At 67.3% G+C, this 55,702-nt stretch carries 51 protein-coding genes and 1 tRNA gene (1 of these 52 only partly in view); 32 read left to right on the forward strand and 20 right to left on the reverse strand.

Annotation, left to right across the window (positions count from 1 at the left end; genetic code table 11):
* A protein-coding gene (locus tag FBZ89_RS09165) for a Tim44 domain-containing protein (RefSeq protein ID WP_145749693.1) crosses the window boundary here: on the forward strand, nt 1–51 show its end. The gene continues 963 nt to the left of window position 1, outside the view; the window shows 51 of its 1,014 coding nt (coding positions 964–1,014); its start codon lies off the left edge, out of view; it ends in the stop codon at nt 49–51.
* Between the two features lie 25 nt (nt 52–76).
* On the opposite strand, the gene FBZ89_RS09170 is transcribed toward FBZ89_RS09165, so the two are convergent.
* Both FBZ89_RS09170 and FBZ89_RS09175 read right to left on the reverse strand, forming a co-directional pair.
* Nucleotides 77–3,595 (reverse strand): CHASE domain-containing protein, encoded by a 3,519-nt coding sequence (locus FBZ89_RS09170; RefSeq protein ID WP_145749694.1) that lies wholly within the window; start codon nt 3,593–3,595, stop codon nt 77–79.
* A gap of 176 nt (nt 3,596–3,771) precedes the next feature.
* Nucleotides 3,772–6,000, reverse strand: a complete 2,229-nt coding sequence (locus tag FBZ89_RS09175) for a methyl-accepting chemotaxis protein (RefSeq protein WP_186457266.1) — start codon at nt 5,998–6,000, stop codon at nt 3,772–3,774.
* A gap of 271 nt (nt 6,001–6,271) precedes the next feature.
* Here FBZ89_RS09175 and gatB point away from each other — a divergent pair, with 271 nt between their 5' ends.
* The gene (gatB, locus tag FBZ89_RS09180; RefSeq protein ID WP_145749807.1) at nt 6,272–7,726 is read left to right on the forward strand and encodes an Asp-tRNA(Asn)/Glu-tRNA(Gln) amidotransferase subunit GatB; all 1,455 of its coding nucleotides are present in this window, start codon (nt 6,272–6,274) and stop codon (nt 7,724–7,726) included.
* A 211-nt stretch (nt 7,727–7,937) separates the two neighbouring features.
* A tRNA-Ser gene (locus tag FBZ89_RS09185) sits at nt 7,938–8,029 on the forward strand.
* A gap of 100 nt (nt 8,030–8,129) precedes the next feature.
* On the opposite strand, the gene FBZ89_RS09190 is transcribed toward FBZ89_RS09185, so the two are convergent.
* A complete protein-coding gene (locus FBZ89_RS09190) occupies nt 8,130–8,495 on the reverse strand; it encodes a DUF4180 domain-containing protein (protein ID WP_145749696.1) in 366 nt (121 codons plus the stop codon).
* A 239-nt stretch (nt 8,496–8,734) separates the two neighbouring features.
* On the opposite strand from FBZ89_RS09190, the gene FBZ89_RS09195 reads away from it, so the two are divergent.
* Entirely contained in the window at nt 8,735–9,046 is a 312-nt protein-coding gene (locus FBZ89_RS09195) for an alkylphosphonate utilization protein (protein WP_145749697.1), read from the forward strand.
* A gap of 74 nt (nt 9,047–9,120) precedes the next feature.
* Here the strand turns inward: FBZ89_RS09195 and FBZ89_RS09200 are convergent, their stop codons facing one another.
* From FBZ89_RS09200 to FBZ89_RS09210, 3 genes are all read right to left on the reverse strand, one after another.
* A complete protein-coding gene (locus FBZ89_RS09200; RefSeq protein WP_145749698.1) occupies nt 9,121–9,714 on the reverse strand; it encodes a helix-turn-helix domain-containing protein in 594 nt (197 codons plus the stop codon).
* A 356-nt stretch (nt 9,715–10,070) separates the two neighbouring features.
* On the reverse strand, nt 10,071–10,328 hold the full coding sequence (locus FBZ89_RS09205) for a hypothetical protein (RefSeq protein WP_145749699.1): 258 nt from the start codon (nt 10,326–10,328) through the stop codon (nt 10,071–10,073).
* A gap of 135 nt (nt 10,329–10,463) precedes the next feature.
* Nucleotides 10,464–12,407 carry a lytic transglycosylase domain-containing protein gene (locus FBZ89_RS09210; RefSeq protein WP_246172105.1) on the reverse strand — a complete coding sequence of 648 codons (1,944 nt, stop codon included), beginning with the start codon at nt 12,405–12,407 and terminating at the stop codon, nt 10,464–10,466.
* Nucleotides 12,408–12,524: 117 nt separating this feature from the next.
* Between FBZ89_RS09210 and dapA the strand changes: the two genes are divergently transcribed.
* Entirely contained in the window at nt 12,525–13,418 is an 894-nt protein-coding gene (gene dapA, locus FBZ89_RS09215) for a 4-hydroxy-tetrahydrodipicolinate synthase (RefSeq protein ID WP_145749700.1), read from the forward strand.
* 22 nt (nt 13,419–13,440) lie between these two features.
* Nucleotides 13,441–13,911 carry an SsrA-binding protein SmpB gene (gene smpB / locus FBZ89_RS09220; RefSeq protein ID WP_004272619.1) on the forward strand — a complete coding sequence of 157 codons (471 nt, stop codon included), beginning with the start codon at nt 13,441–13,443 and terminating at the stop codon, nt 13,909–13,911.
* An 80-nt stretch (nt 13,912–13,991) separates the two neighbouring features.
* Here the strand turns inward: smpB and FBZ89_RS09225 are convergent, their stop codons facing one another.
* Both FBZ89_RS09225 and FBZ89_RS09230 read right to left on the reverse strand, forming a co-directional pair.
* Complete coding sequence (locus tag FBZ89_RS09225; protein ID WP_145749701.1) at nt 13,992–14,636, reverse strand: uracil-DNA glycosylase; 645 nt, start codon at nt 14,634–14,636, stop codon at nt 13,992–13,994.
* A 41-nt stretch (nt 14,637–14,677) separates the two neighbouring features.
* Nucleotides 14,678–15,262, reverse strand: coding sequence for a LabA-like NYN domain-containing protein (locus FBZ89_RS09230; RefSeq protein WP_050898188.1), 585 nt, complete (start codon nt 15,260–15,262; stop codon nt 14,678–14,680).
* Between the two features lie 296 nt (nt 15,263–15,558).
* On the opposite strand from FBZ89_RS09230, the gene folK reads away from it, so the two are divergent.
* The 9 genes from folK to FBZ89_RS09275 all read left to right on the forward strand — a co-directional run bounded on the left by folK (nt 15,559) and on the right by FBZ89_RS09275 (nt 23,733).
* A complete protein-coding gene (gene folK, locus FBZ89_RS09235) occupies nt 15,559–16,050 on the forward strand; it encodes a 2-amino-4-hydroxy-6-hydroxymethyldihydropteridine diphosphokinase (RefSeq protein WP_186457267.1) in 492 nt (163 codons plus the stop codon).
* Nucleotides 16,051–16,224: 174 nt separating this feature from the next.
* A complete protein-coding gene (rpoZ, locus tag FBZ89_RS09240) occupies nt 16,225–16,608 on the forward strand; it encodes a DNA-directed RNA polymerase subunit omega (RefSeq protein WP_040845566.1) in 384 nt (127 codons plus the stop codon).
* A gap of 135 nt (nt 16,609–16,743) precedes the next feature.
* Nucleotides 16,744–18,924 carry a RelA/SpoT family protein gene (locus tag FBZ89_RS09245; protein WP_145749702.1) on the forward strand — a complete coding sequence of 727 codons (2,181 nt, stop codon included), beginning with the start codon at nt 16,744–16,746 and terminating at the stop codon, nt 18,922–18,924.
* Between the two features lie 260 nt (nt 18,925–19,184).
* Nucleotides 19,185–19,691, forward strand: a complete 507-nt coding sequence (locus FBZ89_RS09250) for a DUF2062 domain-containing protein (protein WP_186457268.1) — start codon at nt 19,185–19,187, stop codon at nt 19,689–19,691.
* 1 nt (nt 19,692) lies between these two features.
* Nucleotides 19,693–20,460 carry a pyridoxine 5'-phosphate synthase gene (locus FBZ89_RS09255; RefSeq protein WP_145749704.1) on the forward strand — a complete coding sequence of 256 codons (768 nt, stop codon included), beginning with the start codon at nt 19,693–19,695 and terminating at the stop codon, nt 20,458–20,460.
* The gene (gene acpS, locus FBZ89_RS09260; protein WP_145749705.1) at nt 20,460–20,927 is read left to right on the forward strand and encodes a holo-ACP synthase; all 468 of its coding nucleotides are present in this window, start codon (nt 20,460–20,462) and stop codon (nt 20,925–20,927) included. Before FBZ89_RS09255 ends, acpS begins: the two co-directional genes overlap by 1 nt.
* A 58-nt stretch (nt 20,928–20,985) precedes the next feature.
* A complete protein-coding gene (lepB, locus tag FBZ89_RS09265; protein WP_145749706.1) occupies nt 20,986–21,762 on the forward strand; it encodes a signal peptidase I in 777 nt (258 codons plus the stop codon).
* Nucleotides 21,763–21,766: 4 nt separating this feature from the next.
* Entirely contained in the window at nt 21,767–22,486 is a 720-nt protein-coding gene (gene rnc, locus FBZ89_RS09270; RefSeq protein ID WP_145749707.1) for a ribonuclease III, read from the forward strand.
* Between the two features lie 83 nt (nt 22,487–22,569).
* Nucleotides 22,570–23,733 carry a M23 family metallopeptidase gene (locus FBZ89_RS09275; RefSeq protein WP_145749708.1) on the forward strand — a complete coding sequence of 388 codons (1,164 nt, stop codon included), beginning with the start codon at nt 22,570–22,572 and terminating at the stop codon, nt 23,731–23,733.
* 241 nt (nt 23,734–23,974) lie between these two features.
* On the opposite strand, the gene FBZ89_RS09280 is transcribed toward FBZ89_RS09275, so the two are convergent.
* Entirely contained in the window at nt 23,975–24,346 is a 372-nt protein-coding gene (locus FBZ89_RS09280; protein WP_145749709.1) for a hypothetical protein, read from the reverse strand.
* A gap of 125 nt (nt 24,347–24,471) precedes the next feature.
* Between FBZ89_RS09280 and FBZ89_RS09285 the strand changes: the two genes are divergently transcribed.
* Together FBZ89_RS09285 and FBZ89_RS09290 are read left to right on the forward strand one after the other, a co-directional pair.
* Nucleotides 24,472–25,398: an AraC family transcriptional regulator gene (locus FBZ89_RS09285; protein ID WP_145749710.1), complete on the forward strand. Its 927-nt coding sequence runs from the start codon at nt 24,472–24,474 to the stop codon at nt 25,396–25,398.
* Nucleotides 25,399–25,407: 9 nt separating this feature from the next.
* Entirely contained in the window at nt 25,408–25,680 is a 273-nt protein-coding gene (locus FBZ89_RS09290; protein ID WP_145749711.1) for a hypothetical protein, read from the forward strand.
* A gap of 3 nt (nt 25,681–25,683) precedes the next feature.
* Here the strand turns inward: FBZ89_RS09290 and FBZ89_RS31485 are convergent, their stop codons facing one another.
* Both FBZ89_RS31485 and FBZ89_RS09305 read right to left on the reverse strand, forming a co-directional pair.
* Nucleotides 25,684–27,120, reverse strand: coding sequence for an SIP domain-containing protein (locus tag FBZ89_RS31485; RefSeq protein WP_246172106.1), 1,437 nt, complete (start codon nt 27,118–27,120; stop codon nt 25,684–25,686).
* A 113-nt stretch (nt 27,121–27,233) separates the two neighbouring features.
* Complete coding sequence (locus tag FBZ89_RS09305) at nt 27,234–28,271, reverse strand: glycerophosphodiester phosphodiesterase (protein ID WP_145749712.1); 1,038 nt, start codon at nt 28,269–28,271, stop codon at nt 27,234–27,236.
* Between the two features lie 431 nt (nt 28,272–28,702).
* Here FBZ89_RS09305 and era point away from each other — a divergent pair, with 431 nt between their 5' ends.
* On the forward strand, nt 28,703–29,590 hold the full coding sequence (gene era / locus FBZ89_RS09310; protein WP_246172115.1) for a GTPase Era: 888 nt from the start codon (nt 28,703–28,705) through the stop codon (nt 29,588–29,590).
* Nucleotides 29,591–29,664: 74 nt separating this feature from the next.
* Here the strand turns inward: era and FBZ89_RS09315 are convergent, their stop codons facing one another.
* Entirely contained in the window at nt 29,665–30,198 is a 534-nt protein-coding gene (locus FBZ89_RS09315; protein WP_145749713.1) for a ferredoxin reductase domain-containing protein, read from the reverse strand.
* 192 nt (nt 30,199–30,390) lie between these two features.
* Here FBZ89_RS09315 and FBZ89_RS09320 point away from each other — a divergent pair, with 192 nt between their 5' ends.
* The 4 genes from FBZ89_RS09320 (at nt 30,391) to FBZ89_RS09335 (ending at nt 35,645) form a co-directional block, all read left to right on the forward strand.
* Nucleotides 30,391–32,880, forward strand: coding sequence for a heavy metal translocating P-type ATPase (locus tag FBZ89_RS09320; RefSeq protein WP_145749714.1), 2,490 nt, complete (start codon nt 30,391–30,393; stop codon nt 32,878–32,880).
* 89 nt (nt 32,881–32,969) lie between these two features.
* Nucleotides 32,970–34,757 carry a tetratricopeptide repeat protein gene (locus tag FBZ89_RS09325; protein WP_145749715.1) on the forward strand — a complete coding sequence of 596 codons (1,788 nt, stop codon included), beginning with the start codon at nt 32,970–32,972 and terminating at the stop codon, nt 34,755–34,757.
* A complete protein-coding gene (cueR, locus tag FBZ89_RS09330) occupies nt 34,754–35,158 on the forward strand; it encodes a Cu(I)-responsive transcriptional regulator (protein ID WP_145749716.1) in 405 nt (134 codons plus the stop codon). Before FBZ89_RS09325 ends, cueR begins: the two co-directional genes overlap by 4 nt.
* Before the next feature lie 94 nt (nt 35,159–35,252).
* On the forward strand, nt 35,253–35,645 hold the full coding sequence (locus tag FBZ89_RS09335) for a DUF1801 domain-containing protein (protein WP_145749717.1): 393 nt from the start codon (nt 35,253–35,255) through the stop codon (nt 35,643–35,645).
* 37 nt (nt 35,646–35,682) lie between these two features.
* Here the strand turns inward: FBZ89_RS09335 and FBZ89_RS09340 are convergent, their stop codons facing one another.
* Nucleotides 35,683–36,399 (reverse strand): ArsR/SmtB family transcription factor, encoded by a 717-nt coding sequence (locus FBZ89_RS09340; RefSeq protein WP_145749718.1) that lies wholly within the window; start codon nt 36,397–36,399, stop codon nt 35,683–35,685.
* 132 nt (nt 36,400–36,531) lie between these two features.
* Here FBZ89_RS09340 and FBZ89_RS30785 point away from each other — a divergent pair, with 132 nt between their 5' ends.
* Together FBZ89_RS30785 and FBZ89_RS09345 are read left to right on the forward strand one after the other, a co-directional pair.
* Nucleotides 36,532–36,699 carry a hypothetical protein gene (locus FBZ89_RS30785; protein WP_186457269.1) on the forward strand — a complete coding sequence of 56 codons (168 nt, stop codon included), beginning with the start codon at nt 36,532–36,534 and terminating at the stop codon, nt 36,697–36,699.
* Nucleotides 36,696–37,499 carry a metallophosphoesterase family protein gene (locus FBZ89_RS09345; RefSeq protein WP_145749719.1) on the forward strand — a complete coding sequence of 268 codons (804 nt, stop codon included), beginning with the start codon at nt 36,696–36,698 and terminating at the stop codon, nt 37,497–37,499. Before FBZ89_RS30785 ends, FBZ89_RS09345 begins: the two co-directional genes overlap by 4 nt.
* Nucleotides 37,500–37,533: 34 nt before the next feature.
* On the opposite strand, the gene FBZ89_RS09350 is transcribed toward FBZ89_RS09345, so the two are convergent.
* Nucleotides 37,534–39,738: a putative bifunctional diguanylate cyclase/phosphodiesterase gene (locus tag FBZ89_RS09350; RefSeq protein ID WP_246172107.1), complete on the reverse strand. Its 2,205-nt coding sequence runs from the start codon at nt 39,736–39,738 to the stop codon at nt 37,534–37,536.
* A 222-nt stretch (nt 39,739–39,960) separates the two neighbouring features.
* Here FBZ89_RS09350 and recO point away from each other — a divergent pair, with 222 nt between their 5' ends.
* Nucleotides 39,961–40,746: a DNA repair protein RecO gene (gene recO, locus FBZ89_RS09355; protein ID WP_145749721.1), complete on the forward strand. Its 786-nt coding sequence runs from the start codon at nt 39,961–39,963 to the stop codon at nt 40,744–40,746.
* A 63-nt stretch (nt 40,747–40,809) separates the two neighbouring features.
* Nucleotides 40,810–43,059 carry a DNA topoisomerase IV subunit A gene (parC, locus tag FBZ89_RS09360; RefSeq protein ID WP_145749722.1) on the forward strand — a complete coding sequence of 750 codons (2,250 nt, stop codon included), beginning with the start codon at nt 40,810–40,812 and terminating at the stop codon, nt 43,057–43,059.
* A gap of 78 nt (nt 43,060–43,137) precedes the next feature.
* Here parC and FBZ89_RS09365 read toward each other — a convergent pair whose 3' ends face one another.
* From FBZ89_RS09365 to FBZ89_RS09380, 4 genes are all read right to left on the reverse strand, one after another.
* Nucleotides 43,138–45,666 (reverse strand): glycoside hydrolase family 9 protein, encoded by a 2,529-nt coding sequence (locus FBZ89_RS09365; protein WP_145749723.1) that lies wholly within the window; start codon nt 45,664–45,666, stop codon nt 43,138–43,140.
* A gap of 259 nt (nt 45,667–45,925) precedes the next feature.
* Nucleotides 45,926–46,387 carry a Csu type fimbrial protein gene (locus FBZ89_RS09370; RefSeq protein WP_145749724.1) on the reverse strand — a complete coding sequence of 154 codons (462 nt, stop codon included), beginning with the start codon at nt 46,385–46,387 and terminating at the stop codon, nt 45,926–45,928.
* A 222-nt stretch (nt 46,388–46,609) separates the two neighbouring features.
* The gene (locus FBZ89_RS09375; RefSeq protein ID WP_145749725.1) at nt 46,610–47,344 is read right to left on the reverse strand and encodes an arginyltransferase; all 735 of its coding nucleotides are present in this window, start codon (nt 47,342–47,344) and stop codon (nt 46,610–46,612) included.
* A 181-nt stretch (nt 47,345–47,525) separates the two neighbouring features.
* Nucleotides 47,526–48,671 carry a flagellar motor protein MotB gene (locus tag FBZ89_RS09380; protein WP_145749726.1) on the reverse strand — a complete coding sequence of 382 codons (1,146 nt, stop codon included), beginning with the start codon at nt 48,669–48,671 and terminating at the stop codon, nt 47,526–47,528.
* 250 nt (nt 48,672–48,921) lie between these two features.
* Between FBZ89_RS09380 and FBZ89_RS09385 the strand changes: the two genes are divergently transcribed.
* From FBZ89_RS09385 to FBZ89_RS09395, 3 genes are read left to right on the forward strand one after another with little or no spacing between them, the layout of a single operon-like run.
* Complete coding sequence (locus FBZ89_RS09385; RefSeq protein ID WP_145749727.1) at nt 48,922–49,782, forward strand: alpha/beta fold hydrolase; 861 nt, start codon at nt 48,922–48,924, stop codon at nt 49,780–49,782.
* Between the two features lie 16 nt (nt 49,783–49,798).
* On the forward strand, nt 49,799–50,812 hold the full coding sequence (locus FBZ89_RS09390) for a YheT family hydrolase (RefSeq protein WP_246172108.1): 1,014 nt from the start codon (nt 49,799–49,801) through the stop codon (nt 50,810–50,812).
* Nucleotides 50,813–50,850: 38 nt separating this feature from the next.
* Nucleotides 50,851–51,240, forward strand: coding sequence for a VOC family protein (locus FBZ89_RS09395; protein ID WP_145749729.1), 390 nt, complete (start codon nt 50,851–50,853; stop codon nt 51,238–51,240).
* A 50-nt stretch (nt 51,241–51,290) separates the two neighbouring features.
* Here FBZ89_RS09395 and hemB read toward each other — a convergent pair whose 3' ends face one another.
* Nucleotides 51,291–52,313: a porphobilinogen synthase gene (hemB, locus tag FBZ89_RS09400; RefSeq protein ID WP_145749730.1), complete on the reverse strand. Its 1,023-nt coding sequence runs from the start codon at nt 52,311–52,313 to the stop codon at nt 51,291–51,293.
* A gap of 282 nt (nt 52,314–52,595) precedes the next feature.
* Here hemB and FBZ89_RS09405 point away from each other — a divergent pair, with 282 nt between their 5' ends.
* The 3 genes from FBZ89_RS09405 to FBZ89_RS09415 all read left to right on the forward strand — a co-directional run bounded on the left by FBZ89_RS09405 (nt 52,596) and on the right by FBZ89_RS09415 (nt 54,706).
* Complete coding sequence (locus FBZ89_RS09405) at nt 52,596–53,714, forward strand: enoyl-CoA hydratase/isomerase family protein (RefSeq protein ID WP_145749731.1); 1,119 nt, start codon at nt 52,596–52,598, stop codon at nt 53,712–53,714.
* A gap of 277 nt (nt 53,715–53,991) precedes the next feature.
* Nucleotides 53,992–54,465 carry a MarR family winged helix-turn-helix transcriptional regulator gene (locus tag FBZ89_RS09410; protein WP_145749732.1) on the forward strand — a complete coding sequence of 158 codons (474 nt, stop codon included), beginning with the start codon at nt 53,992–53,994 and terminating at the stop codon, nt 54,463–54,465.
* A 31-nt stretch (nt 54,466–54,496) separates the two neighbouring features.
* Nucleotides 54,497–54,706, forward strand: coding sequence for a DUF6898 family protein (locus FBZ89_RS09415; protein WP_040845357.1), 210 nt, complete (start codon nt 54,497–54,499; stop codon nt 54,704–54,706).
* Between the two features lie 117 nt (nt 54,707–54,823).
* Here the strand turns inward: FBZ89_RS09415 and FBZ89_RS09420 are convergent, their stop codons facing one another.
* A complete protein-coding gene (locus FBZ89_RS09420) occupies nt 54,824–55,267 on the reverse strand; it encodes a Ros/MucR family transcriptional regulator (RefSeq protein WP_145749733.1) in 444 nt (147 codons plus the stop codon).
* Nucleotides 55,268–55,702: the final 435 nt, after the last annotated feature.

Here is a 55,702-nt window from a genome sequence, read left to right on the forward strand (position 1 = left end):
GTGCGGGCGGATGGCGGGCGCTGGCTGCTGTCGGCCATCCAGCAGGTTTGAGCCTCAGGCGCGACAGCGGCGACCGTCACCTCACGGCCGCCGCCAGCTTGCCCATGGCTGCCGCCAGTATGTTGAGGCTGGCGTCCCATACCACCCAATTCTCGTGCGCCAGCGCATGTTCCGCCACCGCCACGGCCGTGACCACGCCGTGGGCGGCGATCTGGCTGGCCGTGCCGCGCAGGGTGTGAAGCCGGCGGGCGGCGGCGTCGGGCCTGCCATCCGCCACTGCCTGGCGCAGTTCCTGCGCCGCGTTGGCGAACTCCTGTACGAAACGCTCGATCAGACTGAGGTACAGGTCCTGATTGTCCTCAAGGCCCATGGCCTCAAGGCGTTCGTCCAGGTCGGTCAGGACGGCGCGCAAAGGCGCCAGCCGGTCGGGCGATGGCGCGGTCGCGACGCGGCGGCCGTGGCGAGGTGCCGCGATCGTCGGCGTATGGCGCAGGATGGTGGCGACCATCTGCTCCAGATCGAATGGCTTGGTCATGAAGTCGGTCATTCCAGCCGCATAGGCGCGGGCACGTTCGGTATCGAGGACGCCGGCGGTCAGGGCCACCACGGGTAGCGTGGCCAGGCCCGGCTCCTCCCGGATCAGCCGGGTGGCCTCATAGCCGTCCATCACCGGCATCTGCATGTCCATCAGCACCAGGTCCACGGAATCGGGGCGGGCCCGAAGCCGCGCCAGGGCCTGGGCGCCGTCGGCGGCGATGGTGACGTTGGCCCCCTCGCGCTCCAGGATCAGCCGGCCAACCTCCTGGTTGATGCTGTTGTCCTCCACCATCAGCAGGCGCAGCCCCTTCAGCCGCTTGGTCCGACGCGACCGGGGAGCGCTCGCGGCGGCCTCCGGCGGCGGCGCGGTCCGGTTCGCCTGACCTGCCGTGTGCGCCGGCAACGCCACGTCCAGGGGCACGATGAACCAGAAGGTGCTGCCAGCGCCGGGCTGGCTTTCCACACCGATCTCGCCCCCCATAAGGTTGACAAGGCGCTTGCTGATGGCCAGCCCCAGCCCGCTGCCGCCATAGCGCCGGGTGGTCGAGCTATCGGCCTGGGTGAAGGCGCTGAACAGCGTGGGGATGGCGTGGGCGGGAATGCCGATGCCACTGTCGGTTACCGAGAAACGCAGCGCCACCCGGTCCGAGCGGGGCCAGGCGACGGCGCGGACATCTAGCGTCACGCCGCCGGCTTGGGTGAACTTGATGGCGTTGCCCAGCAGGTTCAGCAGCACCTGCTGCAAGCGGAGGCGGTCGCCCACCACCATCACCGGCGTGTGGGGCGCGATGGTCGCCGCCAGGGCGAGCTTCTTTTCATCGGCGTTGACCGACACCAGCGACACCAGCCCGTCCACCAGGTCAGGCAGTTTGAATTGGGTGTGCTCAAGATCCAGCTGTCCCGCCTCCACCTTCGAGAAATCGAGGATGTCGTTGATCAGCGCCATCAGGCTGCGGCCGGCCGAGGAAATCTTGGTGACGAAGTCCCGTTGCTGTGCGGACAGCCGGGAGTCGGCCAGCAGTTGGGTCAGGCCCAGGACGGCGTTCATCGGCGTGCGGATTTCGTGGCTCATGTTGGCCAGGAAATCGGTCTTTGCCCGGCTGGCCGCTTCGGCGGCGGCCTGGGCCGCGACCAGGGCGGCCTCGCGGTCGCGCACCTCCGTGATGTCCCAGTTCACGCCGATGATGCGGACGGGCCGGCCGCCGGCGTCCCTGTCGGTGATCGAGGCGCCCTTCACATGGCGTATGCCGCCGTTGGGCCGCACCACGCGGAATTCCGTATCCAGATCGGCGCCGCCGTCAAGCACGCGCCGGAATTCCGCCACCACGCGCGTCGCGTCGTCCGGCTGGCAATGGGTCCGCCAGATGGAGAAGCAGTCGGCACCATCGCGCCGCGCGCCATAGAGTTGGAACATCTGGTCGTCCCAATCCAGGCGGCCCGTGGCCACGTCGTATTCCCAGATGGCGATGCCGCTGGCCTTGGTGGCCAAAGCCAGGCGTGACGAGGTGGCGCGCAGCGCCTCCTCGGCCCGCAGCCGTTCGGTGACGTCGCGCCCCGATCCGCGATAGCCGATGCAGGCGCCCGCGGCGTCCAGGATGGGCGTGCCGCTGATGACGATATGGCGCAAGGCGCCGTCGTTGCCCATCAGGTCATACCGCAGGTCACGGAAGGACTGCCCGCGGCGGACGAAATCCTCATATTGGTCCAGGCGCGGGTCCTGGGCGTTGGCTGACAGCTCACGCCGGGTCTTGCCGATCAGGCTTCGGTGATCCTGCTCGATACGCGAGACGCCTTGCGACACGGCGGTGAAGCGGCCATCGGCGTCGGTTTCCCAATACCAGTCGGTGGACAGCTCCGTCAGCGTCTTGAACCGGGCCTCCCGTTGCGCCAGGTCGGCTGTGCGCGCCTTGACCTCCCGCTCCAGCATGTCCGTCTGGCGGGCCTGCTCCCGGCCGGTGGCCAGCCGGCGGGCGCGGTTCGCCATGTGGAGGTGCGACAGCAAGGCCAGCAGGATGCCGGCGACGCCGACGCGGCCCGCCGCCAGCAGGGGCGTCGTCAGGTTCAGGGCCTGCCGCAGGACAGGCGTCGCCTGGTAATGGATCAGCCACTGGCGGCCGAATATGGACAGGCGATCATCGTGGACCAAGGCATTGACGAAGCCTATGGCGGGAACGGGGGTTTGGTAGAAGGGGAGGGCACCCGCGCCGTCGGTCACATCGCTCAGGGTGAAGCCGACGTCCGCCCGCATCAGTTCCGATCCGGCGATCATCTTGCCGATCAGGAAGGGGGTATAGGCCCACCCCACCGTCGCGGCCTCGCGCGCGGCGGGCGTGTCGAGTTCCACCCCCTGGCGGTAGATGGGCAGCAGCAGCAGGAATCCGCCGTTGTCCTCCGGGGCCTGCACCAGGGAGATGGGGGCGGTCAGGCGGGGCTCGCCCGACCGCATGGCGGCTATGGCGGCCGCATGGCGCGCGGGTTCCGAGGCGATGTCCAGGCCCACGGCGGTGGCGTTCACGCCTTCAGGCTCAACGAACTGGATGACGGCGTGTTCGCCATCGTGTGGCTGGAGTTCCCAGATGCGGAATCCGGGGCGCCCGCCAAGACGCTCCCGCTCGACGAAGGCATTCTCTTCGGCGACAGGCACCCGCCGCACGATGCCGAAACCCGCAGCCCCCCGGAATTCCGTCTCCAGGGAGCGTGTTTGGCTATAGCGGCGGAACTGGTCCACGGTCAGGGAATCCAGCCCGGCGACGACCGCCGCGCCACGGGCGCCGCGCAGGCCGTATTGGTACAGTGTCAGCTGCTGGCGCAGGTCTTCCGTCATTTCGCTGGCGCGCGCCGACAGGCTGTCGGCGGCCAGGGCGCGGTTATCGGCATCGGTAAGCCGCGCGACCACCGCGCCGCCGATCAGCGCCAATGCCAGGACCAGCAAGGGTAAAAGCAGGGCAAGGCGGCTGGAGCTGACAGGCGCGCCATCGGCGCCCGGCAGCCACCAGAGGAAAGGGGCGGGACGGATATCGCCGTTGCTGGAGTATGACGGCGAATTCTGAAAACGCATCCCGACCTCACGATTCTTCAGCGGCCATCTTTGCCAGTTAGCCTGAACAAATCGTTAGGATTAACCCCACCTCCCTAACTCTATACTTATAGGTATTGGATTCCCGATCGTTTGGATTCCAGGGGTTCGGCCGCCCCGTCTTTCATGGATATTCCCCCGCCCGAAAAGACGCCTGATCAGGCTGCGGCCAGGTATCGGGCCACCAGGTCATCCACCGCCTGGGCGGCGTCATCGGTCAGGCGGAACTGGACGCGCGTGGTGTCGCCCTCCCGGGCGGTGACGCGTCCCCGGAACCGGCGGCCATCCAGGTCGATCTCGACCTCATGGCCGGCGCCGCCGATGGCGGGGCCGATCACGGCGCAGCCACCCCGGCCGATATTGACCAGGCGATGCGTCGCGGGACCGGAAAGGGCGGCCCCCGGCGCCCCCACGCGGGCCGGCAGATCGATGTCGTGGCGGTCGAACTGGCGGCGATCCTCGGCCGTCTGCATGGCGACCAGGAAATGTTCCACGTCGGTGCGCAGCTGCTCCGACTGCCGCGACAGCTCGTTGGCCGCGACCAGCAATTGCCCCGAGGCTTCCTTGGTGAATTCCGCGCTGTCCCGCACCAGGGTCAGGGATTCCGTCACCTCCTGCGTGCGGGCGGCGGCCTCCGCCACGTTGCGGCTGATTTCGCTGGTCGCGGCGCTCTGCTGGCTGACGGCGGCGGCGATGGCGCCGGAATTGCCGTCGACCACGCCGATGGTGGTGGCGATGCGGTTGATGATGCCGATGGCGTTGTCCGCCGCGGCCTTCACGCCGCCGACCCGCGCCTGGATGTCCTCCGTCGCCTGCGCCGTCTGGTTGGCCAGGCTCTTGACCTCGGTCGCCACCACGGCGAATCCCTTGCCAGCCTCGCCGGCGCGCGCCGCCTCGATGGTGGCGTTCAGCGCCAGCAGGTTGGTTTGCGCGGCGATGGTCTGGATGAAGCGCACCACCTCGTTCACGCTCTCGGCCACGGTGGCCAGTTCATCCACCACGGTGCGGGCGTGGTCCGCCTCCTGCACCGCCGTCTTGGTGGTGGCGGCCGTCTGTTCCGCCTGCGCGCCGATCTCGTTGCTGCTGGCGGCCAGCTGCTCCGTCGCCGCCGCCACCGTCTGGGTGTTGGCCGTGGCGCGGGCGGCGCTGTCGTCGGCGGCCTGGGTGCGGGCGGCGGTGTTATCGGCCTGGCTGGCCAATGAGCCGGCGGTGGCCTCCAGTTCCGTGGCGGCGGCGGCCATGCCACGCAACTCGGCGCTGATGGCCAGCTGGAAATCCTTGGTCAGGGTTTCCAGCGCCTGCTGGCGGCGCAGCCGCTTTTCCTGTTCCAAGGTTTGGGCCGCTTCCAGCGCGTGGGTGCGCTGGGCGTTTTCCTTGAAGACGACCAGGGCGCGGGCCATGGCGCCGACCTCATCCCCGTTGTCGGCGTGGGCGATGCTGGTGTCCAGGCGGCCTTGCGCCAGGCCTGACATGGCGCCGGTGAGGTCGCTCAGCGGCGTGATGACGAAGCGCCGCACCACCAGGTAGACCGCGCCGCCGGCGACCGCGAACAGCGCCAGCGAGATCAGCAGCACGCGCAGCTGCGTCGCCTTGAAGCCGCTGATCCGCGCGTTCAGCAGGCGTTCCAGGTCGGCCGACGCGGCCGTGTAGAGGGCGTCCTGCGTCTTCAGCGCCGACAGCGTTTCCGCGTCGGCGACGCTGCCCTTCTCGGCGCCGGCGGTCAGCGCGCCGGCGGCTTTCTGCAGGGCGGCGACCGGCGCCTCCAGAGCCTTCTTCACGCTGCCGTCGGCATTGCCGCCGTAAGCCGATGTGGCGGAGGAATCGACGCCGGACAGCAGGGCCTTGACCCCGCCCAGGGCGACGAACAGGTCGACCTTGTTGTCCCCCGCCTGATGCGTCACCGCCCGCAAGCCCGTGGTCTGGTCCTGCAGGTCGGGCAGTTTGACCAGGACGATGTCCATGACATAGAAGCTGTCCAGGTCCGGATCCAGGATCAGGTTGGACTTGTCGCCGATCTGGGCGATCAGCGCGCGCAAGGCCGCGCGGGTGGCGGGGCTGCTACCCCCGTCCTTCTTGCCCAGGGCGGCCACCAGGTCGTCCGCCTTGGCGGCGCTCTCCATTTCCTGGCCCCAGGCGGCCTGCAACTGGCGCACCGTGGCGGCGCTGCCGGCCGCATCCACCGCGGCCCCGCCCGTTTCCGCGGTGGCCAGCCGGGTTTGGATGGTCTGCAAGCCCCTGAGGTAGGCTGTGCCGGCCAACTCCTTGGCCGCGAAATCGATGGATATCTGCTGCTGGGCGATCAAGGCGTACAGCAGGTAGCCCACGGGAATCAGGAAAAGCAGGACGGCCAGGCCCAGCTTGTGGGCGATTTTGAGGGACTGGAGCATCGTGACAATCCTGTTACGGAAAGGGTTAGGCCGTAGGTAATGGGCAACCGGTTGATGATGTCTTAATTTTCGCGCCGAATTTCCATGCTTATTCACCATTGAAAATAAAATACCGGTTCTTCCGTCGCAACTTTTAGTGGGTTAATCGTAGCGGCGGCGGGGGCGGCCTTGACAGGCGCCGGGCTGCATCGTCGCCCAAGCCGGTTGCGTTTTCACGCGATTCCGGCCATGAAAACCCCTCACTCCATGATTGGACTTGATGGCGAAGACGATGGCTTATCGGATTGCAGGCGAGACGGGCGAATGGGAAGTGGTGATCGGGCTGGAGGTCCATGCCCAGGTCGTCTCCAATGCCAAGCTGTTCAGCGGGGCGGCGACCGCCTTCGGCGCCGCGCCCAATAGCCAAGTCAGCTTCGTGGACGCGGGCTTCCCCGGCATGCTGCCGGTGATCAACGAGGTCTGCGTGGAGCAGGCGGTGCGCACGGGCCTGGGCCTGAAGGCGCAGATCAACCTGCGCTCGGTCTTCGACCGCAAGAACTACTTCTATGCCGACCTGCCCTCCGGCTACCAGATCAGCCAGTTCCAGCAGCCCATCGTCGGCCATGGCACCATCGTGCTGGATCTCGCGGACGGCTCCACCCGCGAGGTGGGAATCACGCGCCTGCATCTGGAGATGGACGCGGGCAAAAGCCTGCACGACCAGAACCCGACCAAGACCTACATCGACCTGAACCGGTCGGGCGTGGCCCTGATGGAAATCGTGTCTGAACCCGACATGCGCACGCCGGAGGAGGCCGCCGCCTATCTGCGCAAGCTGCGCACCATCCTGCGCTATCTCGGCACCTGCGACGGCAACATGGAGGAAGGCTCCATGCGCTGCGACATCAACGTGTCGGTGCGCAAGCCGGGGGCGGAGTACGGCACCCGGACGGAGACGAAGAACGTCAACTCCATCCGCTATGTCCAGCAGGCCATCGAGTATGAGGCCCAGCGCCAGGTGGCGCTGATCGAGGACGGCGGCGTGGTCGTCCAGGAAACCCGCCTGTGGGATCCGAACAAGGGTGAGACGCGGTCCATGCGCTCCAAGGAAGATGCGCACGACTACCGCTACTTCCCCGACCCGGACCTGCTGCCCCTGGACCTGGACGCCGCCTGGGTCGAGGAGATCAAGCGCAGCCTCCCGGAACTGCCGGATGAGAAGAAGGCCCGCTTCATGGCCGACTACAAGCTGCCGGTCTATGACGCCGGCGTGCTGGTGGCCGAACGGTCGCGCGCCGACTTCTATGAAGAGGTGGCCCGGGGCCGCGATCCCAAGATGGCGGCCAACTTCGTGATCGGCGACCTGCTGGGCGCGCTGAACAAGACGGGTGCCGACATTGACAGCTCGCCCATCAGCGCCGCGGCGCTGGGCGGCCTGATCGACCTGATCGCGGACAACACCATCTCCGGCCGCATCGCCAAGGAGGTGTTCGCCGACATGCTGGAGACGGGCAAGCCCGCCGCCCAGATCGTGGAGGAGAAGGGCCTGCGCCAGGTGACCGACACCGGCGCCATCGACCAGGCCATCGCGGCCGTGATGGCGGCCAACGCCGACAAGGTGGCGGAGTTCCGCAGCGGCAAGGACAAGCTGTTCGGCTTCTTCGTGGGCCAGGTCATGAAGGCCACCCAGGGCAAGGCGAATCCCGCCCTGGTGAACGAGATCCTGGCCGCCAAGCTGAAAGGCTGAAATCCGCAGGCTTAAGGTTAGGACCGGGCCCTTGCGCCTTGGTCCGGCAGGAAAAAATGGCGCGCCACCCGGCGTTTTCCCGGGGGCGGCATGGGCAGGGGGGCCGGTTGGTCCCCCTTTTCATTTTCCGACGATTTTTCCTCACCGTTATCGTTGACAAGGGGGCCGCCGCCCGAGTACATACGCGAACCGCCGACGACAGTCGGCGGACGGAGGGGTGGCCGAGTGGCTGAAGGCAACGGTTTGCTAAACCGTCGTACCGGGAAACTGGTACCGTGGGTTCGAATCCCATCCCCTCCGCCATCACTTGCCCAGGCCACGTCATGGGCTAAGTGAACGGACAAGCCGCCCCTCGGGGCGGCTTTGTCGTTTCTGGTTCCGGGCACGTAACGATGCCGGCCATTCAAGGCGCCAGCCGCCGTTCCAGGGCCGCCAGATCATCCACGAACCATACGACCTCGCCCCGGTTGGCCTCTTGGATGAAATCGCGCAGGGCCCCGCTGCCGGCCATCCAGGCGCTGACGTCGCCCACGATGACGGGGAGCAGCTGGTAGTTGGCGAACTTCTGAATGATGGCCCCGGCCTGGCCCGTGGCCAGGGCCAGGAAGCCGGCGCCCAAGCGGCCGAGGGGGATGGCCACCACCCGGGCGCCATGCTCCCACGCCAAGCCGATCAGGGGCACGGCGTCCTGGTCGCCGGTCAGCAGCGGCCCCTCCGCCGCGCAGACCAGCACACGCGTGCCCTGGAGGTCCTGGGGAAGATCGCTCATGAGGTGGGGCTCCTGAATGAAGCAATGCCGTTGTGCGAAGCAATGCCGTTGCGCGGCCATTGTAGCACCGGCGGGGCTTTCGGGAGTGACGGCCGCCGGTCCGTCCGCTACCTTCCCCGCGGCGGCATGCCGGCGCCCTGATCCACCGGCCAAGCGATAGGCACACCCACGCTACCGCGCCCGCGCCACCTCGGCGTCCCCGGGTGTCGGCGGTTCATACCCAGAGATTGAGGTTCCTGATGAACAGTTCGGCCGATGAAGAGTTCGTTTACGACGAAGCCAGCGGCGAATGGATTCCGGCCAGCCAGGCGGCGGCGACCGCGGCGGCCACCGCCATTGTCGAGGTGCGGGATTCCGTGGGCAACCTGCTGTCCGACGGCGACAGCGTTACCTTGATCAAGGACCTGAAGGTGAAAGGCGCCAACCAGGTGCTGAAGCGCGGCACGGTCATACGGTCCATCCGCCTGACCGGCGACGCGCAGGAGATCGATTGCCGCCACGACACCATCAAGGGCCTCGTGTTGCGGGCGGAGTTCGTGAAGAAAGGGTAGGGCGGCCCGAATGAAAAAGGGCCCGGAAGGTTTCCCCTCCCGAGCCCTTTTCATTGGTCTCGCTCCGCGTCCGCTTACGGCGGCGTGAGGGTCGACTTGCCGCGCTTCGGGGCCTTGGTCGCCTTGTACATGTCGGCGGGGTCCCACACGGCGCCGCGGCGGCGGCGGGCGGGCTTGGCGTCGCCGCCGGTGTCTTCCACACCGTCGCCGGAGGCAGCGGTGGAGACCGCGGCCGGCGCGGTTTCAGTACCGTCATCGTCATGCGACACGGCGCGCAGCAGGCCGGCGACGCAGTCGGCGATGTCCGCTGGGGCGTTACGCCAGGCGCGCAGCAGGTCCAGGTCGCGGCGCGACAGGAGCGGCGAGCCCTCGTCCGGTGCGCTGAAGGTGGTGGGGGCCGGGCGATCGGCGCCACTCTCCAGGTCGTCGAAGAAGAAGGTCAGCGGCACGTCCAGGATTTCGGCCAGGCGATACAGCTTGCCCACCGAGACGCGGTTGGAACCCCGCTCGTATTTCTGCACCTGCTGGAAGGTGATGCCTAAGGCGCGGGCCAGATCCGACTGGCTCATCCCCAAAAGACCGCGGCGCAAACGGATGCGGCTGGCGACGTGGTTCTCAATCTTGCCTTCAAGTTCGGCAACAACCGTGTTCTTAGTCCTACGGGGCATGGGCACTACTCCAAGTCGATGACGCGCCATCTGAGTTCATCGGATGGGAAGACAGCATAACCTACTAAGGTAGGAAGCCTGAATTGGGGCGAGAGTATGAAGGCGCCTTGGCGCTGACAACTGGCATTGTCTCCCCACACTCAACCTTTCCCCGCTGTTCCTTCTTTAGAGCTGTTTAGCTGATAGAATACAATAGTATTCATCTTTTCGGTCCCCGCAACAATCGTGGACACCGGGGAGAGGCAGTGATGCCAGGGGTATCGCGGCCGAAAAGTTCAGGCGCGGACGGAAATGCGCGCCGACTCGCACCACTGTTCCGTGGACGCCCAAGCCCCGGCGCGTCCTAATCGCGTAGTTTAGGGCAGATTGGCGGCTTCCATTCCCGCTGGCATCCCCGCCGGCGCGGGGACTACGGCGTCCGGCCCGTAAACGGCGAGTTGGGCCTTCAACACATCCAGCAATTCATTGAGGCTGTCGCGGGCGTAATCATCGCGCTGGCGCGCCAGCTCAGTCCGCGTCAGCTGGATGAAGGCATCGACCAGACGATGATGAATGACGGCTGCCCGCAGCAGGGCGGCGGGAAGCGGCTGCGGAGCCAGGGGAACAGAGGCCATGGCGCGTACCTACCGGGGACTGGTTACCCGGGTAGGATATGGCGCCCGTCGTTAATCGCAAGTTAACATTGGGCCTGAGAGTTTCCTCCCTAACCTTTTGCGCGAATTAACCAAAATAGTGTTGCCGATTGGACATCAACCGGCCGTGCCCCGCTTCAAATCGGTGGTCATGGGCATTTGGCGCCCGCCCATGCGGATGCGGTAGACGTGCAGGTTCTCCAGCACGCGCTGGACATAGTTGCGCGTCTCGTAGAAGGGCAGGGTCTCGATCCAGTCCACCGGATCCACCGCCTCGATGCGCGGGTCGCCATAGTCGCGCAGCCAGTTGGCCACCCGGCCGGGGCCGGCGTTGTACGCGGCGATGGCCAGGATGTAGGAGCCGCCGAAGCGGTCCAGCAGATCCTGCAGGAACACGCTGCCCACGCGGATGTTGAAGTCAGGATCGTGGGTCAGCTTGGCGACCGTGTATTTCATGCCCTCGCGCCTGGCCAGCTGCTGCGCCGTGGGCGGCATCAGCTGCATCAGGCCCAAGGCGCCGGCGCCGCTGGCCGCGTCCACCTTGAAGCTGCTTTCCTGACGGATGAGGGCGTGGACCAGTGCCGGCTCCGGCTGGGCCGGCAGGTGGCTGGAGATGATGGGATAGCCCGCGTCGGCCAGCACGATGCCCTTGTTCAGCGACAGCCGGCTGATGCCCACGCCAAGGTCGCGGCGGTGCATTTCCAGCGCCGCCTTGGCCACCAGCACGAAGTCGTCCGGCGTCTTGGCATCCTGCGACAGCTTGCGCAGGAACAGGTCGACGCGGTCGTCGTCCTCGCTAAGAACCTTGTCCAGCAGGCGCGCGGCGCGCGCCAACTCGTTCTTTTCGAACTTGGCGCGGGCGTCGGCCGAGGGCGTGGGGGCGATGGGGATGGCTTCCGCCTGGCCCAGCTTTTCCTGCGCCATCATGCCGTAGAAGGTGCTGCCGTAGCGGGCGCCCAGCTCATACCACTGGCGGGCGCGTTCCGGGTTGCCCAGCTTCTCGCAGGCGCGGCCGGCCCAATAGGCCCCGCGCGACTGCCCGACGGGCGAAGACACGCCCTCATACAGGCGGGTGAAATGCTCCAGCGCCTGTTCCGGCTTGTTCAGGAACTGCAGCGACAGCCAGCCGGCCAGGAACTCCGCCTGGATGAAGCCCAGGCCGTCGGTCACGCCATGGTTGGCCGCCAGGCGATAGGCGCGCTGCATCTGCCCCTGGTCCATCAGGTGGCGCGCCAGGATGTGGCGTTCCGTCCACCAGGCCTCGGGATGGCTTAGGTCTTTCCCGGCGTCCTTGGGCAGATTTTCCACAATCTCCAGCGCGCTTGCGTCCATCTCCTTGCGCCGGCGCCAGCGCAGCCGCTCATAGGTGATGCCGGGCTCGCTCATCAGCGGGGCGGGCACCTGCTGCAGCAGGCGCTCCACACCCGGGTCCAGGTCGGCCATGGCCAGGCGGGCCAGGGCCACGGCCTGGTGGCCCGGATCGACGATGGGCAGCATGCGCCGCGCGTCTTCCTCGTCGTTCTCCCACAGCAGGCGGTCCAGGCGGGCCCAATGGTCGGCGGGGCGCAAGATGGCCACGTACTTGGTGCGGAACGTCCGCTCGTCCACCACGCCGAAGTTGCCCTTGATGTAGCGCTCGCGGATCAGGGCGATGGCCCTCTCGCTGTCGCCCAGGTTCAGCAGGCTGTCGGCGTAGCGGGTGAAGCCGGTGGTGGTCAGGGGCGGGTGCTTGTCGAACCAGTCGCGCGTCGGCGTGTCGCCGAAATTGGGCATGCGGATTTCGGCGTTGCGGCGCAGGGCCGCCAGGCCGGGCCAGTCGGGGTTCTTGTCGATGAAGTCCGTCAGATCCTGGAAGCTGGCGTCGGTGTCGGCGCGGACGAGATCCATCCAGGTCAGGACCTTGTCGGCCAGCGGGTCATGCCCGCGCTCGGCCAGCTTGTGGGCGTCGGCCCACTTGCCCCTGTCGGCCGCCTTGAAGGCGGCGCGGTAGGTGTTGATATCGCTGGAGGACTGGGCCATGGCCGCCATCGGTGCGCACAGCAGGGAAAGCGGCAGGATCAAGGCCGCCAGCCCCCGCCGGAACGGGGGCCAGGGGGCCTTTTCTCGTCGCTTGTCACCCAGGTGCCGGGCCGCTAAGGTTCGCGCCTTTCGGGTCGAATGCCCACGGAGATTGCAGAGATGACCACCGCCACGCCCGCCCTCGCCGGTTCCCTCGTCGCCCTGATCACGCCGTTCGCCGACGGTAAAGTGGACGAGCGCGCTTTCCAGGCCCTGGTGGACTGGCAAGTGAAAGAGGGCACGCACGGCCTGGTCCCCTGCGGCACCACCGGCGAGTCGCCAACGCTGAGCCATGAGGAGCACCGCCGCCTGGTCGAGTTGTGTGTCGAGGTGGCGGACCGCCGCGTCCCCGTGGTCGCCGGCACCGGCAGCAACTCCACCGCCGAGGCCATCAGCCTGACCAGGCACGCCAAGGCCGTGGGCGCCGACGCCGCCCTGGTGGTGACGCCTTACTACAACAAGCCGACGCAAGAAGGTCTCTACCAGCATTTCAAAGCCATCCATGATGCGGCCGACCTGCCCATCATCATTTATAACATTCCCGGCCGCAGCGTGATCGACATGTCGATCGCCACCATGGCCCGCCTCGCGGCGTTGCCTAACATCGTTGGCGTGAAGGACGCCACCGCTGATTTGGTGCGGCCGTTGCGCACACGGGTCGAGTTGGGCGCCGACTTCATCCAGCTGTCGGGTGAGGACGCCACCGCCACGGCCTTTCTGGCGCAGGGCGGCGTCGGCTGCATCTCCGTCACGGCCAACGTGGCGCCGCGCCTATGCGCCGAGATGCAGAACGCCTGGGTGCGCGGCGACTTGGCGGAAATGGCCCGCATCCGCGACCTGCTGATGCCGCTGCACCACGCCATGTTCGTGGAGACCAGCCCGGCGCCGGTGAAGTACGCCGCCAGCCTGCTGGGCCTGTGCCGTCCGGAACTGCGCCTGCCGCTGGTCGAAACCACGCCGGCGACTCAGGAGCTGGTGCGCGCGGCCCTGGTCCACGCCGGCCTGCTGAGCTGAGGGAAGGGGCCGGATAGCCGCCATGGCACGTGCCGACGAACATAAATACGCCGCGCAAAATCGGCGCGCCCGCTTCGATTTTTTCATTACCGAAACGATCGAGGCGGGCATCATGCTGACCGGGACGGAGGTCAAGTCGCTGCGCGCCGGCCGGGTCAGCATCGCCGAGTCCTACGCCGGCGAGCGGGATGGGGAGCTGTACCTGATCAACGCCCATTTCCCGGAGTACCAGCTGGCCGGCCGCTTCTTCCAGCATGAGCCCAAACGGGCGCGCAAGCTGCTGGTCCGCCGTCGTGAGATGGACAAGCTGTTCGCCTCCATCCGCCGCGACGGCGTCACCCTGATTCCGCTGTCGATCTATTTCAACGACCGCGGCTATGCCAAGGTCGAGATCGGCGTGGCCAAGGGCAAGAAGAAGGGCGACAAGCGCGAGGCGGAGAAGGAACGCGACTGGCAGCGCGACAAGGCGCGCCTGATGCGGGCCAAGGGCTGAAGCATTCATTGTTTGGAAAGCGGGAAGGGTTTGAAATGGGGAAGGCCGGGGCGTTGCTCCGGCCTTTTGCACTGGGGGGCTTAGGCGCCCAGGTATTGGCGCACCGCCTTGAACACGTCCTCGAACATGGTGTCGGTCAGGCGGCCGGTGTTGGTGTTGTAGCGGGAGCAGTGATAGCTGTCGAACAGCGTCACCCCGCCGCCCAGGTCGTGCCGGGCGCCGTGGCCGAAGGGGTGGGCCGCCTGGCGCAGGCCGAAGGTGCGGATGACGCTGGTGTGGGAGACGGAGCCCAGGGCCACCACGGCCTTGAGCCTGGTCATCGCCTCCAGTTCCGCCACCAGGAAGGGGCGGCAGGTGTGCGATTCTTCCGGCGTGGGCTTGTTCTCGGGCGGCACGCAGCGGACGGCGTTGGTGATGCGCGCGTCGATCAGGGTCAGGCCGTCATCCGGCCGCTCCAGATACTGGCCCGTGGCGAAGCCGAACTTCAGCAGGGTGGCGTACAGCAGGTCGCCGGCATAGTCGCCCGTGAAGGGGCGGCCGCTGAAGTTGGCGCCGCGCAGGCCGGGGGCCAGACCCACCACCAGCAAGCGGGCGTCCAGGCCGCCGAAGGATGGCACCGGCCCGTTGAATTTGTCAGGAAAGGCCGCGCGGTTGCGCAGGCGATAATCCACCAACCGGGGGCATAAGGGGCAATCATGCCCCGGCGGTGTCAGGTTCTGGGTCATGGGATATGGGCGCCCGTTACGTGTCGTGTAGGCGCCGGATATCATTCCATCGGCGTGGTGTCGATAAGCTGCGCGTGCTCCACCGGCGGCCGTGGGGCGTGGGCGCGGGCGATGTCGGGCGCCAGATCCATCAGCTCGATGAAATTGTCGGCCTGGCGGCGCAACTCGTCGGCGATCATGGGTGGGGTGGAGCGCACGGTGCTGATAACCGAGACGCGCACGCCCTTGCGCTGCACCGCCTCCACCAGGCGGCGAAAGTCGCCGTCGCCGGAAAACAGCATGATGTGGTCTAAATGCTGCGCCATTTCCATGACATCGATGGCCAGCTCGATGTCCATGTTGCCCTTGATCTTCCGGCGACCGGATGCGTCGGTGTATTCCTTGGTTGGCTTCGTGACCATGGTATAACCATTATAGTCCAGCCAGTCGACCAGCGGGCGAATCGGCGAATATTCCTGGTCTTCAACCAGCGCGGTATAATAGAAAGCGCGAATCAGCCGCCCGCGTTTCCCACAAAAATTCAACAAACGCTTATAGTCGATATCAAAATTTAATGCGCGTGCAGCAGCGAATAGATTGGCGCCATCGATGAAGAGGGCGAGGCGTTCCTCCGGATAATGCAACATTTTATATTCCTTTGAATATTATTTGGGAGAGTAATGCGGCGGATACAATTATCGGTAGCGTGCCGTCTTTATGGCGCGCTGACAAGCGCCTACATAAAGTGAATGGGTTAACGCGTTCAAGCGAGATATGGTCGCAGCCGGTGTATTTAAAGCCACATCTGCCTTTTGGGGATGTCGCGCCCAAGGGCGGGCACGGTATTTAGGCCTTAAGGGTAATGCCGGCGTCCCCCCGCGCGATACGCACCCTGAGGGGCGTGGCGCAGGGGGGGCGTAGGGGTGTGGTAGAGGGACGGTGAATGATTCTGGTGGGCGTGGGATCTAACCTGTCGGTTCCCGGCGTCGGCGGCCCACGCGATGTCGTGGCCGCGGCGGTGCGTGCGCTGGCTGGCGAAGGGGTGACGGTGGGGGCGGTGTCGCCATGGTACCGCAGCGCCCCGGTGCCCATGTCCGATCAGCCCTGGTACGTCAATGGCGTGGTGCGGGTGGAAACAGGCCTGGACGCCCCCGCGCTGCTGGCCGTCCTGCACCGGGTGGAGGCCGCGTTCGGCCGGGTGCGGCGGCTGGTGAACGAGGCGCGGGGGCTGGACCTGGATCTGCTGGCCTACCACGACCACGTTCGGGCGGCGGCGCCGGTGCTGCCCCATCCCCGCCTGCACCAGCGCGCCTTCGTGCTGTTGCCGCTGCGCGACCTGGCGCCCGGGTGGCGGCACCCGGTGACGGGGATGGACGTGGCAAGCCTGGTGGCGTGCCTGCCGCCGGGCCAGGTGACGGAGCGCATCGACGACTAGGTGGAGGGCGGGGGGCAAGCCCTTTCCCCGGCCATTCCTCACCACCGAAACGCAGGAATGCGGCGGATCGGGCGTCGCCTTCCTTGCAACCGTGAAAACAGGTCCTTATAACTACGGGATGGTGTTCGGTGCCCCTATTCCCGGCACCCGTTTCGTTGTTGGAGTGAGCAAGGTATGGCCCGCGTTACCGTTGAAGATTGCGTCCTGAAGGTTCCGAACCGGTTCGAGCTGGTGATGATGGCGGCCCAGCGGGCGCGGGACGTGGCGGCTGGCGCGCCGCTGTCGGTCGATCGCGACAACGACAAGAACCCAGTCGTCGCCCTGCGCGAGATCGCGGACGAGACGGTGGTGCTGGACAGCCTGAAGAACTCCCTGATCAAGGGGCATCAGCGCGTCCAGGAGCAGGACGAGCCCGAGGAAGAGATCATCGAGCTGATGGCCGGTGAGCAAGCCTGGGCCGTGCAGGGCGCCGCCGGCGAGGATGACGACCTGGGGGCTGAGGATGCCGCCGAGGATGCGGCGCAGGGTGACGACCTCGGCGACGACGAGGGCCTCTGAGCCGGTGGTGGGGCAGGCCGTGGGTAAGCGACCCGTCCCCCTTGGCTATTTTTTCATGGATAGCGCCCTGAACGGCCGTGCCGCGCCCGCCGCGGCCCGCCGTGCGCACCAGGCCTGGGGCCGGGCAGGGCATCCATGATGCGCCAGTATGAACTGGTTGAGCGGGTCCGCTCCTACGATCCCAACGCGGACGAGGACAAGCTCAATCGCGCCTACGTCTTCTCCATGAAGGCGCACGGGTCGCAGAAGCGCGCGTCGGGCGACCCCTATTTTTCCCACCCGCTGGAGGTTGCGGGGCTGCTGACCCAGCTGAAGCTGGACGGCGCCTCAATCATCACGGCATTGCTGCACGACACGGTCGAGGACACGCTGACCACCTTGGACGAGGTGCAGCGCCTGTTCGGGCCGGAGATCGCGCGCCTGGTGGATGGCGTGACCAAGCTGTCGCGCATCGAGCTGCAGAACCTGGAAAGCGACCAGTCCAAGCAGGCGGAGAACTTCCGCAAGCTGGTGCTGGCGATGTCGGAAGACATCCGCGTCCTGCTGGTGAAGCTGGCCGACCGCCTGCACAACATGCAGACGCTGCACTACCTGTCCAAGCCGGAGAAGCGCAAGCGCATCGCCCGCGAGACGCTGGAGATCTACGCGCCCCTGGCCGAGCGCATCGGCATCCAGCGCTGGAAGGACCAGCTGGAAGAGCTGTCGTTCAAGGAACTGAACCCGGACGCCTACGACAGCATCACCAAGCGCCTGCAGGATTTGGAAGAGCAGGGTGCGGGCCGCGTCGATCGCATCATCACCGAACTGGTGGACACCCTGCACGAGAACGGCCTGCCCCAGGCCACTGTGTCGGGCCGGCGCAAGGCGCCCTATTCCATCTGGCGCAAGATGCAGCGCAAGAACGTGACGTTCGAGCAGCTGTCCGACGTCATGGCCTTCCGCATCACCGTCGAATCCATCGAGCAGTGCTACCAGGCGCTGGGCGTCATCCACGCCCGCTACCCGGTGGTGCCGGGGCGCTTCAAGGACTACGTCTCCACGCCCAAGCCCAACGGTTACCGCTCGCTGCACACCACCGTCATCGGCCCGGAGCGCCAGCGCATCGAGGTGCAGATCCGCACCACCGAGATGCACGAGGTTTCCGAGCTGGGTGTCGCCGCCCACTGGGCCTACAAGTCGGATGGCAGCAGCCAGCCCAAGACCGAGGGGCGGCAATACCGCTGGCTGCGCGAGCTGCTGGACATCCTGGAGCATGCGGTCCGGCCGGAAGAGTTCCTGGAGCACACCAAGCTGGAACTGTTCCAGGACCAGGTGTTCTGCTTCACGCCCAAGGGCGACCTGATCGCCCTGCCGCGCGGCGCCACGCCGGTGGACTTCGCCTATGCCGTGCACAGCCAGATCGGTGACACCTGCGTTGGCGCCAAGATCAACGGCCGCATCCAGCCGCTGCGCAGCCAGTTGCAGAACGGCGATCAGGTCGAGGTCGTCACCAGCAAGGCGCAAACGCCGTCGCCGGACTGGGAAAACTTCGTCGTCACGGGCAAGGCCCGCGCCCGCATCCGCCGCTACATCCGCACCCAGCAGCGCGCTCAGCATATCGAGCTGGGCCGGGCCATGGTGCAGAAGATCTTCCGGCAGGAAGGCTACGACTATTCCGACAAGGCGCTGGAAGGCGTCCTCAAGATCTTCCAGTACCAGTCCGCCGATGACCTGATCGCCGCCATCGGTGCCGGCCTGGCCGGCGCCCGCGACGTTTTCAACGCCGTCTTCCCAGGGCACAAGGTGGTGCAGCAGGTCACGCCGGACGAGAAGATCGTTCAGCTGACCCGCGGCAAGACCAGCAGGCCCAAGGGCAAGGACAGCCCGCTACCCATCAAGGGCCTGATCCCGGGCATGGCCGTGCACTACGCCCGCTGCTGCCACCCCCTGCCGGGTGATCGCATCGTCGGCATCGTCACCACCGGCAAGGGCGTCACCATCCACACCATCGACTGCGAGACGCTGGAAAGCTTCCACGACAGCCCGGAACGGTGGATCGACGTCTCCTGGGACAACGAGGCCGATGGTGCGGACGAGAAGGTGGGCCGCATCACCGTGGTGGTGGCGAACGAGCCGGGCAGCCTGGGCACCGTGTCCACGGTGATCGGCAAGAACGGCGGCAACATCACCAATCTGAAGATCACCCACCGCACGACCGACTTTTTCGAGATGTTGATCGATATCGACGTGCATGACGTGAAACATCTGACCAATATCATCGCCGCGCTGCGGGCCACGCCGGTCATCAATTCCGTTGACCGGGCGCGGGGCCGCTGACGCGGTGGCCCCAGACGTGGTGCTAGGGGACGCCGTGCCAGGGATGGACATAGGGGAGGAACCGGTCGGTCCGCGGGGCGTGCGGCACGACCGGCCTAGACGAAGGTCATACGGCGCTGGCGTGGCGGCGTGCCCAGGTCTAGAACAGTGCAAGTTTGTCGGGGGGCCGACACCCATCGCCCAGAGACTCACCCAGGGGCAGCAGGCTTATGTTCCGCCGTCGTGAAAAAAGGCCGTTCGCCGAAGCTGTGAAGCAGACCTTGTGGCCCCGTATGGGCTGGCGCCGCGCCGGCCGCTATTGGATGCACCGCATCGGCCGCGTGCCCGGCACGCCCTATGGCATCTCCGCCGGGTTCGCCAGCGGTGTCGCCATGGCCATGACGCCCTTCATGGGGGTGCACTTCCCCCTGTCCATCGGTCTGGCCTGGATGCTGCGCGGTTCCATCGCGGCCTCGCTGCTGGGCACGCTGTTCGGCAACCCGGTGACCTGGCCCTTCATCTGGCTGGCGACCTACCGTTTGGGCTGCTTCGTCCTGCACATGCACCCCGGCCACGGCCCCATGGAGCTGTCGTGGAGCGTACTGCGCCACAGCGCCTGGCAGGTGGTGGCGCCCATGACCGTTGGCGGCTTCCTGTCCGCCGCCCTGACCTGGCCCCTGGTTTTCCTGGTGCTGCGCCCCCTGATCGCGCGCTACAAGCACCACCGCATCGCCGCCAGCCATCATCACCCGGTTCTGGGCCATGAGCCCAAGCCGGCCGGAGATTGACATGACGTCTGAAACCCAGAGCCAGCGCTTGCGCCTGGGCGTCAACATCGACCACGTGGCCACCATCCGCAACGCCCGTGGCGGCGTCCACCCCGACGTGCTGCGCGCCGCCCACCTGGCGGCCGACGCCGGTGCCGACGGCATCACCGCCCATCTGCGTGAAGACCGCCGCCACATCCGCGACAGCGATATCGACCGCCTGATGTCGGAAATCTCGCTGCCCCTGAACCTGGAGATGGCGGCGACGGAGGAGATGCTGGCCATCGCGCTGCGCCACCGCCCGCACGCCGCCTGCCTGGTGCCGGAGCGCCGGCAGGAGCGGACGACCGAGGGTGGGCTGGACGTGGCGGGCGGCTATGACCACCTGGCCCCCATCGTCGGTCGCCTGAACGACGCCGGCGTGCGCGTGTCGCTGTTCATCGCGCCGGACCGGGCGCAGCTGGACGCGGCCAAGCGCATCGGCGCCCCGGTGGTGGAACTGCACACCGGCCGCTACGCCGATGCCGAGACCACCGCCGAGCTTGAGACCGAATTGGCGCGCCTGACCGAGGCCGCCGCCCATGCCGGCCAGATCGGCCTGGAGTGCCATGCCGGCCACGGCCTGCGCTTCGACAATGTGGTGCCGGTCGCAGCGCTCCCGCAGGTGCGGGAGCTGAACATCGGCCACTTCCTGGTGGGCGAGGCGGTGTTCGTCGGGCTGGAGACCGCCATCCGCCAGATGCGGGCGCTGATGGACCAGGCCCGTCCCGCCGGGACCGGGACGCCATAATGTCCGTCGGCGCTTTTCAGCCTGGCAGCGTCATCCTGGGCATCGGCAACGACCTGATCGACATCACCCGCATCGAGAAGACCCTGGCGCGGTTCGGCCAGCGCTTCGTCGAGCGGGTCTTCACCGACGTGGAACAGGCGAAATCCGACCGCCGCGCCAAGTCCAACGGCCGCGCCGCCAGCTATGCCAAGCGCTACGCCGCCAAGGAGGCCTGTTCCAAGGCGCTGGGAACGGGTTTCCGCGAGGGCGTGTTCCACAAGGACATGGGCGTCGTCAACCTGCCCAGCGGGCAGCCGACACTATGTCTCACCGGTGGCGCCCTGGAGAGGTTGCGGGCGATGACGCCGCCGGGCATGGTGGCGCAGATTCATCTGACGCTGACGGATGAGCCGCCCATGGCGGAGGCCTTCGTCATCATCACGGCGACGCCGGCCCCGGCCGATGGCGCCGCCAACGGTATCGCTTGAAAATCCCGGTGGGCCCGCTAGATCGGTGCCACCCACTCTCACGAGGTTGTTTCGTTCCATGAGCCAGCAGAATGATCGCGTCAGCCGCGCGGCCCCCCAGCCCCAGGCGGAAAGCTGGGGCGATGTGGTGCGGACCGTCATCTACGCCCTGATCATCGCGCTGGGCGTGCGGACGGTGGCGTTCGAGCCGTTCAACATCCCCTCGGGCTCCATGATCCCGACGCTGCTCATCGGCGACTACGTCTTCGTGTCCAAGTTCAGCTACGGCTACAGCCGCTTCTCGCTGCCGCTGGGGCTGCCGCTGTTTCACGGCCGCATCTTCGGCAGCGTGCCGGAGCGGGGGGACGTGGTGGTCTTCCGCCTGCCCACGGATACCAGCCAGGACTACATCAAGCGCGTCATCGGCCTGCCCGGCGACCGCATCCAGATGATCGACGGCATCCTGCACATCAATGGCGAGCCGGTGAAGCGCGAGCGGGTCGAGGATTACACCATGGAGACGCCGTTCGGCCGCCAGAGCGCCGTGCCGCGCTACATCGAGACCCTGCCCAACGGCGTGAAGCACACCATCATCGAGATCATGGGCGACGACGGCGGGCTGGACAACACACCCGTCTACACCGTGCCCGAGGGCCACATCTTCTGCATGGGCGACAACCGCGACAACAGCCAGGACAGCCGCGTCCTGAACGTCGTCGGCTACGTCCCGCTGGAGAACGTGGTGGGCAAGGCCCAGTTCAAGTTCTTCTCGCTGGAGGAGGGCGTGCACTTCTGGGAAATCTGGAAGTGGCCGACATCCATCCGCTTCGGCCAGATCTTCAGCAAGGCGCACTGACGCCATGGCCACGTCCGCTGGCCCGCTGGACACCGGCGGCGCCGACATCGCCACCCTGGCCGAGGCCCTGGGACACACCTTCACCGAGGCCCGCCACCTGCTGGAGGCGGTGACCCACCCCAGCGTGGCCGGCATCGGGCGCGGCCCCCGTGCCGCCACCGGCCATTATGAGCGGCTGGAGTTCCTGGGGGACCGGGTGCTGGGCCTGGTGATCGCCCAGTGGCTGCTGGAACGCTTCCCCGAGGAGAACGAGGGCGGCCTGGCCAAGCGCCACACCGCCCTGGTGCGGGCCGAAGCCCTGGCGGGGGTGGCGGAGACCCTGGACCTGGGCCGCTACCTGCGCCTGGCCCCGGGCGAGTCGGACGCGGGCGGGCGTACCAAGCCCGCCATCCTGGCGGATGCGTGCGAGGCGGTGATCGGCGCCCTGTATCTGGACGGCGGCCTGGACGTGGCCGGCGCCTTCATCCGCAAGCATTGGGCCGGCCGCATCGACGCCGCCGAGCAGCCGCCGGTGGAACCCAAGACCGCCCTGCAGGAATGGGCCCTGGCCCGGGGCCTGCCCCTGCCGGTCTATGAGCAGGTGGGGCGTACCGGCCTGGACCATGAGCCCGTATTCACCGTGCGCGTGGCCGTGCAGGGCAAGGGCAGCGAGGCCGCCAGCGGCCCATCCAAGCGTGCCGCCGAGAAGGCCGCCGCGCTGGAGATGCTGAAGCGGTTGGGTTGAGCCCGCGGGCGATTGACGACAGGCGGTTGACGGCGACGCGTTGTGCGGCATCCTGCGGGTGTTCCACCCCGTCAGGAGCCGCCATGCTTCGCCGCCGTCTCGCCCAGATCCTTGTCGCCAGCGGTTTTCTGGCCGCCGCCTTCGGCGCCAGGGCGGAGCCTGATACCCATTCCATCACCCCCCTGGACATCCGGATCTTGCGCCCGGCCAGCGTGGTGCCGGCCACGGACGGCCGCCATCTGGTGTTCGAGGCGCTGATCAGCAATTTCTCCCCCGTGCCCATGACGTTGGCGGCCGTGCGGCTGGGCACGGCGGCACAACCGGCCGCCCTGGCGCGATTCGAGGGCGCGGCCCTGACGGATCTGCTGTCGCGGCCCGGGCGGGCGGGCGGTGACGGCCAGCCGCCGGTGACGGTCATACAGGGCAATACCTTCGCTGCCGCCCTGTTCGACGTGCATCTTGGCGATGATGCCGAGGTAGGGGATCTGCGGCTGGCGCTCACCATCGCGCCGTTCAAGCCCGGCCTGCCCGAGTCCACGCTGAACACGGCGGTCGCCGTCCCAGTGGACCGGGCGCCGCCGGTCGTCGTCTCCGCCCCCGTCGCCGGCACGGGGTGGGTGGCCTTCAACGGCCTGTCCGCCGCCTCCATACACCGGACCACCGTGATGGTGGTGGACGGGCAGGCGCGGGTGCCGGAACGCTATGCCATCGACTTCATGAGGCTGACAGGGGATGGGCGGGAGTTCGGCGGGGACCAGGCGCGCAACGAGTCCTGGCCCAGCTATGGCCAGGCGGTGCTGGCCGTGGCCGATGGCGTCGTCGAGAGTGTGCGCGACGGGTTTCCGGATAATGTGCCCGGCCGGCCGCCGGCACAGAAGGTCACGCTGGACACCATAGCCGGCAACCAGGTGACCCTGCGTATGAAAGGGGGCGCGTACGCCTTCTATGCCCATCTCATCCCGGGCAGCATCCCCGTGCGCCCGGGCCAGGCCGTGCACAAGGGCGAGGTGCTGGGCCGGCTGGGCAACTCCGGTCAATCCGACGCCCCCCACCTGCATTTCCAGGTGGGGGATAGTGGGCATATCGCCGCCACCGACGGCCTGCCGTTCGTCTTCGATGCCTTCACCCTGCTGGGCGTGGTGGCCGATACGGCCGCCGCCGACGCGGGCGGCGCCTGGACGGCAAGCCAGACGCCCCAATCACGCCACGGGCAGTTACCGGCGGAAAACGCGGTCACCGGCTTCTGAGGGGCCCTCATCAGAGGTCCTCGTGCGCGCCGGCCTCGCCACGCAGCCAATAGCCGGGTGCTTGGGTTCCTCCAGCACATACGCGCGCGGGGCCTGGGCCACGGGTGGCCTCGGCGGCGATCCAGACATGGCCGTCGCCGGCCCTCTGGAACCCCGCCCTCTGGATCGCCGCTCTCTGGATCGCCGCCCTCTGGGGTGACGAGGAACCCGCCTTCGAACAGCGCCGCCGATCTCCACATAGTCATCGCCCAACCCACCACACCCAGAAGAAGGCCGCCGCGAGCACCGCCTCCGCGATGACTGAACGAAAGATGCCGGCGCTGACGCGTCGGGTCAGAAAGTCGAACAGTCCCAGGCACGAGAGCAGCGCGATCGCCCCGCCTGCGATCAGACAAACCGCCGAGCGCAGTTCCGACGGGGCTGCGGCTCGACCGAGGAAGAACACGAGGGCGAGGGCCAGATAGATTGCGCCCATCCTGCGGAGCAAAATTATCGAGCCCGCCGTCGCCTCGACCCCCCACTCCTTGAGCACGGAAACGCCGGCGAAGATGAAACGCAGGCCGAGAAGGCAGCCGCCGAATGCCATGACAAGCGCCATGATTTGAAATGTCATTGCCGGTCTCCCACGCGCCTTGGTGACTTTGCGCAACGACTCGCGACTGCGCTTGAAAATCATGGATCGTTGCGGCCAGACGATCTATGCTATAACGTCTATTGTTCGTTGGAGATCGTCCAAAGGTGGATCCGCTATCCCAAGTCATTTCGCTTTTGGAGCCGCGAGGCTACCTCGTCGGCGGCTTCCAAGCCGGCGGTGACTGGTCGATCCGCTTCGAACCCTTTGAGGGGGTCAAATGCTATGCCGTGACCGCGGGGTCTCTCTGGATTGCGGTTGAAGGCGCCGGAGAGCCGGTGCGTCTCGGACAGGGCGATTGTTTCCTATTGCCCCGCGGCAGGCCGTTCCGGGTTGCAAGCGACCTGGCGCTGCCATCCGGGGATTGGAAGCGCTATTTCCTTGGCTCCCGCGACGGCGAGCTTGTCAAATTGAACGACGGGGACGGAGTTACCGTGCTCGGCGGCCATTTCCAGCTCGCCGGGCCACAATTGGAGATGCTGCTCGGCATACTGCCGCCGATCGTCCATCTGCGGACGGAGACTGAGCGCGAGATGCTTCGCTGGGTCATTGACCAGATGGGACAGGAGCTGAGCGAGTCTAGGCCAGGAAGCTTCCTGATCCTCCAGCAACTCGTCTCCATGATCTTTGTTCAGGCGCTCCGCCTCCACCTCAACGAGCGCAACGGCGTCGGCTGGCTGTTTGCGCTCTCCGACAGGCAGGTCGGCGCAGCGATCGCGGCTATCCACCGCGAGCCGGAGCGGCGTTGGACCGTGGCGACGCTCGCCTTTGAAGTCGGGATGTCGCGATCCGGTTTCGCGGCGCGATTTGCACAGTTGGTGGGCGATGGACCGATCGAATATCTGACACGCTGGCGCATGTTGCTCGCCAGCCGCAGTCTTTCGCGCGGCGAACCAATTGGCGCCGTCGCCCGCTCGCTCGGGTATGAATCCGAAAGCGCGTTCAGCTTCGCCTTCAAGCGCGTGATGGGCAGCGCTCCCCGCCATTACGTCCGCCTGGCGGCAAGCGTAGGAGGTGCGTCGGGGTTTGATTGAATGTCGCAGATGCGCGGGAAGGCTCCGTGCGCCACGGACGACGCCGCCGTGCGCATGGAACTGGCCGAGGGTGGCAAGGCGCCCAAGACGGCGATCATCGTGATGGTGGACGAGGTTCCGTTCCACCGCGGCAAGGCCTTGAACCGGGCCCGCCCATGGGACCCGGCCTCAAGGCCGCCGCCTGGCCAGATGCTGGCCGCCATGACCCGCAAACGCGCGGCGGAGGCAGAGGCGATCGATGCGCATTACGATCATGCCGTGCGCACCGACCTCCACGGCTGAAGCTCACAGGTTCTCGTGCGCGCCCGCCTCGCCACGCAGCCAATAGCCGGACGCCCGCATCCATTGCGCCGGATGCTTGCGGTCCTCCAGCATGTAGGCGCGCAAGGCCTTGGCCACGGCGGCCTCGGCCGCGATCCAGACATAGCCGTCACCAGGCGGCAGCTGGATGCCCTCGATGGCGTGGCGCAGGGTGGCCGCGTCGTCCGCGCCCTGGCTGTCGCGGGTTACCCAGTGGGCGGTCCAGCGCGCCTTGGTCTCGATGGCCTGCACCTCCGCCGCGCTGTCGATGGCGACGACGGTGTGGACAGGCACGCCCGGGCGCAACTCCTCCAGCCGGCGGCCGATGGCGGGCAGCCCTGTCTCATCCCCGACCAGCAGGTACCAGTCGAAATCGTCCGGCACGATCATGGAGCCGCGCGGGCCGCCGATCTCCAGCGTGTCGCCCACCTTGGCGCCCAGGGCCCAGGCTGTGGCCGGGCCGGCGTCATGCAGGGCGAAGTCCAGGGTCAGCGTGCGGTCCGCCTGGCTGAAGGCGCGGGGGGTATAGTCGCGCATCAGCGTCTGCCCATCCGGGCCGGGGAAGAACAGCTTGATATGGTCATCGGCGCCGCGGCTGTCGAAGTCCGCCAACTCGGGCGAGGTCAGGACGACGCGCAGCATCTTGGGCGTCAGGTGCGCCACGCCGGTCACGGTCAGGGTGCGCCGCCGGGTGTCGAAGCGCATGCGGCCGATCTGGTGGCGGGGGGTATCGGTCATTCGGTCACCTGGGTCAGGTCTGTCGGGTTGGGGGGCGGGGACGGTAGGCCCGCCGTCATTGGAGGGGGAGGAGGCCAGGATCTCCGCCGTGGCGCGCCGCAGGATGGCGGCCAGGCGGCGGGCCTCGGCGGCATCGCAGCCGCGCTTGCCGTAAAGGGCTGATTTCAGGGCATGGCGGGCCTGATGCAGGTCTTCGGATGCCGCAGGATCCGCGTCGGTGACGCCGGCGAAGGCCTCGCGCACCTGCTCCATGCGGCCGCCGATGCGGCGTAGGCCCTCCAGGATGGCGACCGCCGTGCCGCGGTGGCCCTCGAGATGGGCACGGCCGCTGTCGGTGATGCGGTAGAGCTTGCGGTTGCCCTCCGGCTCCGCCGCCGCGTAGCCGATCTCTGCCAGGAAGGTCAGCGCCGGGTAAATGACGCCGGGGCTGGGGGTATAGAAACCGCCGGACTGCTCCTCCACGGCGCGGATCAGCTCATAGCCGTGGGCCGGCTTGCGCTCCAGCAGCGTCAGAAGCAGCAGTTCCAGGTCAGCGGAGGATAGCTTGCGGCTGCCGGGCATGCCGCCACCGCCCCAGAAGCCGCCGCCCCCGCCGAAGCCGCCACCGTGCTTCCAATGGTGCCACCCGCCGCGCCCGCCCATGGCCAGATAAGGGGGATGGGATGTCGTATGATCGGAAAACATATTGTACGATATAGCGAACGATATGGGGCCGACAAGAGGAAGCTGAAAAGAAAACGCCCCGGCGGGCGAACCCGGCCGGGGCGTGGCGGAAAAATTTGTGAGAAGGGGCTGGCTCAGTGCTTCTTGCCCGGCACGGCCTCGACCGGGAAGGCCTTGGGCAGGGCGATGCCTTTGGCGGCGGCCGCCGCGCGCAGCAGCACCGGCTGGTCGGAGATGATGCCGTCCACGCCCATGTCGATCAGCTTGGCCATGTCCTCCGGCTTGTTCACCGTCCAGGGCACGACGGTCAGGCCCAGGCTGTGCGCCTCCGCCACCAGGCCGGCGTCGATGTCGGTGTAGAGCGGCGACCAGACCTTGCCGCCGGCGGCCTTCACCGCCTTGGGCACGCTGCCGCCATGGTCCACGGGGTCGAAGCCGGCGGTCCAGGGCAGCTTGGCGGTCAGGCTGACAGACGGCTCGCGCGGGTCCTGCTCCGTCAGATAGACCGTGGGGATGGTGGGGGCCTTCTGCTGCACCACCTGCAGGGTGCGCCAATCGAAGGACTGGATCATCACCCGGTCCTCGAACTTCTCGGCCTTCAGCACGGCCAGCACCTTGTCCACGAACACCTCCGGCGACGGGCTGTCCTCCGGGTGGGTGGGGTCGATCTTGGTCTCGATGTTCATCTTCACGGTCTTGTTGCCCGACCGCTTCACCAGGTCGATGACCTCTTTCAGGGTGGGGATGGGCGTGCCGGGAATGGGGCGCTGGTCCGGGAAATGGCTGCCATAGGCGCTGCCCGGGCGCAGTTGGCCCACGTCGTACTTCTTGATCTCATCCAGCGTCAGGCTGAAGAAGGCCGGGGTGGGGGCGGTGACGTAGGCGCCGTCCGGCCCCTTGGCCAGGTCCGGGTTCAGGTGCCGCTCATGCGAGATGATGACGGTGCCGTCCTTGGTGATGTTCATGTCCATCTCCAAGGTGGTCACGCCCAGCGACAGGGCGTGGGCGAAGGACTGCAGCGTGTTCTCCGGCCACAGGGCGCGGCCGCCGCGGTGCGCCTCGATATCCAGGTCGCGGGCCTGGGCGGGCCCCGGAGTGGAAAACACAGCGGCTGTGGCCAGCAGGGCGGCCAGGGTCAGCCAACGCGGGGCCAAACGGTGCGGCAGGGACATCGAAGCGGGCTCCTGATAGACTGGTACCGTGAACCGGCCGAAGCCGGCGCGGTCGAGCTATAGCCCGGGCATCCCCTAAGCCCTTGTTAAATTTCCAAGGCGGTGCTGCAAGGCGCCCAACCGCGCAATCCTTGGATGCCGCGCCGCCGCTGGTGCCGGGGCGCGGTCTGTGTCATGAAGCCGCGCATGCGGCGGCGGGCGGGTGCCAGGGGCATCCGGGCCCGCCGTTCCCTTTGAGGATATGAGTGATGAGCGACGTCGAACACGGCCCGGACGGCCTTCCCCCCGATGAGGACACGATGGCCGGTGCCGCCGGTCATGACGATGAGGCGCATGACGCCGACGCGCCCGAGGGTGAGGAAGACTATCTGGACGATGAAGACGATTACGAGGATGAGGACGAGGGGGAGGAGGGCCCGGCCCTGGCCCCCATGCGCTGCGGCTTCGTGGCCCTGGTGGGCGCGCCCAACGCCGGCAAGTCCACGCTGCTGAACGCGGCGGTGGGCAGCAAGGTGTCCATCGTCAGCCCCAAGGTGCAGACCACCCGGTCGCGCGTGCTGGGCATCGGCATGCATGACCGCGCCCAGATCCTGTTCGTCGATCTGCCCGGCATCTTTACGCCCAAGAAGCGGCTGGAGCGCGCCATGGTGGCCGCCGCCTGGTCGGGGGCGGAGGAGGCGGACCTGGTGGCCGTGCTGGTCGATGCCTCGCGCCGCGTGGATGACGACACCAATGGCATCATCCAGCGCCTGAAAGACAGCAAGCGCCAGGCCATCCTGATCCTGAACAAGATCGACCTGATCCCCTATGAACGCCTGCTGGAACTGGCGGCGCGCTTCAACGAGACGGGCGTGTTCACCGACATCTTCATGATCTCCGCCCTGACCGGCGACGGCCTGAAGGACTTCCTGGACAAGCTGGCCGCCCGCCTGCCGGAGGGCCCCTGGCTGTTCCCGGAGGACCAGCTGTCCGACATGCCGCAGCGCCTGCTGGCGGCGGAGATCACGCGGGAGAAGCTGTTCCTGCAACTGCACCAGGAACTGCCCTACGCCATCGCGGTGGAGACCGAGGCGTGGGAGGAGTTCGAGGACGGCTCCGTCAAGATCTCCCAGGTCGTCTACGTCCAGCGCCCCAACCAGAAGGCCATCGTACTGGGCAAGGGGGGCAGCAAGATCAAGTCCATCGGCGCCGCCGCTCGCGTGGAACTTGAGGAAATCCTGGACCGCCGCGTGCACGTCATGCTGTTCGTGAAGGTACGCGAGGACTGGGCCGAGAAGCCCGACAGCTACAACCAGTGGGGTTTGGACTTCAACGCCTAAATAAATTTTGCAGCGTTTCTGGAATGGGTTAAGGGGCGGTAGTTTGCATAACTGCCAGCCCCTCTTTTGTCACCTTAGCTATTTCGACGAGGGGGATAGGGGATTGAATCCCAATTCTCTCCGCGTTGGGGGTCTTTCAGGTGCACGTGCCAACGAAAATTGGGCAGATCGTCCTGCCTCCAGCCACCTAAAATTAGAAACTGAGAGTTTGGTATTTCATGATGTGTTTCCGCTTCATAATGATTAATTAAATCTTGAATGCTGGACTGAACTTGAGATTCTCTTGACCTGTAACAAAACATAACACGCAGTGGCGACAATACCGTACATAGCTTGTGAAAGTCACGCAAAGACTCTTTGGATGACCAATAGTTTTCATGCTCGACGGCTATCTCAATTCTCGGGTGTGAGCTTTCTGATTTTACAAAAGCATAATCAATGCGGCCGATTTCTCCACCGATCCGTCTTGATCTGATTCTCATTTTAGCTGCTTTCGCGATGTGATCGAATATCCGGTCCATGCTAGTGGTCCACGTCGCGCCCAGACCTGTAGGCGGGCAGTCGAATGTAGCCTTTTGCAAAAGCGTCAGAAATTTATTCGCGTCCATGTTCCTTACCATCATTCATCAGATTCTTGATTGAGTTATATCTTGATCTCTATACTCAAAGTTGGGTCAAGCCAAAGAGTTTTTGCCACTCTAAATCACGAAAGAAAATTTCTAGCTGATTTGCCTGTAGCTCTTGACCCTCCCACGGTAGGAGGGTCTATCTATCAGGGACATCTCGTCGAGGAGACTGGAATGTCCCATATCGCCGCCACTGCCCCCTCCGCCCGCCAGGCCGTCGACATCCCCATCGGCGGGATGACCTGTGCCGGCTGTGTGCGCCGGGTGGAGAAGGCGATTGCCGCCGTGCCGGGCGTGGCCGCCGCCACCGTGAACCTGGCGACAGAGCAGGCGCATGTGGAACTGGCCGAAGGCGGGCGCCTGCCCGATGTGGTCCAGGCCATCGCCAAGGCCGGCTATGACGCCGGCACCCATACCGCTGAGCTTGCCATCCAGGGTATGACCTGCGCCGGCTGTGTGGCGCGGGTGGAGAAGGCGCTGCGTGCCGCGCCCGGCGTGGTCGAGGCCACCGTCAACCTGGCGACAGAGCGGGCCAGCGTGCTCCTGATCAATGGCGCCACCGTGGGCGCCCTGGCCGCCGCCGTGGCCAAGGCCGGCTATGAGGCTAAGCCCCTGATGCAGGAGGACGCGGCGGCGCAAACGGACCGGGAGCGGGCGGCGCGGGCGGCTGAGATCGGTGCCCTGAAGCGGGCCGTGGCGCTCGCCGCCATCGCCACCGTGCCGCTGTTCGCGGTGGAGATGGCGCGCCATGCCGTTCCCGGCTTTCACCACTGGCTGATCAGTGCCGTGGGGGAACAGCCCTGGCGCTGGGTCAGCCTGGTGCTGGCGGCCTTCGTCCTGGCCGTGCCCGGCGGGCGCTTCTTCGCCAAGGGCGTGCCCAACCTGCTGCGGGCCACGCCGGACATGAATTCCCTGGTCACCCTGGGGGCCGGCGCCGCCTTCCTTTATTCCACCGTGGCGACGGTGACGCCGCACCTGCTGCCGGCGGGCACCGACAACGTCTATTTCGAGGCGGCGGCCGTCATCGTCACCCTGATCCTGGTGGGCCGCCTGTTCGAGGCCCGGGCCAAGGGCCGCACCAGCGAGGCCATCAAGCGCCTTCTGACCCTGCAGGCCAAGACGGCCCGGGTGGAGCGCGGCGGCCAGACGGTGGAACTGCCCATCGCCCAAGTGGTGGTGGGCGATGTCGTGCTGGTGCGTCCGGGTGAGCGGGTGCCGGTGGATGGCGCCGTGCTGGACGGCGCGTCCTTCGTCGATGAGAGCATGATCACCGGTGAGCCGCTGCCGGTGGAGAAGGGACCCGGCGCCCTGGTCGTGGGCGGCACGGTCAACAAGGCCGGCGCCTTCCGCTTCCGGGCGGAGAAGGTGGGGGCGGCCACCCTGCTGTCCCAGATCGTCCGCATGGTGGAAACGGCCCAGGGCGCCAAGCTGCCCATCCAGGCGGCGGTGGACCAGGTGACGGCCTGGTTCGTGCCGGCGGTCATGGCGGCCGCCCTGCTGACCTTCGCCGCCTGGTATTTTTTCGGGCCGGGGCCGCAGCTCAGCTACGCCCTGGTCAACGCCGTGGCGGTGCTGATCATCGCCTGCCCCTGCGCCATGGGCCTGGCCACCCCCACCTCCATCATGGTGGGCACCGGCAAGGCGGCGGAACTGGGCATCCTGTTCCGCCAGGGCGACGCGCTGCAGGGCCTGCGCGACGTGCGCGCCGTGGCCTTCGACAAGACCGGCACCCTGACCCTGGGGCAGCCCGCCCTGACCGACCTGGTGGTGGTGGACGGCCAGGCCGAGGACGAAGTGCTGCGCCTGGTGGCGGCGGTCGAGGCGCTGTCCGAGCATCCCATCGCCCAGGCCATCGTGGCCGGTGCCCGGGCGCGCGGCCAGGTTCCGCCGGCCGTCGAGGGGTTCCGGGCGGAACCCGGCTTCGGCGCGCAGGCCACGGTTGAGGGCCGCGTGGTGGCCGTGGGCGCCGACCGTTACATGACACGCCTGGGCATCGGCGTGGCGCCGGTGGCGGAGATGGCGGCCCGGCTGGCCGGGGAGGGTAAGAGCCCGCTCTACGCCGCCATCGGCGGCCGGCTGGCCGCCATCCTGGCCGTGGCGGACCCGGTGAAGCCCGAGGCGGCCGAGGTGGTGCGCACGCTGCACGGTGCCGGCCTGACGGTCATCATGGTCACCGGCGACAACCGCCGCACGGCGGAGGCCGTGGCCAAGACGCTGGGCATCGATGAGGTGGCGGCGGAGGTGCTGCCCGAGGGCAAGGTGGCGGCGGTGAAGGATTTGCAGCGTCGCCACGGTCGCGTCGCCTTCGCCGGTGACGGGGTCAACGACGCCCCCGCCCTGGCGACGGCGGATGTCGGCCTGGCCATGGGGGCCGGCACCGACATCGCCATCGAGGCGGCGGACGTGGTGCTGGTGCGGGGCGATTTGCGGGGCGTGGCCACGGCCATCGCCCTCAGCCGCGCCGTGCTGGGCAACATCCGCCAGAACCTGGCCTGGGCCTTCGGCTACAACGTGGTGCTGATCCCCCTGGCCGCCGGCGTGCTCTATCCCGTCACCGGCTGGCTGCTGTCGCCCATGGTGGCGGCCGGCGCCATGGCGCTGTCCAGCGTCAGCGTGCTGACCAACGCCCTGCGCCTGCGCCGCTTCCAGGCGCCCGGCCCGTGACGGGCCGCCAGAGGCGCGTGCGTCGGGCCCGGCGCCTGGTGTACGGTCTTGGGGTGGTTTAGCCCCTGGTTGACGTAGGAAAGCGACGCATGCCCACCGTGGGAGAGGTCTTGGCCGTGGCCCTGGACCATCACCAGTCCGGCCGCCTGGACCAGGCGGAGGATCTGTACGGCCAGATCCTGCGCGCCATGCCGGACTGCGCTGACGCCCTGCACCTGCAAGGCGTGCTGTTCGTCCAGACGGGTCGCGCTGCCGCGGGGGAGGGTCTGATCGCCCAGGCCATCGCGCTGGACGGCGGCAACATCGACTATCGCGCCAACCTGGCCCAGGCCCAGCGCCAGCGGGGCGACCAGGGGGCCGCCCTGACCACCTATGGCGAGGTTGTGGCCCTGGCGCCGCGCCATGGCCCGGCGCACCTCGCCCGTGCCCAGATCCTGGAGGAACTGGGCCGGGTGGAGGCGGCGGCCGACGCCTATCGGCTGCTGACCGGCTTGCCGCACCAGCAGGCCGAGGCCCAGCTGGGCTTGGGCCGCTGCCTGCTGCGCCTGGACAGGAAGGAGGAGGCGGAGGCTGCCTTCCGCGCCGTCCTGGCCCTGGCGCCGGATGAGGTGGTGGCCCTGGTCAATCTGGGGGACCTGCTGCGCCAGCGGGGCGGGCATGAGGCCGAGGCCGCCCGCCTGCTGGACCATGCCCTGCGGCTGCGGCCCGGCCTGTTCGAGGCGGCGGCGAGCCGGGCGGAACTGCACGCGACGACGGGGGAGATGGCGGCGGCGGCCGAGATGGCGCGCGGCCTGATCGCCGCCCATCCCGGCCGGCCGGAGCCCTACGGCATCCTGGCCCGCGCGCTGCGCTACCAGGGCTATACGGCGGACGCCCTGAAGGTCGGCGCCCGTCAACTGGCACTGGCGCCGGATGATCCCGAGGTGGCCATGAGCCTGGCGCACTGCCACCTGCGCCTGGGCGATTTCCGCGCCGGCTTCCCCCTGTATCGCCGGCGCTGGCATTTGACGCCCCTGCCGCGGCGGCACCAGGCCGTGCCCGAATGGGATGGCCGCGCCCTTCCCGGCAAGAACCTGGTGGTTTGGGACGAGCAGGGGGCGGGTGACACCATCAGCATGCTGCGGCTGCTGCCCCAGGCGGCGGCCCGCGTGGGCCGGCTGGTGTTCGAATCTCCCCATGCCCTGTCGGTGCTCTGGCCACCCGCGCTGTGGCCCGGCCAGCAGCCGGGGGATGTGGTGCTGCGCGGCCGGCCGCTGCCGCTGGCACCCGATTGTCAGATCGCCATGATGGAACTGCCGGAGGCCCTGGGCCTGACGGTGGATACCATCCCGTGGAACGGCCCCTATCTGGAGGCGACGCCGGAGCGGGTGGCGGCGTGGCGGGCGCGCCTGGCGGACGTGCCGGGGCGCCGGGTGGGCCTGCTGTGGGCCGGCAATCCCCAATTCCCCGTCGATGCCTGGCGTTCCCCGGGCTTGGCCGCCCTGCTGCCCTTGCTGGAAGCGCATCCCGACGTGACCTTCATCGGCTTGCAGCGGCCGGAGGGCAGGGGTGCCGTCGATGGGCTGACGCTGCCGCCCAACCTGCTGGACCTGGCGCCGGAGGTGCGCGACTGGGCGGACACCGCCGCCATCATGACCCTGCTGGACCTGGTGATCACCCCGGACACCGGGCCAGCCCATGTCGCGGGGGCCCTGGGCCGCCCGGTATGGACCATGGTGATCACCGACGCGGACTGGCGCTGGATGGACCAGCGGGCGGACACGCCCTGGTATCCCAGCATGCGACTGTTCCGCCAGGCCACGCTGGGGGAGTGGGCACCCGTGGTGGCGGCCATGAGCACCGCCCTGGCGACCTTCCAGGGGGACCGTGCGTCATGAACATAGGCCAAGCCTCCAAGGCGTCCGGCGTCAGCGTCAAGATGATCCGCTATTACGACGAGGTCGGCCTGGTGCGGCCTTCCGGCCGGACGGAGGGCAACTACCGCGAATACGACGCCCGCGAGATCAATGAGTTGCGCTTCATCAAGCGGGCGCGGGGCCTGGGCTTCGACATGACGGAGATCGCCCAGCTGTTGTCCCTGTGGCGCGACCGGGAGCGTCCCAGCCGCGAGGTGAAGGCCATCGCCCAGCGTCACCTGGCCGACCTGGACACCCGTATCCACGAGATGCAGGCCATGGCCGACACACTGCGCCACCTGGCCCATTGCTGCGCCGGCGACGACCGCCCCGACTGCCCCATCCTGGAGGATTTGGGCGGGGCCGCTCAGACGACCTTGTAGACGCGGATCAGGACGGCGTGCCGAATGGCGTGGGGACAGGGCGCCGCCGGCGTGACCGCCTCGACTTTTCCAACGGGCCTGCCAAACTACGCCCATGGACGCTCTCTTCCTCCTGCCGGGCGCCGTGCGGCGCGATCCCGAGATCGACGCCTGGTTCGCCCAGGGCGATCCCCTGCGCCTGGTGATCCAGCCGTGGTTCGAGACGCTGCGCGGCTGTGGTGACGACGTGCGGGAACTGATCCATGACCGCCAGCCCACGGTCTGCGTGGGCGAGGCGGCCTTCGCCTATGTCGGCGCCTACACGGCGCACGCCAGCGTGGGCTTCTTCCATGGCGCCGACCTGGACGACCCCGCCGGTCTGCTGCGGGGCACCGGCAAGCGCATGCGCCATGTGAAGCTGCGCTGGGGCCAGGCGCACGACGCCGCGGCGCTCACGGCGCTGATCGCCGCAGCTTATCAGGACATGCGGCGGCGGCTTCGGAAATAGCGGTGCCGGTGGCGCGGAAGCCCGGCCGTGACTGGCGTCAAATGCGGCTCTCCGCTTTCAAGTCGCACTCATAGAGGCCGAATTCTTGTTCAAATTTCTTCCAGCCCTCATGCGTTACTTCAACGACACGTGATGAAGGCGCGCGGCGGATCCAACCCTTTGCGCAAAGAAGGTCCGTGAACTTGACCCCGAGTGGACCAGCGACATGATGGCGTCTTTCCGTCCAGTCGAGGCACTGCCTGGCGAGGCCGCGCCGGCTCGCCGGGATCTTTGTTATGTCGAGGCCCAGGCCCCCAAACCAAGCTGCGCCGGCGCTGGTCACCGTGAATTGCTTGTTGGCCGTCGGCTCGAGGAAGCCGCGTTCCTGCAGGACGCAAGTCACCGCCACGCCCAAACGGCCGGCCAAATGGTCGTAGCAGCAACGCGCGAACCGGAGTTGCCGGGCCTCGAGGGTCAGCACTTTGCGGCGCACGGGTTCGCTTGGAGCGATGGATGCGAGATGCTCTAGCGCCATCGCCACATTGGCGCCACCGAGGCGATAGTAGCGATGACGCCCTTCCGCTTCGACCTTGACGAGGCCGCCAGCGAGAAGCTTAGCGAGGTGGGAACTGGCTGTCTGTGCCGTAACTCCCGCAGCCTGCGCCAACTCCCCGGCCGGCATCGCCCGGCCATCAAGCAAAGCGACAAGCATGGCAGCGCGGGCGGGATCACCGATAAGGAACGCCGAGGTGGCGATATTTGGCTGAGGACCCATGGTCGAGGCTCCCTGATATCAAACGCCACGGTAGCACAAGGAGGCGTCGCCATCCTTCGATCGAGGTCGAAACATTTCGATCGTTCCGCATCGTAGGTTTCCTCACGGGATACCTGATCACGGAATTTGCCAATGACCGATTACACCAGTGCCGAAGGCCACTTTACCCATGGCCGCTGGACCCATGGCCGCTGGGCCCATGACCGCTGGCAGGAGGGGATCGTCGCACGCGGACTCGATGCCTTGGTGGTGCCGCATGCCGAAGCGGCCCCGCTTTTTCAGGGGGAGATCCGGCCATGACCGCTACCGTCATCGCCCATATCACCGACACCCATCTTGGACAGCGTCTGGCGGGGGGCGGAGCCATGGCGGGCGACAAGATGCGATACGTGGCGGATCCGGGCGCGCACAAGGCGCATCTGCGGCGAATCCTCGACGACATCGCGCGGAAGGGCATCACCGATGTGGTGTTTGGCGGCGATATCGGGACGGACGCTGCCGTGCCGGCATTTTTCGACGCCATGCACGATCATGGTTTCACCCCGTTGATCGTCCTTGGCAACCACGACAGCCATGCCAGCGTCGCACCTTATTGCGAAGCCGATGGGGTTGCGGGAAAGCTGTGTTCATCGACCGATGTGGGAGGGTGGCGCCGGATCACGCTTGATTCATCGGACAACCTGATCGGTGAAGCTCAACTCGCCTGGCTCGCAGGGGCGCTGGAGGGGGCGCGCCGGGCCGTCATCTTCGTCCATCATCCCATCTTGGAAATGGGCACGCCAATCGACCATTCGGGTGCGGCGCTGCGGGATCGCGCCGCTCTCCAGTCGCTTCTCAGCGGCGCGACGTGCGAGGTGACCGTGTTTTGTGGCCACTATCACATGATCGACGAACGCTGCGAGGCGAATATTCGGCAGTTTGTCACCCCGGCGGTTTCCTATCAGGTCGTGAAGCACGCGGATGAGATCCGATTGGACACGGGTACGTTCGGCTACCGCATCATCGAGTTTGATTGCGCCGAGATTAGAACTCAGGTCGTCCTGATGTCCGATCCCGCTGGTCCTCACGACTTCGCCGGACGGGCGGGCTCCGGCACATAATACACGGGACCATGGAAACGCCGGCCGGCAGGCTCTACCGCCCTTTGGGCGGCAATCCCCGCAGCGCCGACAGGCCCTCCAGCACTTCGCGGCTGCGGCGGCGCGCGTCCATCAGGTCTTCCACGGCCTCCTTGGGCAGGGGCGGGGCGAAGTGATAGCCCTGGCCGTACTGGCAGTGCAGGCCGCGCAGGAACTCGGCCTCGGATTCCTTTTCGATGCCCTCGGCGATGACCTCCAGGTCCAGGGCCTGGGCCAGCAGGGTGATGATGCGGGCGATGGCGCTGCGGCGGTCGCTTTCGCCGGCGGCGCGCACGAAGCTGCGGTCGATCTTCAGCGTGCCGATGGGATAGCGGTGCAGATAGCTGAGCGAGGAGAAGCCGGTGCCGAAATCGTCCAGCGACAGCTTCACGTCCTTGCGCTTCAAGGCCTCCATGATGCTCAGGCAGCGGCCGGGGTCGTCCAGCAGCAGGCTTTCGGTGATCTCCAGCTTCAGGGTGCCGGGGGTGATGCGGTGGGTGTCCAGCGTTTCCGTCACCGCCGCCACCAGGTCATCCTCCATGAGCTGGCGGCCGGAGACGTTGACGCTCATGAACAGGTCGGGGCCGAAGCGGCCCTGCCACTCCGCCAGTTGGCGCGTGGCCTCCACCAGGGCCCAGCGGCCCATTTTCAGGATCAGGCCCGTTTCCTCCGCCAGGTGGACGAAGTCGCTGGGCGGGATCATGCCGCGCTCGGGATGGAACCAGCGCATCAGCGCCTCGAACCCCGCCACCGTGCCGTCCGCCAGGCGCACGATGGGCTGGTAGAACAGGCGGAACTGCCGGCCCTCGACGGCATGGCGCAGGTCCGATTCCAGGCGCAGCCGGGTCAGCGCGCGCTCGCGCAGCGCGTCGTCGAACATCTCCACCCGGTTGCGGCCGCTGGTCTTGGCGCGGAACATGGCCAGGCCCGCGTCACGCAGCATGTCCCCGGCCGAGGCGTAGCCGGAGCCGGACAGGGCGATGCCGGCGGTGACGCTCATCACCACGTCCTGGCCGTTGGACAAGGTCAGGGGCTCGGCCACGGCACCGGCCAGGCGCTCGGCCGCGTCCACCGCCGCCTTCACGTCCAGCACGCCGTCCATCAGCACGCCGTACTCGTCAGCCGACAGGCGGGCCACGGTGTCGCCGCTGCGGCGGGCGCCGTCCAGCCGCTGGCCCACGGCACACAGCACCTCATCCCCCACCAGGGGGCCCAGGCTGTCGTTCACCGTCTTGAAGTGGTCGATATCGAAGATCATGACGGCGAACTGCGCCTCTTCCGGCCGGCGCCGGCGGCCCAGCGCCTGGCCGATGCGGTCCAGCAGCAGCATGCGGTTGGGCAGGCGGGTCAGGCCGTCGTGGAAGGCGTCGAACAGCAGCTGTTGTTCCGCCCGCTTGCGCGCCGTGATGTCGGTCATGGAGCCGGCCATGCGGATGGCCTCGCCCTCCTCATCGCGGATGGCCACGCCGCGGATCAGCACCCACAGCTCCGCCCCGCCGGCGTGGCGGGTCCGCACCTCTTCTTCCAGGTGCGCGCTGCCGCCGGCCAGGTGGGTATCTACCGCCGCGCGCAGGCGGGGCCGGTCCTCACCGTCGATCTGGGCGTACCAATCCTCCATGGTGCTGGTGCGCGCGCCGCCGCCGATGCCCAGCATGGCCGTCCAGCGGGGGGAGCAGTAGAGCCGGTCCGTGGCCACGTGCCAATCCCACAGCCCGTCGTTGGCGCCCTGGGCGGCCAGGGCGTAGCGCTCCTCGCTCAGGCGCAGCTGTTCCTCGGCGTTCTTGCGGTCGGTGACGTCGCGCTGCGCGCCGACGATGCGGATGGGCTCTCCCTCGTCATCCAGCACGACGATGCCGCGGCACATCATCCACAGCACATGGCCGTTGCGGTGGGTAATGCGGTATTCGATCTGGAAGGGCTTGCCGCCGGCGCTGGCCTGGGCGTCCAGGGTGGCCTGCAGCCAGATGAGGTCATCCGGGTCCACCCGGTTCAGCCATTCGTCGGGCGAGGTGCCGATCTCATCCTCGGCATAGCCCAGCAGCGCCTTCCAGGTCTCACCGTAATAGACCCGGTCGGTCCGCAGGTCCCAGTCGTACAGCCCCTCATTGCTGGCCGCCGCCGCCAGGCTGTACCGCTCCAGCGTCAGGCGCTCGTCGTCGCTCAAGACCGGTACGGCGGCGGGGGAGGGACCCTTCAGGCGAGCGGGCTTGCCAGCGCTCATGTCAACACCGGCGGCGTGACACGCGCCATGACCAGTCCGCGCGGTGAACCAGCCCCCATAGTCCAATGATTGCCAGTAGATGGGCTGTGCACGCGGGCGCTCGGTTCAAGGGTTATTAATGCAGGGTATACTAAAAAACTCAGGAGTGACACCGTTGGCCTAAACGGCGGCGGGAGAGCATTGGCATACACCGTCCGGGGCGCAATCTGCTAGAAGGCTTCCATGGAATGGACTGACGACGCCATCGTGCTTTCGGCCCGGCCGTTCGGCGACACCGCCGCGCTGGTGGTCATGCTGACGCGGGAGCATGGCCGGCACGCCGGCGTGCTGCACGGCGGGCAGTCGTCACGCTATCGCGGCGTGCTGGAGCCGGGGGCGCAGGTCACCGCCCGCTGGCGGGCCCGCACCGCCGACCAGCTGGGCACCTGGACGGTGGAGCCCGTGCGCTCCCCCACCGGCCTTTACCTGGACGATCCCTTGCGCCTGGCGGCCATCGTCGCCGCCACCGCCCTGATGGACGCCATGCTGGCGGAGCGCGAGGCCCATCCCGGCCTCTATGACGCCACCCTGGCCCTGTTCGCCGCTCTGGACCTCGACATCTGGCCGGCCGTCTACGTGCGGTGGGAGGTGGGACTGCTGGAGGAGGTGGGCTTCGGCCTGGACCTGACGCAGTGCGCCAGCACCGGCCAGCCCGTGGGCAACGCCAACGACCAGCTGGCCTACGTCAGCCCCCGCACCGGCCGCGCCGTGTCGGCCTCGGCGGGGGAGCCCTACCGCGATAAGCTGCTGCCCCTGCCGGGTTTCCTCGTCGGCCTGGGCTTCCAGGGCGGCGGGGAAGAGGACGTGGCCGCCGGCCTGCGCCTGACCGGCTATTTCCTGGAACGCCACGTCTTCGCCCAGCGGCATGCCGAGGTGCCGCCGGCCCGCCAGCGCCTGGTGGAGCGTTACCTGCGGACAAACGGCCTTCCGGCCCCCGGGGGCGACGGGGCGGAACCGCAGGAAGCTTAAGTTTTCCTACCGCTGTGGGACGGCTGGCAATCGGTCCACCATATCTGGTAGTGTCCGCGCATCATGACCGATGCCACCGAGATCCTTGATAAGCCCCTGGCCGACGCGCTGGGCGAGCGTTACCTGTCCTACGCCCTGTCGACCATCGTGTCGCGGTCGCTGCCCGATGTGCGCGACGGGCTGAAACCGGTGCACCGCCGCCTGCTGTTCGCCATGAGCCAGCTGAAGCTGGAACCCACCACGCCGCCCAAGAAGTCGGCCCGCGTGGTGGGCGACGTCATCGGCAAGTTCCACCCCCATGGCGACGCCTCGGTTTATGACGCGCTGGTGCGCCTGGCCCAGGACTTCGCCGCCCGCTATCCCCTGGTTCAGGGCCAGGGCAACTTCGGCAACATCGACGGCGATAACGCCGCCGCCATGCGATACACCGAGGCCCGCCTGACCGAGGTGGCCAAGGCCCTGCTGGACGGCATCGACGAGGACGCGGTCGATCTCCGCGCCACCTACGACGGTGATGGTGAGGAGCCGGTGGTGCTGCCATCGGCCTTCCCCAACCTGCTGGCCAACGGCTCGGCCGGCATCGCCGTGGGCATGGCCACCAGCATCCCGCCGCACAACGCGGGCGAGATCTGCGACGCCCTCAGCCTGATCATCGACCGTGAGCTGCTGGTGCCGGAAGACCGCCGCCGGCCGGTGACGGTGGATGAGCTGGTGACCCTGATGCCCGGCCCCGACTTCCCCACCGGCGGCGTGCTGGTGGAAAGCCGCGACGCCGTGCGCGAGGCCTACCGCACCGGCCGCGGCGGCTTCCGTCTGCGCGCCAAGTGGGAAAGCGAGAAGCTGGCCCAGGGCACCTGGCAGATCGTCGTCACCCAGATCCCCTACCAGGTGCAGAAGTCCCGCCTGGTGGAGAAGATCGCCGAACTCCTCATGGAGCGTAAGCTGCCCCTGCTGGAGGATGTGCGCGACGAGTCGGCGGAGGACGTGCGGCTGGTGCTGGTGCCCAAGAGCCGCAACGTCGATCCGGCGGTGCTGATGGAACAGCTGTTCCGCAACACCGACCTGGAAGTGAGGATTCCGCTGAACATGAACGTGCTGGACGCCGACCAGGTGCCGCGCGTCATGACCCTGCACGAGGTGCTGCGCGCCTACCTGGACCACCGCAACGTGGTCCTGGTGCGCCGCTCCCGCCACCGCCTGGCCAAGATCGACCATAGGCTGGAGGTGCTGGGCGGCTATCTCATCGCCTACCTGAACCTGGATGAGGTCATCCGCATCATCCGTGAGGAGGATGAGCCCAAGGCCGAGTTGATGCGCGCCTTCGGCCTGACCGACGTGCAGGCGGAAGCCATCCTGAACATGCGCCTGCGGTCCTTGCGCAAGCTGGAAGAGATGGAGATCCGCAAGGAGCATGACGGCCTGACCGCCGAGCGGTCGGAACTGCTGTCCCTGCTGGACGACGAGGGCAAGCGCTGGACGGCCATTGCCGCCGAGGTCGCCGCGACCAAGAAGCGTTTCGGCCAGGCGACCGAGCTGGGCGCCCGCCGCACCGCCGTGGGCGACGCCCCCACCGACGTGGTGGTGCCGGTGGAGGCCATGATCGAGCGTGAGTCGGTCACCGTCTTCCTGTCGGAGAAGGGCTGGATCCGCGCCGTGAAGGGCCACCTACCGCCCACCGAGACGGCGGAGGCCAAGTACAAGGAGGGCGATGCCGAACGCTTCGTCCTGCATGCCGAGACGACGGACAAGCTGCTGGTGTTCTCCAGCACCGGCAAGTTCCACACCATAGGCGTGGACCGCCTGCCGCGCGGTCGCGGCTTTGGCGAGCCCGTGCGCCTGATGGTCGATCTGGGCGACGCCGACATCGTCACCGTGCTGCCCTACCGTCCGGGCAAGCGCCTGCTGGTGGCGTCCAGCGACGGCCGTGGCTTCCAGGTGGACGCGGACGAGGTGGTGGCGCAGACCCGTGCGGGCAAGCAGGTGCTGAACGTGGGCGATGGCGCCACGGCGCTGGCCTGCGTGCCGGTGGAAGGCGACACCATCGCCGTCATCGGCAACAACCGCAAACTGCTGGTCTTCGCCCTGGAGGAACTGCCCGTCATGGTGCGTGGCAAGGGCGTGGCCCTGCAGAAGTACAAGGACGCCAGCCTGTCCGACATCTGCGTGTTCGACGGCGCCAAGGGCCTGTCATGGAAGATGGGCGGGGCCGGCGACCGCACCCGGGTGGAGACCGACCTGTCGCCCTGGCGCGGCGCGCGCGGCACTCAGGGCAAGCTGCCGCCCAATGGCTTTCCGCGTAACAACCGCTTCTGAACCTCCCGGTCAGACCCAAAGAAAACGCCGGAGTGGGCCTCACTCCGGCGTTTTCATTTTGGGCGGGGCGATGAGAGCTTACTGACCCCTGGTCACCATGATCCCGGCGTTGGCCGCCAGGATGTAGGAGGTGGTGGTGGCCACCGTGGATTCGTTTTCGAACCACAGGAAGGGCCAGGCCACCTTCTGTTCCGGGAAGTCCGGCTTGATGACCAGCACGCCCGGCACCATGGCGCCCGGCACGGTGGAATAGTCCGCGCGGTTGTGGGTGTAGGCGATCATCTTGGACTCGGTGCCCACGGTGGACACCAGGGACAGGTTGGTCGCCGGGTGGCGGCCCAGGACGTAGTCCAGGGCATCAAGCGTGTACTGGGTGCCGATGATGCCGGGGAAGGCCTTGTGCAGCAGGTACATGTTGGTGCCGAAGCCGGCCACCTGGCCCGAACCCGCCCAGGTCCCCATGGCCACGGGTACGCCGAAGGGCGTCTTGGCGGCCTCGGCGTCGATGGCGGCCTTGGCCTCCGTCACCGCCTGGGTCAGCTGCGCGCGGTAGTCGGCGTCCATGTAAGGCAGGGCCAGCGTCGCCATGCCGCCCAGGAAGGCGAAGCGCTGCTTGATCGTGGGCAGCAGGGACTTCAGCTTGTTGGTGTACAGCGGGTCGGCGCCCTTGGTGGTGATCACCAGATCCACCGTGGCGGAGAAGGCGGCCATGTCGAGGAGATCGGCGGGATTCCAATCGCCCCGTTCCGGCCGGTCCATACGGTCGCTGGGATCCTGCTGGTTGGCCCACATCACCTTGGCGGCGGCCAGCGCCTGGGCGGCCAGGTCGGGATCGATCTCCCCCAGCACGCGTGAGGCGGCGGCCAGGGCGCCGGCCACGTGGTAATCATCCGCCGGCACGTCGGAGGTGAAGGCCCAGCGGTCGTCGGGCACCCCGGAATAGGTGCCGTTGCTCTCGTTGGGGCCCAGCTTGGGATCATAGATCAGGCGGTCGGTCTGCGAGCCGGCGTCGCCCAGGTGGGTGTACTGCTTCAAGGTCGGCTCGATGATGCCGACGATGGCATGGCCGAAGACCTTGTATTGCGCCAGCAGCTGCAGGGTGCCGTGGCGGATCTGCTGCAGCACGTCGGGGATGCCGTCGGGCTTGCGGATCTCCACCTGGCGCGCGGCCTCGTCGATGGTGTCCTCGTCCCAGTCCATGCCGAACAGCTCGCGCGCCCGCACCAGGTCGCGCACCACCCAGGCGTTGTCGGATGTCTGGATGTCGTAGTCGCCGGCGTCCTGCCAGCCGCCCACGTTCAGGCCGGGAATGTGCTCGCCCGGCTTGAAGGGGGAGTCCAGATGCGGCCCCATCTTGTAACCGTCGAAATGGTGGATGTCGGGGGCGGCCTGCCGGGCGTCGTCGATATGGGACAGGCCCTGCCAGGCGCGGTATTGCTCACGCACCGCGATATGGTCCATCTGCTCCGCCAGGTAGGTGTCCAGCGACGGCTGCCAGATATGGTCATAGGCATCGGGGGCGATGCGGAAGGGATTGAACAGGTGCCCGGCGTAGGAGATGGCGTAGATGCCGGGCGTGCGCACCGAGGAGAAGTCGAAGGTGGCGTAGTCGTAGCGCGTCCACTTGCCCCAGGGCTTGATGGTGCCCTTCAGCGCCACGGTCTGGCTGCCGTCGGCGCCGATGCGCACCAGCTGGATGTCCTTGGGCGCCTTCATGTGCGGGTCAAGTTCGACGGTCGCGACCTTGGCCCGGTCGGGGGTGTAGCCCGCCTGGTTGAAGGCGACGACGGGGTCGCGCACCCAGTTCTTGATGACGTTGGGATGGACGTGCCAGACGATGGCGTCCGTGGTCTTGCCCGCCGGGATCAGGGCGCGCACCACGAACCAGCCGTTCTGGGCCCGGTTGCGGGCGTCATAGAGGGCCAGGGGTGCGGTGTCGGAGGTGATGGCCACGCGCGTCAGCGGGTCTTCCGGCGACAGCACGATGGAGGAGCCGCCGGAGGCCAGCGGCAGCGGGTCGCCCGAGCCGTCCTTGGCCATGGGCCCGGCGGGATTGCGCGGGAACAGGCCCGTCGCGTCACCCCCGGTGCCATTGCCCAGCGCGTAGGTCTTGCCGAAATAGCTGGTGGGCAGGAAATCCAGGCTGAAAGCGGCCTTGCCGACATACTCCGCCGGCAGCGGCTGGTCCATGTTCACCGCCACGCGGAACCCGGTCCCCTCCGGCGTGATGACCAGGCGGTAGCTGAAGCCCTGTTCGGGGAAGTTGCTGTACACCGTCAGCTGGTCGGGGCCGGGGCCGCGCTCGCGCTTCACGAAGGCCGGGACGGGGTCCCACTGTTCCGGCGTGGGGTTCAGGCGCACGGCGCCATCGGTGGCGATGCGCTCACCATGCAGCACGATCTGGATGCCGGCGTTCTTTTCGTCGCGGAACACCGGGTGGAAGTGCATCTGGTCGACGATGACGCTGAGGCCCTGCATTTCCAGGGTCTCGTTCGGGCTGACGGTCAGTCCCGGAGAGCCGGCGATGGCCGGCGGCGTGGCGGCAAGGCATGATTGGATAAGCCATGGCTGAATAGCCAAGGCGGCGGCGAACCAGACTGCCCGCATGGATGTCCCTCCCGTTAGCGTTAACATTTTTATGTTAACGGTACCATTTTGCCCACACTGTGCGGCAAAGCGGACGCGGGCACAACCCCCCTGTCATGGCCGCCGTGACAGGGCCAGGTGGCCCCGATGGTCGGGCCTTTTCCACGGCCATGCGGTCCGCGACCGCAGGCGCCGGAGTTTTGCGGGGAATAGAGTGGACTTGCGGGATGGGGCAGTCCGGCCAGCGGATGCCAGCGCCCGACGCCCGACGGGAACCGGATTACCGTGCCCGAACCGTGATCGTTACGGTGTCGCTGAAGAAGCCGCCCTGGCGTACCGTCTGGCGCGGCAGGCTGAGCAGGATGCTGCCGGTGCGCAATTCCGTCTGCGGATCCAGGCGGTTGATCACCTGCGGCTCGCTCAGCGGGCGGCCATCCACCTGGTCGTAGGAGATGGTGTAGGGGATCTTGTTGCCCCGCGCGTCGACCAGGGCGCCGCCGTTGTTGGACGACAGCACCACGGTGTAGCCCGCGGACTCGTTGCAGCGCTCGCCCAGGTCACCCAGCGTGACGCTGCCGCCATCCGTCGACAGGCTGGTGTCATCGGTGGAAATGGACACGAAACAGTTGGATTCCACCACCCCCTTCACGGCGATGTTCAGCGCCATCGCCGGCTTCATCGCCGGCAACGCCAGAACCAAGGCCAGGAACGCAGGGCGGATGAAACCGCTGACCGCACGCATGGAACGCAGGCATCCTTTTCTCAAGGTCCTGACAGCGACACCCCCCATGGGTGCCGCTGTCTGGCATATCGCAATAAAGCAATATACATGCCGTTAATTCAGCGGCGGTATGACAGCGCCGACTCGCGTGCGGGCTGGCACCTCTTGCTCAATGAAAGAGGGCTTTTGCATTGTGCAATGAATTTTGGAAATGCGACGGCGTGTGACGGCAGAAAGCCGGCGTCAGGACGCCGGATCCAGCGGCAGCCAGCCGTCGCGGCCCAAGGCTTCCAGCGGCTGGAAGCGCCGCTTGTAATCCATCTTGCGGCTGCCCTCGATCCAATAGCCGAGATAGACGTGGGGCAGGCCCTCGCGGCGGGCCTGGTCCACCAGGGTCAGGATCAGGTGGGTGCCCAGGCTGCGTTCCGGCATGTCGGGGTTGTAAAAGCTGTAGACGGCCGAAAAGCCGTCATCCAGCCGGTCGGTCAGGATGGCGCCCATCAGGGTGCCGCCGCCGTCGCGCAGGGTGTACAGCCGGCTGTCGACCTGGCCTTCCTCGATCATGGCGGCGTAGTCGGTCATGCCCATGCGGCTCATGTCGCTGTCGCTGTGGCGCGCGGCCTGATAGCTGGCGAAGACCTGGAACTGTTCCGCCGTGGCGCTGGCCGGCTGCACGCCCGCCACCAGGTCGGCGTTGGCGCGCATGACCTTGCGCATGGTCTTGTTGGGGGTGAAGGTGGCGACGGGGATGCGCACCGGCACGCAGGCGGCGCAGCCGCTGCAGACGGGCCGGTAGACGATGTCATGGCTGCGGCGGAAGCCCGCGCGGGAGAGGGCGGAATTGACCCCGCTGGCCTGCTGGCCCACCAGGCGGGTGAACAGCTTGCGCTCCATGCGCCCGGGCAGGTAGGGGCAGGGCATGGGGCCGGAGCGGTAGAATTGCTGCAACGGCCGGGAATGGGGGGGGATGACGGACATCCGCGCCTTTCTTGAACGGTCAGGGCCCCTGGGACATTGCCCCGGGGGCAAGCGAGCGAATACTGGGCCTACTCAAGAACCATGCCGGCCAAAACGATACCCGATGTCGGCGACCGGATGAACTTTACCGGGAGATGTAGAGCCATGCCAGAGGCATTCCCTTTGGGGGTAATCGTGTTCTTCAGCGCCCGCCGCCTTCCGGCCGGCTGGTGACCGAGGGCGGCGGGGGCGGCACGGGCTGACCGGCCGGTGTGGTCTGGGTGCCGGCGGGCGTGGTGGCCGTACCCGGGGGCATGGCTGTTGCCGTCAGGGGATGTTCGCGCAGTACGGTGATGCTGATGCGCCGGTTGCGCGGCGACTTGGGATCCTCGGGGAACAGCGGGTCGCGGTCGGCCAGCCCGACGACGGAGGCGATGCGATCCTCGGCCACGCCGGCGGCGGCCAGGGCGCGTCGGCTGGCGTTGGCGCGGTCCGACGACAGTTCCCAGTTGCCGTAGTTGCCGCTGCCGTTGTTGGCGAAGGGCGTGTTGTCGGTGTGGCCGGTGATGGACACCTTGTTGGGCAGCTTGGCCACCGCCTGCGCCACCAGCGACAAGAGCTGGGCCGTCTGCGTGTTCATCTTGGCGCTGCCGGACGGGAACATGGAGTAGCCGTCCTGGTCCACCAGGTTCAGCCGCTCCCCTTCCGGGGTGCGCTGCATGATGACGTTCTGCTGCAGGGCTTTCAGTTCCGGCACCTGCTGGATGGCCTGGCGGACCTCTTTCTCGATTTCCTTGAACTGTTGGTCCTCGTGCTGGGCCAGGGCCTGCTTCAACTCCTGCTCATCCACCTTGCCGTCGCCGTTCTGGTCCATGTCCAGCCGGCCGTCGCCCGATTTGCTGCCGTCGCTGCGCCCGCCGTTGTTGTCGGTGGTGCCGCTGGTCTTCTCATCCTTGCCGTCGGGCTTGCCCTGGGCCTCGTCCGTGGCGTCCTCCACCGACTGGAAGGCGTTGGAGGCCTGGGGACGGGAGGGCAGCGGCACCGCCACCGAGGTGGGGGAGCTGTTGTTCATGGCGGCACCGTTGACCGTGATGGTCTTGCCGCCCAGCACGCCGCCGGCGCCGCTTTCCTGCTTGGACGGGGTGGCGGGGCTGAAATAGTCGGCCAGGCCCAGCTTCTGCTCCGCCGTGGTCACGCTCAGCAGCCACAGCAGCAGGAAGAAGGCCATCATCGCGGTGACGAAGTCGGCGTACGCCACCTTCCAGGCGCCGCCGTGGTGCCCGTCGCCGCCCTTGTTCACCTTCTTGATGATGATGGGCGCCTTCTCGTCGCCCCCCGCGCTGGCCAAGCCGATTTCCCCTTATGCCTCGAAGTCTTGGACGAACACTGTGACCAGGGCAGTGTAACCGGGGCCGGGGCCACCGCGACAGATCCTAAATGGATCGCCTGCGGGATAGCCCCGCGCATCCGGCCGGGATCGGTACCCAGCCGGAACGAACACCCCCGAACGAGCAATCGTGGGCGCCATATGGTCACGCTTCGCCCCGTGGCCAAGGGTGGGCTTTCCCCGAGCCGGGGGCCATGGTATCGCTTTGCCCATGGCGACCATGACCGAACATACCCTTCGGGGTCTCTCCGCCCTGGGCTTCCACCGCCTGGCCTATACGCAGTGGCGTCCGGATACCGGACACGCCAGCCGCACCATCGTCTGCTGCCATGGCCTGACCCGCAACGGCCGCGACTTCGACGTGCTGGCGGCGGACCTGGCGGACAGCCTGGGCGCCCGGGTGGTCTGCCCCGACGTGGTGGGCCGCGGCAAGAGCGGCACGCTGGCCAATCCCGACCTCTACGGCTACCCGCAGTACCTGGCGGACATGGCGGCCCTGATCGCGCGCCTGGATGTGGAGAGCCTGGACTGGGTCGGCACCTCCATGGGCGGCCTGATCGGCATGATCCTGGCAGCCCAGGGCGACACCCCCGTCACCCGCCTGGTGGTGAACGATGTCGGCCCGTTGGTGCCCAAGGCGGCGCTGGAACGCATCGGCACCTATGTCGGCACCAACCCGGTCTTCCGGACGGTGGAGGAGGTGCAGCGCTACCTCAGCCTGGTCTACGCCCCCTTCGGCGACCTGACGGAAGCGCAGTGGCGCCACCTGGCGGAGCACGGCTATTGGACGCGACCCGACGGCACGCTGGGCCTGGCCTACGACACCGGCATCGCCCGCGCCTTTCAGACCCAGCCCATCACCGATGTCGATCTATGGCCGGTGTGGGGCATGATCCGCTGCCCCGTCCTGGCCGTCCGTGGCCTGCAGTCCGACCTGCTGACGGCGGAGATCGCGCGGGCGATGACGGAGCGGGGCCCCAAGGCCACGCTGTTCGAGGTGGCCGACGCCGGCCATGCCCCGGCGCTGATGGATCCGGCGCAGCTGGCGGCCGTGCGCGACTTCCTGCGCTAGGGTGCCTCTCCCGCCCTTGCCCCCGGGCTATCCGCCCTTCCGGCCACGCCTGCCGTGGCTGGGTCCCGACCTGCAGACCTTGCGCAACACGCTGCGCCAGCCCCGGCACCCCCTGCCGGCGGGACAGGCGCTTATCTTCCCCATGGCGGACAGCAGCGGCGACAGCCTGGCCGGCACGCTGCATCGCCCGGCGGCGGCGGCGGCCGCTCGCCCACTGGTGGTGCTGATCCACGGGCTGGCGGGGTCGGAGGACAGCCCCTACATCCGCGCCGCCGCCGGGGCGGTGCTGGCGCGCGGCCATGCCGTCCTGCGCCTGAACTTGCGCGGCGCCGGTCCCTTCGTCGGGCGGACGCGCCAGCGCTATCACGCCGGCCGCTCGCAGGATGCCCGCGCCGTGCTGGCGCACCTGGCCACCACCCTGCCGGATCTGACGGCGGCCGGCGTGGTGGTGGTGGGTTATTCCCTCGCCGGCAACATGGTGCTGAAGCTGATGGGGGAGGTGGGGGCGCTGCCCCCCATGGTGCGCGGCGGCGTGGCCGTGTCGGCGCCCATCGACCTGTCCGCCACGTCCCGCCGCTTCCTGAAGGCGCGCAACCGCCCCTACCACCTGTGGCTGCTGCGACAGATGAAGGCGGAGACGCTGGCCACACCGGCCGAGCCGGGAAGCGCCGAGGCGGAACGCCAGGCGGCGGTGCGCCGCGCCCGCACCATCTACGACTTCGACGACGGCTATGTGGCGCCGGCCAACGGCTGGGGGGACGCGGAGGAATACTACCGGGTCAACAGCGCGCTCCAGTTCCTGCCCGCCATCACCCGGCCCACCCTGGTCATCCACGCGCTGGACGATCCCTGGATCGCGCCGGAGCCCTATCTGACCTTCGACTGGGCGGCGCACCCGGCCCTGGTGCCCCTGATCGTGACCAAAGGGGGGCATGTCGGATTTCATGCCGCGCGCGCGGGGCGGGGCGCTATTTTAGGTGGTGGATGGCTCGATCGATGCCTGGTGCGTTTTCTGGAAACGCTGGCATGATGGAGGCGCGATAATAAACATATGGGAGGGTCATTCCTGTGCTGGATCACATCGGCTTCTCGGTCGCCGACTTCGCGACCTCCTCCGCCTTCTACGATCACGCCCTGGCCCCGTTGGGCATCACCCGCCTCATGGACATCACCGCGGAGATGACGGGCGCCGGCGCCCATGCCGGCTATGGGAGTGACGACAAGTGCTACTTCTGGATCGGAACGGGGCGGCGCCTGCAGGGCGGCGCCCTGCACGTCTGCTTCGCGGCGGCGGATCGCAAGACGGTCGATGCCTTCTACGCCGCGGCCCTGGCCGCCGGCGGCCGGGATAACGGTGCCCCGGGCCTGCGCCCGCACTATCATCCCAACTATTACGGGGCCTTCGTGCTGGACCCCGACGGCCACAATATCGAGGCCGTCTGCCACGACCCCGAATGACGGAAAGGGCGGCGCGGACCGGACACGCGTCCGGTCCGCGCCTTGCCCGGTCAGTGGCCGGCCCGTAGCAGGCGGGCGGCGTCGACGGCGCCATAGGTCAGGACGGCATCCGCCCCGGCGCGCCGGAAGGCCAGCAGCGTTTCCAGCAGCGACTTCTCATAGTCCATCCAGCCGTTCCGGGCGGCCGCCTTCATCATGGCGAACTCGCCACTCACCTGATAGGCGAAGGTGGGCACGCCGAACTCCGCCTTCACCCGGTGGACGATGTCCAGGTAGGGCAGGCCCGGCTTCACCATGACCATGTCGGCACCTTCCTCCAGGTCCAGTTGCACCTCGCGCAGGGCCTCGTTGGTGTTGGCCGAGTCCATCTGGTAGGTGCGCTTGTCGCCCTTCAGCAGGCCACCGGTCTTCACCGCGTCGCGGAAGGGGCCGTAGAAGGCGGAGGCGTACTTGGCGGCATAGGCGCATATGCGGGTCAGCTCATGCCCGCTTTCGTCCAGCGCGTCGCGGATGGCGCCGACGCGCCCGTCCATCATGTCGGACGGGGCAATGATGTCGCAGCCCGCCGCCGCCTGCACCAGCGACTGCTGCACCAGCACGGCCACCGTTTCATCGTTCAGGATGCGGCCATCGGTGACGATGCCGTCGTGACCGTGGCTGGTGTAGGGGTCCAGCGCCACGTCGCCCAGGGTGCCGATGTCCGGCACCTCGCGCTTGATGGCGCGCAAGGCGCGGCACATCAGGTTGTCGGGGTTGGTCGCCTCGCTGCCCATGGGGTCCTTCTGGTCCGCCGGCAGGCAGGGGAACAGGGCCACGCAGGGGATGCCCAGGTCGCGCGCCTCGGCCACGGCCGGCACCAGCAGATCGATGCTGAGCCGCTCCACCCCCGGCATGGAGGCGACAGGCTCCCGCTGGTTCTCACCATCCACCACGAAGACGGGCCAGATCAGGTCGTCGACCGACAGCCGGGTTTCCGCCACCAGCCGGCGCGTCCAGGCGTCGACGCGGTTGCGGCGCGGACGCTGGCGGGGATCGCCGCCGAAACGGCGGGGCAGGGAGGCATGATCAACCATGGGAAGGTCTCCAAGTCCTTGAGACGTTTGGGAATGACGTTGGGTAAGGAACCGGTGCCGGGAATGCTACGCCTGGGATCCCCGCCCCTCAAGGGCGTGGACGGCGGTGGGCCGCCCGCCCAGGTCAACGCTGCCCTGCCGGGGGCGGCGATGGCCGCTGGGCTGGCATTGCCCGGTGCCGCTCCCTATGATCACCCGCAACGGGCGGGGCTCCTGGCCGCCGCCCCACAGATAAATCCGAAGGTCCCCGAGGGGCCTCGGCAACCTTCAGGGGATGAGGGAATGAGCGAAACCGTGGATCCGGGTGCGGCGGAACAGCCCCACGTCATCTGCACCGTGCGCGGCGCCATCGGCCATGTGTTGCTGAACCGACCCAAGGCGCTGAACGCGCTGACCTTGGACATGATCCGCGTCATCGATCCGCAGCTGGCCGCCTGGGCCCGGGACCCGGCCGTCAAGGCGGTGGTCATCCAGGGGGCCGGGGACCGCGCCTTCTGCGCCGGCGGCGACGTGCGCGCCGTGTGGGACAGCGGCAAGGCCCTGCGGGCCGGGGAGGGGGACGGCGCCATCGCCCGCGACTTCTTCCGTGAGGAATACCGGTTGAACCGCCGCATCAAGCGCTACCCCAAGCCCTACATCGCGTTGCTGGACGGCATCACCATGGGCGGCGGCGTGGGCCTGTCGGTGCACGGCAGCCACCGGGTGACGACGGAGAAGACCCTGCTGGCCATGCCGGAGACTGGCATCGGCCTGTTCCCCGACGTGGGTGGCGGCTACTTCCTGTCCCGCTTGCCGGGGGAACTGGGCACCTATCTGGCGCTGACCGGCGCCCGCCTGGGCGCCGCCGACGCCGCCTATGCCGGAATCGCCACCCATCACCTCCCCTCCGCCCGGTTGGGCGCGCTGCTGGAGGATCTGGCCGCCGCCAGCTACGGCGCGCATGCGCACGCCACCGTCGATACCATCCTGGCCCGCCATGCCGCCTTCCCCGGCGAGGCGCCGCTGGCCGCCCACACGCCCTCGATCGACCGGAGCTTCAACGCCGAAACGGTGGAGGAGATCCTGGCCTGCCTATGCGATGAAACGCAGGGCTTCGACGACACCTGGGCGTCGACCACGGTGAAGACCCTGTCGCAGATGTCGCCCACCAGCCTGAAGGTGACCTTGAGCCAGCTGCGCCGGGGCGTATCGCTGGAGATCGAGGACGTGTTGGTCATGGAATACCGCATGACCCAGGCGGTGATGGCCGGCCATGACTTTTACGAAGGTATCCGGGCCCAGCTGGTGGACAAGGACCGGCAGCCGAAATGGCGGCCGGCGACCCTGGCCGAGGTATCCGAGTCTGAGGTGGCACGGCACTTCCAGCCGGTGCCGTCGGGGGATCTCATCTTCACCGATTGACGTACACCGAAGCGGCAGGCCGGGCGGGAATCGGCCCGGCTATCCCTCCGGAAGATATACGCCGGACAAATGGGTAAGCGACCTGTCCTTTAGGGGTAGGTTGGCGTCGGCTTAGCCCCCAGATTCTGAGCATTTCTTACATTATCGGGTCGATTACCCCGGGGCGATGCGTTAAAGTCTTGTCCGTCCAATGGAATCTACGTATCCCAAATGGTTCGTGCCGGTTTACTTGCCGGTGGACACTCTATGTCGTCGGTTCAGTGTGAAGGAGAGGGCTTTGAAGCAACCTTACTACGACAGCATCCTGTTGATCGAAAGGCTGCATCGGCACTTTCTGGAAGTGCTGAAGGTGGAACTGGACCGGCAGGGTGTGCAGGACATCAACAACGTCCAGAGCTTGATTCTATACAATATCGGTGAGGATGAGCTGACGGTGGGGGAATTGACCGCCCGGGGCTACTACCTGGGGTCGAATGTCTCCTACAACGTCAAGAAGATGCATGAAAACGGCTACCTGACGCAGGAGCGGTCGGCCCATGACCGCCGGTCCGTGCGCGTTCGCTTGTCCGAAAAAGGCATCGCGCTGCGCGACAAGATCAACACCCTGTTCGAGCGGCAGGTGGGCGCATTGGGTGAGGCCGGCCTGTCGACGGATGAGCTGAACAAGGCCAATGAATTGATGCGCAAGCTGGAGCGGTTCTGGACTTCCGCCCTGGACTACACCAACTATCCTGCCAGTTCCGCCGCCTGAACGTCGGCGTTTATTCCAAGCAGGGTGCCGGATGATGGCCGGGAACGACGAAGTCTATGTCGAATACCATCGGATCGGTCAGATCGTGAAGGCGACCGCCATCGACGCCAACACGGGCGTCGAGGTTTCGATTCAGGGGCCGGCCAACCTGCCGCAGGAACATTTGCGCCGTGTTGTGGTGGCCAAGCTGCGCTACGTCCTGGCGAAAAGGCGCAACAAGCCGCGCGGCATCCTGGCCTGAACCATCCGCCAAGTCTTTGTCCCGAGCCAGAAATAAAAAAACCGCCGCTCCTCATCGGGCGGCGGTTTTCATTTGGGCCGGCCCGGCCCCGGAAGGGCTGGGCCGTAACTCGGTGACTTAGGACGCGCGGCGGCGCGGCTGGTCCGCCGGGGCCTTGCCCAAGCCGATCTTCTTCGCGAATTCCGACCGCTGGGCGGCGTAGTTCGGGGCGACCATGGGATAGTCGGCCGGCAGGCCCCACTTGGCGCGGTATTCGTCAGGGGTCATGTTATAGGTCGAGCGCAGATGCCGCTTCAGCATCTTCAGCTTCTTGCCGTCTTCCAGGCAGACGATGTATTCGGGGGTGACCGACTTGCGCACGGGTACGGCGGGACGCTGCGGCTCCGGCTGAGCTTCGACCTGCGGCGTGTCGAGGCCGGCCAGAGAGCTGTAAACCGTGCTGATGATCTCGGGAATCTGCTGGGCCGGCAGGGCATTTTTGCCAACATAGGCAGAGACGATTTCCGAAGTCATCCGGAGAAGTTGAGACGTGCGCAGGTCGCCGTCCTGTTGTTCAATCATTTCAACTGCCTTGACACATTGGAACGAAGTGGGTGTACCCCTCGCACAGTCATAATGTTATGTCAATGTTAATTCGGCTTGTCCTATCGACGTAGGGCTGGTCTTCATGCCCTTCATCAAGTGTTTAGCCGTGTTGACTTGGATCGGGATAGTTGGGCCGGATTCCGTTGATTGTGATGTCCATCACATGTGGACAATTTTAGACGGATTGCGGGCTTCACCGTTGAGCTGCTGCATTGGCGGGCTATTGCGGGCGCAGGCGATTCTACTGGACGTTGTCGGATGGTCGCCACGACCACCGGCGCGTACGGGCCTGGCGCCCCGCCGCGTTCGGCCGCGGGCGCCGGGTTTAGATCGGCGTGCCGGGCATATCCTGGCTGCGCCGCCAGCGGATCCCGGAACTGGTGCCGGCGGGGCGCATCTGGTAGTGTCCAC

It is taken from the genome of Nitrospirillum amazonense (assembly GCF_007828045.1).
GTDB lineage: Bacteria > Pseudomonadota > Alphaproteobacteria > Azospirillales > Azospirillaceae > Nitrospirillum > Nitrospirillum amazonense_C.

Excerpts from the sequence above, each read along its gene's own strand:
- rnc (WP_145749707.1), top strand. The coding sequence starts at position 21,767 with ATGGCCACGTCCGCTGGCCCGCTGGACACCGGCGGCGCCGACATCGCC.
- gatB (WP_145749807.1), top strand. The coding sequence starts at position 6,272 with ATGGCTTATCGGATTGCAGGCGAGACGGGCGAATGGGAAGTGGTGATC.
- acpS (WP_145749705.1), top strand. The coding sequence starts at position 20,460 with ATGTCCGTCGGCGCTTTTCAGCCTGGCAGCGTCATCCTGGGCATCGGC.
- FBZ89_RS09325 (WP_145749715.1), top strand. The coding sequence starts at position 32,970 with ATGCCCACCGTGGGAGAGGTCTTGGCCGTGGCCCTGGACCATCACCAG.
- smpB (WP_004272619.1), top strand. The coding sequence starts at position 13,441 with ATGGCACGTGCCGACGAACATAAATACGCCGCGCAAAATCGGCGCGCC.
- cueR (WP_145749716.1), top strand. The coding sequence starts at position 34,754 with ATGAACATAGGCCAAGCCTCCAAGGCGTCCGGCGTCAGCGTCAAGATG.
- parC (WP_145749722.1), top strand. The coding sequence starts at position 40,810 with ATGACCGATGCCACCGAGATCCTTGATAAGCCCCTGGCCGACGCGCTG.
- folK (WP_186457267.1), top strand. The coding sequence starts at position 15,559 with ATGATTCTGGTGGGCGTGGGATCTAACCTGTCGGTTCCCGGCGTCGGC.
- FBZ89_RS09345 (WP_145749719.1), top strand. The coding sequence starts at position 36,696 with ATGACCGCTACCGTCATCGCCCATATCACCGACACCCATCTTGGACAG.
- FBZ89_RS31485 (WP_246172106.1), bottom strand. The coding sequence starts at position 27,120 with ATGTTTTCCGATCATACGACATCCCATCCCCCTTATCTGGCCATGGGC.
- FBZ89_RS09175 (WP_186457266.1), bottom strand. The coding sequence starts at position 6,000 with ATGCTCCAGTCCCTCAAAATCGCCCACAAGCTGGGCCTGGCCGTCCTG.
- FBZ89_RS09320 (WP_145749714.1), top strand. The coding sequence starts at position 30,391 with ATGTCCCATATCGCCGCCACTGCCCCCTCCGCCCGCCAGGCCGTCGAC.
- FBZ89_RS09290 (WP_145749711.1), top strand. The coding sequence starts at position 25,408 with ATGCGCGGGAAGGCTCCGTGCGCCACGGACGACGCCGCCGTGCGCATG.
- dapA (WP_145749700.1), top strand. The coding sequence starts at position 12,525 with ATGACCACCGCCACGCCCGCCCTCGCCGGTTCCCTCGTCGCCCTGATC.
- FBZ89_RS09370 (WP_145749724.1), bottom strand. The coding sequence starts at position 46,387 with ATGCGTGCGGTCAGCGGTTTCATCCGCCCTGCGTTCCTGGCCTTGGTT.
- FBZ89_RS09205 (WP_145749699.1), bottom strand. The coding sequence starts at position 10,328 with ATGGCCTCTGTTCCCCTGGCTCCGCAGCCGCTTCCCGCCGCCCTGCTG.
- FBZ89_RS09350 (WP_246172107.1), bottom strand. The coding sequence starts at position 39,738 with ATGAGCGCTGGCAAGCCCGCTCGCCTGAAGGGTCCCTCCCCCGCCGCC.
- FBZ89_RS09385 (WP_145749727.1), top strand. The coding sequence starts at position 48,922 with ATGGCGACCATGACCGAACATACCCTTCGGGGTCTCTCCGCCCTGGGC.
- recO (WP_145749721.1), top strand. The coding sequence starts at position 39,961 with ATGGAATGGACTGACGACGCCATCGTGCTTTCGGCCCGGCCGTTCGGC.
- FBZ89_RS09405 (WP_145749731.1), top strand. The coding sequence starts at position 52,596 with ATGAGCGAAACCGTGGATCCGGGTGCGGCGGAACAGCCCCACGTCATC.
- era (WP_246172115.1), top strand. The coding sequence starts at position 28,703 with ATGCGCTGCGGCTTCGTGGCCCTGGTGGGCGCGCCCAACGCCGGCAAG.
- FBZ89_RS09190 (WP_145749696.1), bottom strand. The coding sequence starts at position 8,495 with ATGAGCGATCTTCCCCAGGACCTCCAGGGCACGCGTGTGCTGGTCTGC.
- FBZ89_RS09315 (WP_145749713.1), bottom strand. The coding sequence starts at position 30,198 with ATGGACGCGAATAAATTTCTGACGCTTTTGCAAAAGGCTACATTCGAC.
- hemB (WP_145749730.1), bottom strand. The coding sequence starts at position 52,313 with ATGGTTGATCATGCCTCCCTGCCCCGCCGTTTCGGCGGCGATCCCCGC.
- FBZ89_RS09275 (WP_145749708.1), top strand. The coding sequence starts at position 22,570 with ATGCTTCGCCGCCGTCTCGCCCAGATCCTTGTCGCCAGCGGTTTTCTG.
- FBZ89_RS09230 (WP_050898188.1), bottom strand. The coding sequence starts at position 15,262 with ATGTTGCATTATCCGGAGGAACGCCTCGCCCTCTTCATCGATGGCGCC.
- FBZ89_RS09245 (WP_145749702.1), top strand. The coding sequence starts at position 16,744 with ATGATGCGCCAGTATGAACTGGTTGAGCGGGTCCGCTCCTACGATCCC.
- rpoZ (WP_040845566.1), top strand. The coding sequence starts at position 16,225 with ATGGCCCGCGTTACCGTTGAAGATTGCGTCCTGAAGGTTCCGAACCGG.
- FBZ89_RS09365 (WP_145749723.1), bottom strand. The coding sequence starts at position 45,666 with ATGCGGGCAGTCTGGTTCGCCGCCGCCTTGGCTATTCAGCCATGGCTT.
- FBZ89_RS30785 (WP_186457269.1), top strand. The coding sequence starts at position 36,532 with ATGACCGATTACACCAGTGCCGAAGGCCACTTTACCCATGGCCGCTGG.
- FBZ89_RS09280 (WP_145749709.1), bottom strand. The coding sequence starts at position 24,346 with ATGACATTTCAAATCATGGCGCTTGTCATGGCATTCGGCGGCTGCCTT.
- FBZ89_RS09195 (WP_145749697.1), top strand. The coding sequence starts at position 8,735 with ATGAACAGTTCGGCCGATGAAGAGTTCGTTTACGACGAAGCCAGCGGC.
- FBZ89_RS09305 (WP_145749712.1), bottom strand. The coding sequence starts at position 28,271 with ATGTCCCTGCCGCACCGTTTGGCCCCGCGTTGGCTGACCCTGGCCGCC.
- FBZ89_RS09420 (WP_145749733.1), bottom strand. The coding sequence starts at position 55,267 with ATGATTGAACAACAGGACGGCGACCTGCGCACGTCTCAACTTCTCCGG.
- FBZ89_RS09375 (WP_145749725.1), bottom strand. The coding sequence starts at position 47,344 with ATGTCCGTCATCCCCCCCCATTCCCGGCCGTTGCAGCAATTCTACCGC.
- FBZ89_RS09415 (WP_040845357.1), top strand. The coding sequence starts at position 54,497 with ATGATGGCCGGGAACGACGAAGTCTATGTCGAATACCATCGGATCGGT.
- lepB (WP_145749706.1), top strand. The coding sequence starts at position 20,986 with ATGAGCCAGCAGAATGATCGCGTCAGCCGCGCGGCCCCCCAGCCCCAG.
- FBZ89_RS09255 (WP_145749704.1), top strand. The coding sequence starts at position 19,693 with ATGACGTCTGAAACCCAGAGCCAGCGCTTGCGCCTGGGCGTCAACATC.
- FBZ89_RS09335 (WP_145749717.1), top strand. The coding sequence starts at position 35,253 with ATGGACGCTCTCTTCCTCCTGCCGGGCGCCGTGCGGCGCGATCCCGAG.
- FBZ89_RS09225 (WP_145749701.1), bottom strand. The coding sequence starts at position 14,636 with ATGACCCAGAACCTGACACCGCCGGGGCATGATTGCCCCTTATGCCCC.
- FBZ89_RS09170 (WP_145749694.1), bottom strand. The coding sequence starts at position 3,595 with ATGCGTTTTCAGAATTCGCCGTCATACTCCAGCAACGGCGATATCCGT.
- FBZ89_RS09340 (WP_145749718.1), bottom strand. The coding sequence starts at position 36,399 with ATGGGTCCTCAGCCAAATATCGCCACCTCGGCGTTCCTTATCGGTGAT.
- FBZ89_RS09200 (WP_145749698.1), bottom strand. The coding sequence starts at position 9,714 with ATGCCCCGTAGGACTAAGAACACGGTTGTTGCCGAACTTGAAGGCAAG.